The organism is Streptomyces sp. NPDC002206 (assembly GCF_053593595.1).
Genome location: NZ_JBSFCW010000008.1, coordinates 158,507 through 216,177, shown reverse-complemented (window position 1 = coordinate 216,177; position 57,671 = coordinate 158,507). Strand labels below are relative to the sequence as shown.

44 protein-coding genes and 2 pseudogenes (2 of these 46 running past the window's edge) are annotated in these 57,671 nt (G+C 69.8%); 14 read left to right on the top strand and 32 right to left on the bottom strand.

The features are described 5' to 3' along the window. The 9 genes from ACWCP8_RS18020 to ACWCP8_RS17980 all read right to left on the bottom strand — a co-directional run. Positions 1–2,503 carry the 5' portion of a SpoIIE family protein phosphatase gene (locus tag ACWCP8_RS18020; RefSeq protein WP_352262306.1) on the bottom strand. 527 nt of this gene lie to the left of the window's left edge, so 2,503 of the gene's 3,030 nt are visible here — the first part of the coding sequence; its start codon is at positions 2,501–2,503; the stop codon falls past the left edge of the window. 59 nt (positions 2,504–2,562) lie between these two features. Then, positions 2,563–2,931 (bottom strand): phospholipase A2, encoded by a 369-nt coding sequence (locus ACWCP8_RS18015; RefSeq protein ID WP_451116841.1) that lies wholly within the window; start codon positions 2,929–2,931, stop codon positions 2,563–2,565. A gap of 82 nt (positions 2,932–3,013) precedes the next feature. Then, complete coding sequence (locus ACWCP8_RS18010; RefSeq protein ID WP_451116839.1) at positions 3,014–3,646, bottom strand: response regulator; 633 nt, start codon at positions 3,644–3,646, stop codon at positions 3,014–3,016. Next, positions 3,646–4,956 (bottom strand): sensor histidine kinase, encoded by a 1,311-nt coding sequence (locus ACWCP8_RS18005; protein WP_451116837.1) that lies wholly within the window; start codon positions 4,954–4,956, stop codon positions 3,646–3,648. The genes ACWCP8_RS18010 and ACWCP8_RS18005 overlap by 1 nt, the downstream gene beginning before the upstream one ends. A 170-nt stretch (positions 4,957–5,126) precedes the next feature. Beyond that, on the bottom strand, positions 5,127–5,585 hold the full coding sequence (locus ACWCP8_RS18000; RefSeq protein WP_352262314.1) for an anthrone oxygenase family protein: 459 nt from the start codon (positions 5,583–5,585) through the stop codon (positions 5,127–5,129). 122 nt (positions 5,586–5,707) lie between these two features. After that, positions 5,708–7,321 carry a YfbK domain-containing protein gene (locus ACWCP8_RS17995; protein ID WP_451116835.1) on the bottom strand — a complete coding sequence of 538 codons (1,614 nt, stop codon included), beginning with the start codon at positions 7,319–7,321 and terminating at the stop codon, positions 5,708–5,710. A 139-nt stretch (positions 7,322–7,460) separates the two neighbouring features. Further along, positions 7,461–8,333, bottom strand: coding sequence for an ABC transporter permease (locus tag ACWCP8_RS17990; protein ID WP_352262318.1), 873 nt, complete (start codon positions 8,331–8,333; stop codon positions 7,461–7,463). Further along, positions 8,330–11,086 carry an alpha/beta fold hydrolase gene (locus tag ACWCP8_RS17985; RefSeq protein ID WP_352262320.1) on the bottom strand — a complete coding sequence of 919 codons (2,757 nt, stop codon included), beginning with the start codon at positions 11,084–11,086 and terminating at the stop codon, positions 8,330–8,332. Before ACWCP8_RS17985 ends, ACWCP8_RS17990 begins: the two co-directional genes overlap by 4 nt. A gap of 123 nt (positions 11,087–11,209) precedes the next feature. Further along, positions 11,210–12,028, bottom strand: a complete 819-nt coding sequence (locus ACWCP8_RS17980; RefSeq protein WP_451116832.1) for a maleylpyruvate isomerase family mycothiol-dependent enzyme — start codon at positions 12,026–12,028, stop codon at positions 11,210–11,212. 299 nt (positions 12,029–12,327) lie between these two features. Here ACWCP8_RS17980 and ACWCP8_RS17975 point away from each other — a divergent pair, with 299 nt between their 5' ends. Next, positions 12,328–13,995 (top strand): IS200/IS605 family accessory protein TnpB-related protein, encoded by a 1,668-nt coding sequence (locus tag ACWCP8_RS17975; protein WP_451116830.1) that lies wholly within the window; start codon positions 12,328–12,330, stop codon positions 13,993–13,995. Here ACWCP8_RS17975 and ACWCP8_RS17970 read toward each other — a convergent pair. From ACWCP8_RS17970 to ACWCP8_RS17960, 3 genes and pseudogenes are all read right to left on the bottom strand, one after another. Continuing rightward, positions 13,975–14,355: pseudogene (locus tag ACWCP8_RS17970) on the bottom strand (DUF4291 family protein); the annotation flags it as partial. The gene ACWCP8_RS17975 and the pseudogene ACWCP8_RS17970 overlap by 21 nt on opposite strands. A 370-nt stretch (positions 14,356–14,725) precedes the next feature. Beyond that, positions 14,726–15,700, bottom strand: a complete 975-nt coding sequence (locus ACWCP8_RS17965; protein ID WP_451116828.1) for a hypothetical protein — start codon at positions 15,698–15,700, stop codon at positions 14,726–14,728. Positions 15,701–15,815: 115 nt separating this feature from the next. After that, positions 15,816–16,268 carry a hypothetical protein gene (locus ACWCP8_RS17960; protein ID WP_352262327.1) on the bottom strand — a complete coding sequence of 151 codons (453 nt, stop codon included), beginning with the start codon at positions 16,266–16,268 and terminating at the stop codon, positions 15,816–15,818. A 1,401-nt stretch (positions 16,269–17,669) separates the two neighbouring features. On the opposite strand from ACWCP8_RS17960, the gene ACWCP8_RS17955 reads away from it, so the two are divergent. Beyond that, the gene (locus ACWCP8_RS17955) at positions 17,670–18,029 is read left to right on the top strand and encodes a hypothetical protein (protein WP_352262329.1); all 360 of its coding nucleotides are present in this window, start codon (positions 17,670–17,672) and stop codon (positions 18,027–18,029) included. Between the two features lie 498 nt (positions 18,030–18,527). Here ACWCP8_RS17955 and ACWCP8_RS17950 read toward each other — a convergent pair whose 3' ends face one another. Beyond that, entirely contained in the window at positions 18,528–18,980 is a 453-nt protein-coding gene (locus ACWCP8_RS17950; protein ID WP_352262330.1) for an SRPBCC family protein, read from the bottom strand. A gap of 712 nt (positions 18,981–19,692) precedes the next feature. Between ACWCP8_RS17950 and ACWCP8_RS17945 the strand changes: the two genes are divergently transcribed. Then, complete coding sequence (locus ACWCP8_RS17945) at positions 19,693–20,115, top strand: hypothetical protein (RefSeq protein WP_352262332.1); 423 nt, start codon at positions 19,693–19,695, stop codon at positions 20,113–20,115. 104 nt (positions 20,116–20,219) lie between these two features. Here the strand turns inward: ACWCP8_RS17945 and mmsA are convergent, their stop codons facing one another. From mmsA to iolC, 5 genes are read right to left on the bottom strand one after another with little or no spacing between them, the layout of a single operon-like run. Continuing rightward, the gene (gene mmsA, locus ACWCP8_RS17940; RefSeq protein ID WP_352262334.1) at positions 20,220–21,719 is read right to left on the bottom strand and encodes a CoA-acylating methylmalonate-semialdehyde dehydrogenase; all 1,500 of its coding nucleotides are present in this window, start codon (positions 21,717–21,719) and stop codon (positions 20,220–20,222) included. 19 nt (positions 21,720–21,738) lie between these two features. After that, positions 21,739–23,649 (bottom strand): 3D-(3,5/4)-trihydroxycyclohexane-1,2-dione acylhydrolase (decyclizing), encoded by a 1,911-nt coding sequence (iolD, locus tag ACWCP8_RS17935; protein WP_355994311.1) that lies wholly within the window; start codon positions 23,647–23,649, stop codon positions 21,739–21,741. Next, positions 23,646–24,590 carry a 5-deoxy-glucuronate isomerase gene (gene iolB / locus ACWCP8_RS17930; protein WP_451116824.1) on the bottom strand — a complete coding sequence of 315 codons (945 nt, stop codon included), beginning with the start codon at positions 24,588–24,590 and terminating at the stop codon, positions 23,646–23,648. Before iolB ends, iolD begins: the two co-directional genes overlap by 4 nt. Positions 24,591–24,621: 31 nt before the next feature. Beyond that, positions 24,622–25,509 carry a Cgl0159 family (beta/alpha)8-fold protein gene (locus ACWCP8_RS17925; RefSeq protein ID WP_352262339.1) on the bottom strand — a complete coding sequence of 296 codons (888 nt, stop codon included), beginning with the start codon at positions 25,507–25,509 and terminating at the stop codon, positions 24,622–24,624. Then, positions 25,506–26,549 carry a 5-dehydro-2-deoxygluconokinase gene (gene iolC, locus ACWCP8_RS17920; RefSeq protein ID WP_352262341.1) on the bottom strand — a complete coding sequence of 348 codons (1,044 nt, stop codon included), beginning with the start codon at positions 26,547–26,549 and terminating at the stop codon, positions 25,506–25,508. Before iolC ends, ACWCP8_RS17925 begins: the two co-directional genes overlap by 4 nt. Before the next feature lie 134 nt (positions 26,550–26,683). Between iolC and ACWCP8_RS17915 the strand changes: the two genes are divergently transcribed. The 3 genes from ACWCP8_RS17915 (at position 26,684) to ACWCP8_RS17905 (ending at position 28,519) form a co-directional block, all read left to right on the top strand. Further along, positions 26,684–27,634 carry a sugar phosphate isomerase/epimerase family protein gene (locus tag ACWCP8_RS17915; RefSeq protein ID WP_451116821.1) on the top strand — a complete coding sequence of 317 codons (951 nt, stop codon included), beginning with the start codon at positions 26,684–26,686 and terminating at the stop codon, positions 27,632–27,634. A gap of 85 nt (positions 27,635–27,719) precedes the next feature. Further along, positions 27,720–28,103: a peptidoglycan-binding domain-containing protein gene (locus ACWCP8_RS17910; RefSeq protein WP_352262345.1), complete on the top strand. Its 384-nt coding sequence runs from the start codon at positions 27,720–27,722 to the stop codon at positions 28,101–28,103. 218 nt (positions 28,104–28,321) lie between these two features. Beyond that, positions 28,322–28,519: a helix-turn-helix transcriptional regulator gene (locus tag ACWCP8_RS17905; RefSeq protein ID WP_030935124.1), complete on the top strand. Its 198-nt coding sequence runs from the start codon at positions 28,322–28,324 to the stop codon at positions 28,517–28,519. Between the two features lie 115 nt (positions 28,520–28,634). Here ACWCP8_RS17905 and ACWCP8_RS17900 read toward each other — a convergent pair. Continuing rightward, positions 28,635–28,976 (bottom strand): annotated as a pseudogene (locus ACWCP8_RS17900) (zinc-binding dehydrogenase); the annotation flags it as partial. A gap of 192 nt (positions 28,977–29,168) precedes the next feature. Here ACWCP8_RS17900 and ACWCP8_RS17895 point away from each other — a divergent pair. Together ACWCP8_RS17895 and ACWCP8_RS17890 are read left to right on the top strand one after the other, a co-directional pair. After that, entirely contained in the window at positions 29,169–29,477 is a 309-nt protein-coding gene (locus ACWCP8_RS17895) for a heavy-metal-associated domain-containing protein (protein ID WP_451116819.1), read from the top strand. Positions 29,478–29,624: 147 nt separating this feature from the next. Then, positions 29,625–32,039 (top strand): heavy metal translocating P-type ATPase, encoded by a 2,415-nt coding sequence (locus ACWCP8_RS17890; RefSeq protein ID WP_451116817.1) that lies wholly within the window; start codon positions 29,625–29,627, stop codon positions 32,037–32,039. A gap of 524 nt (positions 32,040–32,563) precedes the next feature. On the opposite strand, the gene ACWCP8_RS17885 is transcribed toward ACWCP8_RS17890, so the two are convergent. Together ACWCP8_RS17885 and recD2 are read right to left on the bottom strand one after the other, a co-directional pair. Continuing rightward, positions 32,564–33,853, bottom strand: coding sequence for a citrate synthase (locus ACWCP8_RS17885; protein WP_030935925.1), 1,290 nt, complete (start codon positions 33,851–33,853; stop codon positions 32,564–32,566). Positions 33,854–34,050: 197 nt separating this feature from the next. Then, positions 34,051–36,282 (bottom strand): SF1B family DNA helicase RecD2, encoded by a 2,232-nt coding sequence (gene recD2 / locus ACWCP8_RS17880; protein ID WP_352262350.1) that lies wholly within the window; start codon positions 36,280–36,282, stop codon positions 34,051–34,053. Positions 36,283–36,724: 442 nt separating this feature from the next. Between recD2 and ACWCP8_RS17875 the strand changes: the two genes are divergently transcribed. Continuing rightward, entirely contained in the window at positions 36,725–37,192 is a 468-nt protein-coding gene (locus tag ACWCP8_RS17875) for a transglycosylase SLT domain-containing protein (RefSeq protein WP_352262352.1), read from the top strand. 267 nt (positions 37,193–37,459) lie between these two features. On the opposite strand, the gene ACWCP8_RS17870 is transcribed toward ACWCP8_RS17875, so the two are convergent. The 3 genes from ACWCP8_RS17870 to ACWCP8_RS17860 are packed head-to-tail and all read right to left on the bottom strand — an operon-like array spanning position 37,460 to position 40,580. Further along, on the bottom strand, positions 37,460–38,290 hold the full coding sequence (locus tag ACWCP8_RS17870; protein ID WP_365536454.1) for a sugar phosphate isomerase/epimerase family protein: 831 nt from the start codon (positions 38,288–38,290) through the stop codon (positions 37,460–37,462). Further along, positions 38,287–39,432, bottom strand: coding sequence for a dihydrodipicolinate synthase family protein (locus ACWCP8_RS17865; protein WP_451116814.1), 1,146 nt, complete (start codon positions 39,430–39,432; stop codon positions 38,287–38,289). The genes ACWCP8_RS17870 and ACWCP8_RS17865 overlap by 4 nt, the downstream gene beginning before the upstream one ends. Next, positions 39,429–40,580 (bottom strand): Gfo/Idh/MocA family protein, encoded by a 1,152-nt coding sequence (locus tag ACWCP8_RS17860; RefSeq protein ID WP_451116812.1) that lies wholly within the window; start codon positions 40,578–40,580, stop codon positions 39,429–39,431. The genes ACWCP8_RS17865 and ACWCP8_RS17860 overlap by 4 nt, the downstream gene beginning before the upstream one ends. 105 nt (positions 40,581–40,685) lie before the next feature. On the opposite strand from ACWCP8_RS17860, the gene ACWCP8_RS17855 reads away from it, so the two are divergent. Continuing rightward, entirely contained in the window at positions 40,686–41,750 is a 1,065-nt protein-coding gene (locus ACWCP8_RS17855; protein WP_352262359.1) for a LacI family DNA-binding transcriptional regulator, read from the top strand. 119 nt (positions 41,751–41,869) lie between these two features. After that, a complete protein-coding gene (locus ACWCP8_RS17850) occupies positions 41,870–42,658 on the top strand; it encodes a sugar phosphate isomerase/epimerase family protein (RefSeq protein WP_352262361.1) in 789 nt (262 codons plus the stop codon). Between the two features lie 10 nt (positions 42,659–42,668). On the opposite strand, the gene ACWCP8_RS17845 is transcribed toward ACWCP8_RS17850, so the two are convergent. Then, complete coding sequence (locus ACWCP8_RS17845) at positions 42,669–43,577, bottom strand: EamA family transporter (RefSeq protein ID WP_451116809.1); 909 nt, start codon at positions 43,575–43,577, stop codon at positions 42,669–42,671. 100 nt (positions 43,578–43,677) lie between these two features. Between ACWCP8_RS17845 and ACWCP8_RS17840 the strand changes: the two genes are divergently transcribed. Both ACWCP8_RS17840 and ACWCP8_RS17835 read left to right on the top strand, forming a co-directional pair. Then, on the top strand, positions 43,678–44,592 hold the full coding sequence (locus ACWCP8_RS17840) for a LysR family transcriptional regulator (protein ID WP_352262365.1): 915 nt from the start codon (positions 43,678–43,680) through the stop codon (positions 44,590–44,592). A 201-nt stretch (positions 44,593–44,793) separates the two neighbouring features. Then, positions 44,794–46,623 carry a glycoside hydrolase family 3 protein gene (locus ACWCP8_RS17835; protein ID WP_352262367.1) on the top strand — a complete coding sequence of 610 codons (1,830 nt, stop codon included), beginning with the start codon at positions 44,794–44,796 and terminating at the stop codon, positions 46,621–46,623. A gap of 74 nt (positions 46,624–46,697) precedes the next feature. Here ACWCP8_RS17835 and ACWCP8_RS17830 read toward each other — a convergent pair whose 3' ends face one another. Both ACWCP8_RS17830 and ACWCP8_RS17825 read right to left on the bottom strand, forming a co-directional pair. Further along, entirely contained in the window at positions 46,698–48,188 is a 1,491-nt protein-coding gene (locus tag ACWCP8_RS17830) for a S28 family serine protease (protein WP_352262368.1), read from the bottom strand. Positions 48,189–48,283: 95 nt separating this feature from the next. After that, on the bottom strand, positions 48,284–48,724 hold the full coding sequence (locus ACWCP8_RS17825) for a hypothetical protein (protein ID WP_352262370.1): 441 nt from the start codon (positions 48,722–48,724) through the stop codon (positions 48,284–48,286). 181 nt (positions 48,725–48,905) lie between these two features. Here ACWCP8_RS17825 and ACWCP8_RS17820 point away from each other — a divergent pair, with 181 nt between their 5' ends. Then, entirely contained in the window at positions 48,906–49,388 is a 483-nt protein-coding gene (locus ACWCP8_RS17820) for a hypothetical protein (protein ID WP_451116806.1), read from the top strand. Between the two features lie 15 nt (positions 49,389–49,403). Here the strand turns inward: ACWCP8_RS17820 and ACWCP8_RS17815 are convergent, their stop codons facing one another. The 5 genes from ACWCP8_RS17815 to ACWCP8_RS17795 form a co-directional block, all read right to left on the bottom strand. Continuing rightward, positions 49,404–53,144, bottom strand: coding sequence for an ABC transporter ATP-binding protein (locus ACWCP8_RS17815; RefSeq protein ID WP_451116804.1), 3,741 nt, complete (start codon positions 53,142–53,144; stop codon positions 49,404–49,406). 113 nt (positions 53,145–53,257) lie between these two features. Next, positions 53,258–54,223: a serine hydrolase gene (locus tag ACWCP8_RS17810; RefSeq protein ID WP_352262375.1), complete on the bottom strand. Its 966-nt coding sequence runs from the start codon at positions 54,221–54,223 to the stop codon at positions 53,258–53,260. A gap of 227 nt (positions 54,224–54,450) precedes the next feature. Beyond that, positions 54,451–56,136, bottom strand: coding sequence for a thiamine pyrophosphate-binding protein (locus tag ACWCP8_RS17805; protein WP_451116802.1), 1,686 nt, complete (start codon positions 56,134–56,136; stop codon positions 54,451–54,453). After that, positions 56,133–57,110: an agmatinase gene (speB, locus tag ACWCP8_RS17800; protein WP_352262379.1), complete on the bottom strand. Its 978-nt coding sequence runs from the start codon at positions 57,108–57,110 to the stop codon at positions 56,133–56,135. The genes ACWCP8_RS17805 and speB overlap by 4 nt, the downstream gene beginning before the upstream one ends. 178 nt (positions 57,111–57,288) lie before the next feature. Further along, positions 57,289–57,671: the 3' portion of a sodium:solute symporter gene (locus ACWCP8_RS17795; protein ID WP_326603845.1), read on the bottom strand. The gene runs 1,084 nt beyond the window's last position; only the last 383 of its 1,467 coding nucleotides appear in the window; the start codon falls outside the window, past its right edge; its stop codon occupies positions 57,289–57,291.

The window sequence follows — 57,671 nt, the reverse complement described above, 5'->3', positions numbered from 1 at the left end:
TCAGGTGGGACATGCCCCGGTCGATGTCCCGGGTTGCGGATTCGATCAGCCCGTCCGTGTAGAGCACGAGCAGACTGCCCTCCTCCAGGACCGCTTCGGTGGTCTCGAACGGCGGCAGAGCGGCGCCCAGCGGCGGGTCCGGTGGGCGGGTGAGGAACTCGGTGGTGCCGTCCGGGTGCACGACCGCCGGCGGGGGGTGCCCGGCGGAGCCGAACGTGCACGTGCGGGTGACGGGGTCGTACACGGCGTACAGGCAGGTGGCGTAGAAGTCGTCACCGAGGTCGTTGACCACGTCGTTGAGGCGGTTGAGGAGCTCGTCGGGCGCGAAGTCGAGATCGGCGAGCGTGTGTACGGCGGTGCGCAGCCGGCCCATGGTGGCCGCCTGGGACAGACCGTGTCCCATCACATCGCCGATGACCAGCGCCACCCGGGCGCCGGACAAAGGGATCACGTCGTACCAGTCGCCGCCGACCTCGACGCCCTCGTTGGCGGGCAGATAGCGGGCGGCGGCGGCGACGGCCGGCAGCGTGGGCAGAACTTCCGGCAGCAGACCGCGCTGGAGCTCCTGGGCCCTGGTGTGCTCGGCGTCGAACAGCCGGGCGCGTTCGATGGCCTGTGCCATCAGCCCGCTGAGCGTGATGAGCAGGGCCCGCTCCTCCCCGCTGAGGTGGCGTGGTTCGGTGAAGGAGATGACGCAGCACCCGGTGAAACGTCCGGAGACGATCAGCGGCAGGAAGGCCCAGGCGGACTTGTTGATCGCCGCGGGGGAGTCGACCCTGTCGGGATAGCGCTCGACGTAGTCCTCCGCCGAGTCGATGAAGGTCGGCTTCCTGGTGCGGTGCACCTCCTCGACCGGGGTGATGTCGTTGACCGGCACCCCGTCGACCCGGTCGAGAAACGATTGCGGGTATCCGACCGCCCCGGCGACCCGTACCGTCTCGTCCTCGATGAGATGGAAGACGAGGCCTGAGGCGCCGAACGGTGCCATGACCCGCTCGGCGGTGGCGTTCACGACGTCCTCCATGGTCAGGGCCTCGGCGAGCGCGCTGGTCAGCTCGGTGATACGGGCGGTGCGGTCGGCCGTGACGCGTTCCGCGGTGGCGATCTCCGCCTCCTGCGACCGGATCTCGGTGACATCGCCGGCGTACACCGTCAGGCCGTCCGGCACCGGGACCAGCCGCATGTGGTACCAGCGCCGATTGGTCGGCCACCGCACGTCGAACCCGCCCGGTGTGCCGCTTTCGGCGGCCCGCCGGTAGGCCCCCTCCAGGCCGAGTTCCACGGCGTCGACGCCGATCTCGGCGAGGGCGTCCCACAGGATCCGGCCGAGGAGGTCGTGCGAGGCGCCGAGGAACCGCTCCGCCTCCACATTGACGAAGGTGATCCGCCACCCGCTGTCGACCGCGAAGAACGCTTCACTCATGTGCAGCAGCGCGCGGCTCACCGAGTCCCGGGCGATCCGGCTCTCAGTGGTGTCCCACACCGTGCCGACCATGCGGGCGGGCCGACCGTCCTCCCCCGGCAGGACCCGGCCCCGCGCGCTGACCCAGCCCTTGGTCCCGTCCGGGCGGCAGATCCGGTACTCCACAGCGGATACCCGGCGGTTGCGGATCGCCTGCTCGATCTCGACGAGCAGCCAGGGCAGGTCGTCGGCGTGGACCAGTTGGGTCCACGTCTCGAAAGTCTGCTTCGAGGACTCCCCCGCCATCCCGAGGATGGCGAGGGTCGACTCGTCCCACACTTGCTCCCCGGTGGCCAGATCCCACTCCCAGGAACCCATCTTGAGAGCTTCCAGCGCCTGCCGCAGCAGGGTAGCGGACGGCTCCTTCGGCAGCCGGGAGTCGGGCGGCTTCTCCCGCAGCCGACCGGCTTCGGTCCGGTCCGGCCCCGTCCACTGGTCCCGCAGCCGCAGGGCGGCCCAGGCGGCCAGCACCTCGACGGCCCCGCGCTGCCACGGCGTCGGCTGCCCGTCACCGACAGTGAGCACCGACAGCGCGCCGGCCGTCCCGCCCGGGGTGAGCAGCGGTACGGCCAGCAGTCCACTGCCGTCGGGCAGCGCGGAGGTGGGCGACCACGGGGCGGAACCGTGGGGGTGGTGACCGACAGTGTCTCCGGGGGCCGATTCGTGAGTGCTGCCCGGTGAGTCACCCTGCGTGCCGGGCTCCGCGGAGACCTCCGCGGCACGGGCCCGGTCGTCATCGGCTGCGGGCATCCATACCGATACGCCGCCGCTCACCGCCCGGGCGGGCGCGGTCTCGCTGTGCTCCTCGATCTCTTCCCAGTCCTGGGCCACGGTGCGGACCAGCCCGCTGCTTGCCATCAGCAGCAGCCCCCGGCCTCCGGGGCCCCGCACATGCACCATTCCGCCCAGGCCACCCGCCTCCGTCACCGCGTGCTCCAGCGCGAAATTGAGCAGATCGGCACCCCTGAGTTCCGCACCTGCTTCAATGATCATCCGAAGTCGCGCCGCGCCGGCCTCGTCCATGAGGAGCTGTTCAGCCATCGCTCACTTCCCTCCGCGAACCCGCGTAGGGCAGGACACCCGGATTGAGTGGTATTTCCTTATTCAGTGTACTGACGAGTCGCCCATGCGTAACGCTGAGACATCGCCCGGCCGAAGACGCCAAAGAGCGGCACGCCTGCTCCCAGGCCTTGCCGCCCCTCACCGGGACGACCTCCGGGAGTGTTACGCAGAGTCGGCCGCTGTCGTGCAGCCGAGCTCGACGACGGCCGGGTAGCAGGTACAGCCCGTCGCGTCGCAGCAGTCTTCTCGGCGCCCGAGTGCACCGCGCAGCCCCGTTCGAGGCCGGCGCGGAAGGCGCTCTCGACGCGGGCCTTGTCGGCGCCGAACGTGCCGGGCGCTGCGCAATCGCGATAGCCGAAGCCGTGGCGGACGCGGGAGTTGGCGAACGGGAAGCCGATGGGCTTCACAACTGCTGTACGCACAAGCCGGTTTGGCCGGGTGACCACGCTTTCCCGGTCGAAGGGCGAACCGGTCCGGCCATGGGCCGGGTTACGCGCGCAGGAACGCCAGCACCGCCAGGACCCTGCGGTGCGTCTCGTCGGCCGGTGGCAGGTCCAGCTTGGCGAGGATGTTGCCGATGTGTTTGCCCACTGCGGCCTCGGAGACCACCAGCTCTGCGGCGATCGCCCCGTTCGACCTGCCCTGGGCGACCAGGGCCAGCACTTCCCGCTCGCGGGCGGTGAGCTGCTCCAGCGGATCGCGGCGGCGGCGCAGGAGTTGGCGTACGACCTCCGGGTCGACGACCGTGCCGCCGTCGGCGACCTCCCGCAGGGCGTCGACGAACTCCTCGATCTGGCCGACCCGGTCCTTGAGCAGATAGCCGACGCCGGAACCGTCGCCCGAGTCGAGGAGGTCGGCGGCGTACGTACGCTGCACATACTGGCTGAGCACCAGCACCGGCAGAGCGGGCTGCTCGGTTCGGAGCTCCACCGCCGCGCGCAGTCCCTCGTCCTGGAAGCCGGGCGGCATCCGGACATCGGTCACGACAATGTCCGGCGCGTGCGCGGCGACCGCCGCGAGGAGTCCTTCCGCGTCACCGACGGCGGCGACGACCTCATGGCCGCAGCGGGTGAGCAGCCCGATGAGGCCCTCGCGCAGCAGCACGCTGTCCTCGGCCAGCACTACCCGGAGCGATCGGTCCGTTCGCAGGGAAGACAGGGAACGCAAGGAATCTCCACGCGCAAGAGGGTCGGGCCGCCGGGCGGACTGGACAGCGCAAGTCTGCCATCCAGTACGGACACCCGGTCGGCGAGGCCGGTCAGTCCCGTTCCTCCGCCACCCGTGCGAGCACCGCCGCGGCCGTCGTCGCGGATCTCCAGGAACAGCCGGCCCGCCGCGTGACCGCCCGTCACTTCGGCGCGGCTCGCTCCGCTGTGCCTGGAGACGTTCGCCAGCGCCTCGCAGACCACGAAGTACGCGGCCGCCTCGACGGCTTCCGGGTACCGGTCGGGCAGTGCCAGGTCCAGGTCGACGGGTGTCGACGACCGGTCGGCCGCGTCGGCGACGGCCGCCTCCAGGCCGTAGTCGGCCAGCACCTTGGGGTGGATGCCGTGGATCAGCTCGCGCAGTTCGGCGAGCGCCCGGCCCGCCTCCTGGTGAGCCTTGGCCAGCTGGTCGGCGAGGGGGCCGGGCGGGGCGTCGAGGCGGGCGAGTCCGAGGGTCATGGTGAGTGCGACGATGCGCTGCTGGGCCCCGTCGTGGAGGTCGCGTTCGATACGGCGGCGTTCCGCCTCGAAGGCGTCGACCAACCGGACGCGGGAGCGGGTGAGTTCGGTGACCCTGTCCCCCAACTCGCCTCTGCGGTCGCCGACCAGAAGTCGGGTCAGTTCGGCCTGCGCTCCGGCCAGCAGACCCAGGACGCAGCAGCCGAGCGCGAGGAGTACGAGACCGGCGGCCGCGGTGGCGAAGGCTTCGGGCCAGCCGGTGACCGTCCACTGCTTCACCACGCGGGCCTCTTCGCCGTTCCCGTACAGCTGCATCACCGCGGGGGTGGACATCAGCGACAGCGGGACGGCCGCACAGACGGCCAGCGCGAGGGCGTCGAGCGGCCAGAGGACCACGGCGAGCAGCAGCGCGTACCCGAGTTCCCGCCAGGTGGCCTGCTCCCGGTAGCGGTACGTCAGCCAGCTCCACAGGCCCGGTTCGGCAGGCCGGCGGTGCGGATCGGGCGCGGGGAACCGGTCGATCAGGCGGAGCCTGCCCCGCTCCATGGCTCCCACCGGGAGGCCGCAGAGGGCCGTCAGGGCGAGCAGCGGCAGCCCGACCGCCACGAGGGAGAGCGCGCCGCCGAGCACCACGCCCAGCGTGATCACGACGAGGAGGAGGATGCCTGCGAGGGCTCCGCTCAGCAGGTATCCGGCCGACCGCCAGGGCCAGGACGACAGCAGATAGCAGGGGCTCGCCAGGGCCTGCCACACATTCCGGGGGCGCATGACCTCACCGTAGAAGACGCCGATCCGCCCGGACCATCCGTGTTGCCGGAGTCCCGGAGGTAGGGCCGGCCCTACCTCCGGGACTCGCTGCCGGGGGAAGCCGAGGAGTTGGGGAGGTGCCGGACGTCGCGGCCCCGGCCGTGATCCACCGGACACCCCCTGGGCCTGCCCTACACGGCCGCGGCGACCAACAGCGCGAACGCACCCGTCGACAGCACGGTGCGGATCCGGTGGAGGGTGTTCCAGCGGAACTCGAAGGCCCGGCGGGCCGCCCCGTCGTCGCCGCCCTCGGATGCCGCGAGGGCCGAGTTGAGCGGGATGTTGCCGCTCACGGTGACGAGATGACTGAGCACCGCGCAGGCCAGAGCGCCCGCGACGAGACCGCCCTCGGCGGAGGTCCGGCCGTCGACCGGTACGACGAGGGCGGCGACCGGGAAGGCGATCACCCCGAGGAAGAGGACGAGGAACGCCGGCCCCGGCACCTTCTCGTTGAAGCGGCGCATCGCGGCGGCGAACTGGTCGTCCGGCAGCGGCTTGAGACCGGGCATGATCCCGATCATGAAGCACACCAGGAAGCCGGCGTAGAGGCCGGTGGTGAGGGCGGCGAGCGCGAGCAGCAGGGAGGCCATGGCCCACATCATGGCGTGGTGCGGTGGGTTCTGCGGTGCCATTTCCGCAAGGCCGCCGCTCGGCCCGCCTCTTGTCCGCCACCTGGCCGCCCCGGCTCGCTGCCCTCCGGGCTCTCCCGCGGTCAGTCCATCTCGCCCTCCTGCTGTCCCCCGCCGTCCGATCCGCTGCCGCCCTTGAGTCCGTCCGCCCGGGCGATCGCGGTCGCCAGCTTCCGGACCGAACTGTCCTCCGTGTCGGTCGCCAACTCGGACGCTCGATCGGCGAGTTCACCGAGGCCCGGCTGACCCGGCAGCTTGCCGCCGCGCAGATCCTCCGCGAAGTACGCAGCCACCGCGGCCACCTGGAGCCGCCTGCCGCTGTCGCCGCCCCACAGCCTGCCGTCGATCGCGCCGGTCTCGACCGATCCGGACTGCTCGTGCGGCGCCCGCGTCTTCGGGTCCAGCCAGCGCACCGTCGCGGTCGCCACATGTCCGGCGGCGCCGTCGCGGAGCCGTACGGCGTAGAGCGCCGTCACCGTGTGGCCGGGGCCGATCTCGCCGCCGTCCACGCTGTCGTCGCGGAAGTCGTCGTCGGCGACCTTCCGGTCCTCGTAGCCGATGAGCTTGAACTGCTGGACGGTCTTCGGGTCGAAGGCGACCTGGGCCTTGGCGTCGCGCGCCCGCAGTTCGATGTGGGCGGGCAGCTGGTCGACGAAGACCTTTCGCGCCTGGGTCTCGTCGGCGATGTACGTGGTGTGGCCGTCGCCCTTGTTGGTGAGGCGTTCCATCAGCTCATCGCCGTAGTCGCTGCCGACGCCGACGCCGAAGAGGGTGATGCCGTAGTCGCGACGGGCGGCGTCGATGCGTTCGAGGATGGCGTCGGCGTCGGTCTCGCCGGTGTTGGCGAGGGCGTCGGAGAGCAGGACGACCCGGTTGTTGGCGCCCTCGCGGTGGCCGTCGACCGCCTCCTCGTAGCCGCGCCGGATGCCCGCTTCCACGTTGGTGGAGTCGGTGGGTTCCATGGAGTCGACGGCGTCGTGGATCCTTCCGCGGTGGTCCCGCAGCCGGGTCATCGGCAGCAGGGTCTTCGCCTCGTCGCTGAAGGTGACCAGCGAGACGGAGTCGTCGTCGCGGAGTTCGTCGGTGAGGAGGGAGAGGGACTTCTTCACCAGGTCGAGACGGCCGGGTTCGGCCATCGAGCCGGAGATGTCGACCACGAAGGTGAGCGCGGCGGCCGGGCGTTCGCCGTGCTCCTCCGCGACGCGGGTGGCCAGACCGACGCGTACGAGCGACCAGTCGCCGGCCCGCGCACCGTCTCCCCCGCCGGGGTCCGTCAGGGCTCCGTCGACCGTCACCGAGAAGCCGTTGCCGGCCGGCCGCCGGTACCCCTGGCGGAAGCTGTTGACGAACTCCTCGGGCCGTACGGTCTCCGCTCCCGGCAGTTCGCCGTCGGTGAGCTTGCGCCGCGCGTACCCGTAACTGGCAGTGTCCACGTCCAGTGCGAACGTGGACAGATAGTCCGGCGCCACGGGCTTCTGCCGCCCGTCCTCCGCGTTCTGCGCACCGTCGTCCGACGCACCGGGGGCCGGCGCGGGCACGACCTGGCCGCCCTCGCTCGTCCCTCGCTTACCGCTCGCGCGGTCGACCGCCGAGTCGTTGGTGCTCCCCCCGCCCCCGCAGCCGGTGAGCAGCACCCCGCCCACCAGAAGCAGACCCAACGTCCTTGTGTATGTCCCTCTGTACGTCCGGCGTTCCATTCCCTGCCCCCAACGTCGTGTCAGCACTTGTGAATGTGACGTTCGGGACGGCGTCAAGGAGCAGACGAAGACGTTGCGGATGAATCTCGATGCGGCAACGGCAGGCGCGAAGGCGGCGAATCGCCTCGGAACATCAAGGTCAGGACACGATGTCCTTACGACTGAACCCCCGGAAGGCGAACGCGAACAGGATCAGGGCGTACGTCACCGAGATCGCCGCGCCCTTTGCCATGCCACCCCACTCCAGGTCGGGCTGGAGTGCGTCCGCCCAGGCGAACTGCCAGTGCGCGGGCAGGAATTCGCGCCAGGAACCGAGTGCGGTGACGGCGTCGAGCACATTGCCGACGATGGTCAGCCCGACCGCGCCGCCGACCGCGCCCAGCGGGGCGTCGGTCTTCGTCGACAGCCAGAACGCCAGCCCGGCGGTGACCAGTTGGGACACAAAGATGAACGCGACGACGAGCGCGAGCCGAGGCACGGTGTCGCCGGTCGCCAGCGCGCCGCCGGTAGGGAGCTGGAGCGGCCCCCAGCCGTACGCGGCGGCTCCCGCGGCCAGAGCGACGAGTGGCAGCAGCACCATCGCGGCCAGGCTGAAGCCGAGTGCCACGACGAGTTTGCTCCACAGCAGCCTGGCCCGGGGGACGGGCGCCGCCAGCAGATAGCGCAGCGACGACCAGCCGGCCTCCGAGGCGACGGTATCCCCGCAGAACAGCGCCACCGGCACGACGAGCAGGAACCCGGCGGAGACGAACAGGCAGGTCGCGGCAAAGTTCGCAGCGGACGCGGTCGCCGTGTCCATCAGCGTGATCCGGTCGCCGCCGCCCCGGGAGTCCGGGGTGCCGCCGATCGCGAACGCGGTGATCAGGATGAACGGGAGGGCCGCCAGTACCCCGCCCATCAGCAGGGTGCGACGCCTGCGCAGCTGCCGTACGGCCTCGACGCGCAGCGGCAGGGTGTGCCGCGCCCGGTATCCGCGGGCTTCGGCGTCGGTGACATCGACTGCGGCACTCATTCGGAGCCTCCGGAGATCAGGGTGAGGAACGCGTCCTCCAGGCGGCGGTGCGGTCCGACACCGGTCAACGGCACGTCGAGCCGGACGAGTTCGGCGATCAGCGCGGAGGACGAGGTGGCTCCGTCGAGCCGTACGAGCAGCCCGCGCCCGTCGTCGGTACGGACCGCGGAGTCGATGCCCGGCAACGCGGCGACCTTGTCCACCAGCGGTTCGGCGACCTCGGCCGCGGTGGTGATCAGCAGCGTGTCGCCGGAGCCGGTGATCTCGGCGACCGGGCCCGCCTGGACAAGCCGGCCACGGTCCATGACCACCAGGTGGGTGCAGGACTGTTCGACCTCGGAGAGGAGATGGCTGGAGACGATGACGGTCCGGCCCCCGGCCGCGTACCGGATCATCACGTCCCGCATCTCGCGGATCTGGGGCGGGTCGAGGCCGTTGGTCGGCTCGTCGAGGATGAGGAGGTCCGGCATGCCCAGCATCGCCTGGGCGATGGCGAGCCGCTGCCGCATGCCTTGCGAGTACGTCCGCACCGCGCGGGCCAGCGCGTCGCCGAGTCCGGCGATCTCCAGGGTCTCCTCGATGTGCGAGTCCTCGGCGGGGCGTCCGGTGGCCTGCCAGTACAGCTCCAGGTTGGCCCGCCCGGACAGATGCGGCAGGAATCCCGCCCCTTCGACGAACGCCCCGACCCGGGACAGCACGGGCGCGCCCGGCCGGATGGCGTGCCCGAAGACGCGGATCTCGCCGCCGTCGGGGCCGATGAGCCCCATCAGCATCCGCAGGGTGGTGGTCTTTCCCGCCCCGTTCGGTCCGAGGAGCCCGAGGACCTGGCCCTTCTCGACCCGGAAGGACAGGTCCTTGACGGCGTACCGGTCGGCGGACCTGGCGTACTTCTTGGACAGGCCGGTGATCTGGAGGGGGACATCGGCGAGCACCGGGTCCGGGGCCGGGGTCGCGGTGCGGCGGCGTGCGGTGAGCAGCAGCGCGAGAGCGATGACGGCGGCTGCGGCGGGAAGTCCCCAGGTCCACCACGGCAGTCCGGCCGACGCGGTCTTCACCGCGGGTGCGGTGGGAACGGTCAGCGGGCCGTCGAGGGAGACGGTGTACGTGGTCGGCTCGGCCGGTGAGGCGTAGCCGAGGTCGGTGGCGGAGAGGACCAGACGGAGCCGATGTCCGGCATCGAGCGCGTGGTCGATGGCGGGCAGGGTCAGCTCGACGGTCTTGTTCTGCTGCGCGGGCGCGATCCGGTAGGGGGCGACGAGCTGGGCGGGCAGCACCTGCTGCCGCCCGTCCGGCGCCACGTCGTACACCTTGCCGAACAGCACCGCATCACCCTGCCCGGCCGTCACCTTCACGCGGACGGTGGGTGATCCGGTGATACGCATCGATGTGCCGAGGGGTGCGGAGTCGAAGCGGGCGTACTGGCCGGGGAAGTCGAGCGAGAGTCCGACGCCGAGGGTGGAGAGCTGGGCGAGTCCGCCGCCGACGCCCGGGACGGCGGAGATGGCGGGCGGGTTGGCGCCGGCCGGGTTCCGGAAGGCCTGCGTCCGCCGACCGGCGGAGGCGCTGTCCTGTGCGTCGCCGTTCGCGTCGTCCTGTGTGCCGCCCCGGCCGCTGCTCCCGCCCAGGCCCGTGATCTCCTGTCGGCCTCCCGTGCCCGTGAGCGCGATCTGCCGGCCGCCGCTCGACAACCCCGGGTAGTGGTCGCTGCTCGCGCCGCGCTGGAGGGCGGCCCCATCGGTGGAGTCGATGCCTCCGGTACGGGTGACGCGGAAGCCGGGCCCGGTGTCGACGCCCTTGTCCTCCTTCAGGTACCGGTCGAACCATGACCCGATCCGGCTCTCGACCCGACCGCTCTCCAGGTCCCCGCCGTCGTGCCCGCCCGCGATCCAGTCGACGGATACGGGTGCACCGTTCCCGCTGATGGTGCGTGCCATGGCATCGGCCTGACCGAGCGGGAAGAGGGAGTCGGTCTGTCCCTGCACGATGAGCGCGGGCACCTTGATGCGGTCGCCGACGGCGGACGGGGAGCGGTCGGTCAGCAGGGCACGGGCGGCGGCGTCCGGCTTCCCGGAGACGGCGACCCGTTCGTACATGTCGCACAGCTGCTTCTCGAACCTGTCGCAGCCGCCGCCCGAGGTGATGAAGATCCCCGCCCAGAGCTTCTTGAAGACCCCGTCGGGGAACAGCGCGTCGGCGAGGTTCCAGTATGTGATCACCGGTGCGATGGCGTCGACGCGCTTGTCGTGCCCGGCGGCGAGGAGCGAGACCGCGCCACCGTACGAGGCACCGGTGACGCCGACGCGCGGGTCGCCCTTGCCGTCCAGCTGCACCTCGGGCCTGCGGGCCAGCCAGTCGATCAGCCCGGACACGTCCTTGACCTCGCGGCCGGGTGCGTTGAGCGAGATCTCCCCGCCGGACTTCCCGAACCCGCGGGCCGACCAGGTCAGGACGGCGTAACCGGCACCGGCCAACTTCTCGGCCTGCGCGCGCACGTCGTTCTTGGAGCCGCCGAAGCCGTGCCCGATCAGCACGGCGGGCCGGCGCTGCGAACCCCCGGACGTGAAGTACGAGGTGTCGATCGACACCCCGTCCACCCGCATCATCCGGTCCTCGCGGTGCACCGCGGGCGCGCTGTCGTCGGCCGCCGCGGTCCAGATGCCGGCGCCCGCCAGCACGACGAGCGCGGCCACGGCCGCCGCCCACCGGCCGCGTCCGCGGGACCATCGGCGCCATCGGGAGTCAGGGGTATGCATGTCTCGACCCTAAGCGCCCGTTCCGCGCTCCCGGGCTGCCGGAAGGGGGAACTGCCGAGCCTCCTTGAGACGTACGCTCCTCCCCCGCCGTACTCCGTACGCGGTATGCCGGACGCGTGTTTCTCAGGGCGCCGTGAACAAGGCCGGGAAACGAGGGGCCATCCAGGGCTTGCGGCCCCAGGCGAGCACGCGGCCGCGGGCCATGGCGCCCCACGGATCGCAGCGGCCGAGTGCGATCAGCAGGAAGGTGACCGGTTCGATGAGGATGGTGCAGTCCGCGCGGCTCAACGGCCCCGGGCTGACGGTCAGCGCTCCGTCGGTGAAGGTCGCACCGAAGCGCTGTCCACCCCGCAGGCGGATCGCGAAGCGTGCGTTCAGCCCGGCAGCGGAGGCGGCGACCACCCGCGGCATGCTTGTGATCATGAAGGGCATGGACAGCTCGACCCGGGCGCCGTCGAGCATGTGCGGACGGCCCACCACGCGGGCGAGATCGTAGCCGTGGCCGAGCATGTGCGTGAGCAGGTACGAGCCGAGGGTGGCCACATCCATCGAGCCCAGAGGGGTGCTCACGGTCTCGTCCAACGGGCGCTGCTCCGCCGCCGTGAGGAAGGCGTCGGCCTGCGCCACGATCATCTCGGCGAGCGGGTCGGCTCCACGCTCGCCGAACCCGGCGAGGGAGCGCTCGTTGGCCGCCGCCAGGCTCTGCGGCGTACCGTCCCCGTACGGGCGTTCCTGACCGGCCGCGATATCGGCCATCAGCTCATTGGCCTGCGCCAGGTGGGCTGCCGCCTCGCCGAGGGTCCAGGTGGATCCGGGGACCGGGATGCCCGTGTCCGTCCGGCCGCGCAGCAACGCCGCTATCTCCTCGGCGGTGTCGTGTATCGCCTCGGCGAGTCCCTCGGGAAGCGCGTCTCGCCGCTCCCGGGCAGGCGTTGGTTCCACGGCTGTCTCCTCTGTCCCGCTGCCATGAGCCGGCCTCCATGGTCGAAGGTCCGGCGGATCCGTGCAGGATGCCAGGCCGCGTCCGTGAGAGCAGCCACCGGGGCAGCGATCCGGGGAGTCCGGGGGTTGCGAGCTGCTGTCGGTTTACTGCATTGAAGTGAGTGATGGTGAGCGGGAGTGAGTCCTGTGGGTGGGTTTGTGGGGGGGACGGGGGTTCTGGGGCCGAATGGGTGACCTCGATGGTTGTGGCTCGTTGGGCTGGGTGGCAGGGGTGCGGCCTTGAGTGAGGGGGTGATGTGGTGGGTGGTGTGCGGGAGCTGGCCGTGTCCTTCGTGGCGCCCGGGCCTTGCGGGGTGGCGGTCCGGGACCGTCTCAAGCACCTGACTGTCGAGGACGAGAGGGTGCTGCGTGCGGTCGGTGCGCATCAGGGGGCGCTGGCGTCCGGTGATCTCAAGGCCCGCTGTGCGGATGGTCTGGAGCACGGTGCGGAGACCTGGGCTGCGCGTAAGCGGCAACTGACGAAGGTGTCGTCGTCCAGGATCGCCGGGACCATCACCAAGGCCACGCACGATCAGTGGGCGCTCTCGCGCCGTTGCCAGGCGGCGTATATCCAGAGCCTGGCAGCCGGGATCGAGATGCTGCGGCACCGGCTGTCTCTCCCGCTCGGGGAGAAGGGCACCAAGCGCGCGGCGGGTGGCTACCGGTCGAAGAACGAGTGGTTCCGCAAGTCCCGCCGCCTCGCGATGCTGGAGGCGCGGCACGCTGCTGCTGTTGCCGACCGGCAGGCCGGACGGGTGCGGGTGGTACGGGGTGGCAAGCGTCTCCTGAACACCCGCCACCACCTCACCGAGGCCCGTCTCACCGAAGACGAGTGGCGGGAACGGTGGGAGGCGGAACGCTGGTTTCTCGCTGCCGATGGCGAGTCGGGGAAGCGGTTCGGGAACGAGACGATCCGCGTCACCCCGGACGGCGAAGTGTCCATCAAGCTGCCCGTTCCGCTTGCGCACCTGGCCAACGCCCGGCACGGCCGGTACATCCTCACCGCCACCGTGGCGTTCGCGCACCGGGGTGCGGGGTGGGCCGACCGCATCGCCGCGAACCGGGCGGTGGCCTACCGCATCCACCTCGACGTGGAGCGCGGCCGCTGGTACCTGACCGCATCCTGGCAGCGCCCCGTCGTGCAGACCATCCCGTTGGAGACCGCCCGCGCCCGGGGCATGATCGGCGTCGACACCAACGCCGACCACTTCGCCGCCTACCGGCTCGACCGGCATGGCAACCCGGTCGGTGCCCCGCACCGCTTCGGCTACGACCTGTCCGGTTCGGCCGGTCACCGTGACGCACAGATCCGGCACGCGCTGACTCGGTTGATCAACTGGGCGGGGCGGGTCGGTGTCGCCGCGATCGGCATCGAAGACCTCGACTTCACCACCGAGAAGACCCGGGAGAAGCACGGCCGCCGCAAGCGGTTCCGGCAGCTCATCTCCGGTATCCCGACCGGGAAGCTCAAGGCCCGGCTGGTCTCCATGGCCGCCGAGCACGGCCTGAGCGTTGTCGCGGTCGACCCGGCCTACACCAGCCTGTGGGGTGCTCAGCACTGGCAGAAACCGCTGACCACCCCACGCCGAAAGATGTCCCGTCACGATGCCGCCGGTATCGCGATCGGGAGACGCGCCCTCGGACACCCGGTCCGGGATGGGGTATCCCCTGCTCGAACGGAGTTGAGAGCTTGGGGAAGGACGGCACCGCCCCCACACGACCGGAGTGATCGTGCGGGGCATCGGACCGCCCAGACCGGACCAGGTGACCGGGGGCGTGAGGGAACCCGCCTACCCACCACGGACCGGCCCCCTGGAGGGCCGTCGCCGAGCGGGAAGCGAAAGCGGGGGACCAGTGCATCCAACACCGTTCGGGATGCACCCAGCACGCAGCAGTGGGCCCAGGACTCACTTATGTGCACTGGCTAGGAACGGTGGTTCAGCCCGTCGGTCCGGGCGGTAGGGCGACTCGGTCGGGAGCAGCGCGGCCGCCTCGCCGGGCCGACCGGCCCGCACGTGGGCGTGGATCTCCCGGGCGAGCGGGGTGACGTCGCGGATCGACACCGTCCACTCGTCCGCGTACCGCCGTGCCGCTTCGCCGCCGAGCCCGAGTTGGAGAGATCGGTGCGGGAGCGGGTTGAGGCGGAGGTCGCGTTCGGAATCCCATTGGACGCGGGCCGGGGACCGGCGCAGGTTGCGCCGCCAGGTCGCCCGGTCCGGGTGAACTCCTGCGACGTAGTGCGAGAATTCGACGTTGTTCAGCGCCCGATCGAAGCCCTCACGGCTGATCGCTGAACGGCATTCGAAGCGAACCAACACGACATCACTCAAAGGCACTTCATTCAGGCACTACGGATGGCCCGGGCGGGCGGCGATGCCGACGGGCATGCGACCGGGTGGGTGCGAAATGATCTGGCGTCTCATCAAGCACGACGGCGTATGCGACACCGGTCGACGCATGAGGCCCCTCGGCCGGATCTTTCCTTCGCAAGATCGTTCCCGCCAGGGGCCTTACGACTGCCCGGACTTGGGGATGTCACAGGCCGCAGCACCAGCTTCGCGACCACAGAGGACGACGAGCACTTACCGGGAAAAACTCATTGCAATAGCCGTCCATCAGGGGAGTCCACGACTACGGCTGCCGACCGGAGGAAATCCTTCAATTTGCCAGCACTCGCATCGCGGTCCTCATTTTGGATTCCAGGTCGGTTTTTACGCGAGCCATGGCCGCGGCGTTCGATGCGATGACTTTCTCCTGGTAGGAGGAATCCACTGCGTACCAAATACCCACCACGTTATTTTTGTGCCGACATGCCGCGTCCGCTGTCGCCACCTTCAGTTCATGCGCAGTGGGCTTGGAGGTCTTCCGCCACTCCGGGTCGCCTCCCGCCGCCAAGGGATCCTTGTAGGTGAAGCCCCTGATTTTCATGCACTGCGACCACTTGGCGAATGCGGCTTTGGTTCGATCGTCTTGTTGGGCTTCGTTCAGAGTCTTCAGTTTTACATCAATAGCGATTTGCGGGTCGTACAGCGCACCATCCACGCTGCCGGTCAATTCCTTGACAGCCTCGCCCATGCAGCCGTGATACGGCACAGTCTTTCCATTGATGATTTGACCGCCCGGGCCAAAAGCCTTCCCGGGATCGGACGAACCGCGCCCGGCGACCACCATGTCCGGACTTATTTTCCGCGTGGATGCTTCAGAACTGGACTGGCTCGCCAGAACTCCCCCCTCGGGATGATAGCCCCATTTCATCATCAATCGGGCGTTCTGGTGTCCATATCGGCCGTCGATCCGGGTGACGGGAGCGTCACTGTCACGCGGCCCAGGGGATTCCACCGGGGGCTTATAGGCGAACCCGAAACGTGCCATGCAGAGGGAGATGGACTTCGTATACGCCTTGTTGATCGTTGACAGCTGTCTCGGATTCACCAGGTACGGATCGAGGGGCAGCGGTTTGTCGTTTGCAGAATCGATTTTCGGGATGGCGGAGACAGGGGGTGGAGTCTGCGCACTTTCCCGCGCCATCGCACTGTTGATCTCGGGGTGCTCTCCGCCGGCACTTGTGCAACCAATCAGCAGCAGCGGCAGGGCGATCAGGGAGGCGGCTATACGACACGAGCGGCGAGACACCTGGACGATCTCTTTCGGTGCGGCAATGCGATAAAGGATTACTGAGTGGAGTGTGCCGCGGTGGGCCCTGGCCAGTGCGATCCGACCAGGGCCCACCGCGGGGGTTCACAAGATGTCAGCCGACTTGGGACGCACCGAGCTTGCCCGATGCATTGTCATTCTTCATCGGCTCAGACAGGTTGACCAAACTACCCGGCGAGACCGTGACGCATGCGACACTGCAGTCGTAGTTGCTGTTGTAGTAGAGGTAGAAATTTCGCGGCGTTCCACGGTTGTCCACCGCGCCAGCGTTGTTCTTCACCGAGACGCCGGCGCCGGAGCTGCCATTATCGCCGGCCTTGAAGTAGCGGCCCGAGTAGTCCGGAATGTTCCCACTCTGCGCGAAGTAGGCTCCATACCCGTACGAACTGGAGTTGTAGTAAAGGCACACCTCGTCAAAAAGGCAGTCATAGGCGGGAGCCGCCGACGCCGTACCGGCCGTCCCCACTACTGCAGCAAGGGCAACGAAACCTGCGGCAAGGACTTTCCTGACACGCATCCCTGTTTCCTCCTCGTGACTTTGATCCATCAGGGACTCCGCCCCGGCGGATCGTACTATGAGAAGTCGATCATGAGAAGGCGTCAACTCCATTGCAGTTAGCTCCACTTGTCGGGCGAGGTGCCCGGTAGGTTCAAATGACCTCATAGGGACAGCATCAGGGCTTCGGCGAAGTCTGCTGATGCCCGTTTCGTGATCATGTGAGGCCGAGGAGGGTGAGCGGGCGCTCGGGCCGAGGGCGTTGTGTCGCAGGCCCACGGCGATGTTCTCGGCCCTGGCGAGGCGGAGAGCGCCGATGGCGAGGATGTGCCAGGTGGCCACCGCGCGGGGCGCGTTGCCGGTCCGCAGCCGGGATGCGTTCTTACTGAAGCAGCCCGTACGTAACCTCGACGGCCGGTACAGGCTGCTTCAGTGGCGCCTTCGAGGCGGATGACTGGAACGCAGCTTCCCCGGGACGCCCTTCTGGCTCTCGCAGTCCAAAGCTGCGACGAACAGTCGGGGCAGGGACCATGGGTTGCCCTGTTCGTCCCAGACGTACGCGGATACTGGCCGGGGAGGAAGGAACCGCCGGCGGTGGGCCTCACTGCGGCAACCAGGGCGACCACTGTCCCGAAGGGGACCACGAGAGAGGGCAGAGCCCAAACGAATGCGCCGGCCGTCAGCCAGCGTCGCGCACGTCGCCAACACCAGGATCAGCAGCAGCGGGTGCCGAAGCCCTCGCTGAGCGCGGCGATCCGGCACGCTGCGAAGCCTGGCCATCAGTGCCGACTCCACCGCAACCGGGTCGGCTACGAGCTCTGCCTCCCACAGCGCCGGGTCAGCGATGTTGCAGACACGGGGGGCGACCCTCGTGGCGATCCTTCAGCGTTGAGAACTGAAAGGTCATCAGAGGCCGTGTGCCCTCTGGGTACATCGACTCGGTACCCGCACAACAACCCGGGCTTACAGCATCAAACCGGAACTGCGCCGGGCCGCGGGGCACTGGCCGACTTCCGCAACCTCGCCATCAGCGCCATCCGCCTGGCCGGACGCGCCAACATCACACGCGCCCGCGGCGACCTGCACCACCACGAAGACGCCTCCACCACCTACGGCATCCGACCAGACATCACCAAACCGGACAGAGGAGAACAACGCCGTTTCCGTGACCGGTAGTTGATCGATCGAATTCGGCGCACCATGGTGACAGACCTCACATGACGGACCGTCAACTTTGTTTCATTTTCACCGAATTGATCAATCGCCCGGCCACCTTGAGGTCGGTACGCTCTCCGCGCAGAACACTGATGATCTTCATTGCGACCGTCTCGAGAGGGAATCATGCGTAGAGCACTATCCACGCTTTTTGCGGCATTCGTCATGCTTGTCAGCGGCATCGCCTTTGCCCCCACCGCCAGCGCTGCGGCTACCGCCTATGGGTGCAGTGGGAGCTTGATCGACACTTACGACGTCCGGACCAGCGGCGGGACCAAGTACGGCGTCATCAACCTCTACTACAGCACGGCCAACGGCGGCACCAACTGTGCTGTCGTCGTTGACACCTACTGGGGTACAGGTACGACCAAGAACATGATCGCCAACATTTGGAAGTGCAAGGCTGGAACCACGCCCGGCGGCAGCACTTGCCCCATCGACACGCAGGATAACGACAACGGCTATTACTCTTCGTATGCGGGACCCGTCACCGTCACAGGTACGGCTCCTCGCTGCATCTCCGTCTGGGGGACGATCTGGAACCCGTCCGACACAAATGACGCGAACGGTCACGCTGTTGCGGTCCACTGCGGCTAGGCGTGGTGTCCCGGCACATTGGTGACACGCGTGCCGGCTTGAACAGGTGAGGGCCTTCTGGGTTCGGTGTGAATTGCGACATCGCTGCCGACACTCAGGAGGTTCTCAGCTGTTCAAGGGTCGCTTTCGGACGATTTGAGCCAATTCACCTGTCTCAGGGGGATACTCGCGCCTCTCGTGAGTCTGATCGGTGCGGCGAGCGGAATCACCGATACGGGCGACTTGTGGGTGTTGGCAACGCATCCCATCCGGGGCGTTGCCGCTTGCGCTGCCATGCCGAACGGTTGTTGTCCACGAAGACCTGGTGCTCGGCGACTGTGAGACCGAGCCGCTCGACCACCTCGCGGCAGATTCCTTGTCAAGCCGTGCTCACAACCCTTTTTACAAAGAGATTCCTGGTCGGTTCGGTGGCCCCCTTCAGCAGCAATACCCGTCCTGGTCACGGAGAAGATCGAACTGCACAGGCAGCCCTCCGGGGGCAGAAGTTCTGAGCGGGGGTCAGTTCCTCGCCTCATCGGCCAGGAAGGCGCTCAGGCTGTCGAGGAGCATGGTGCTGCCCTGCTCGGCCATGTCGCGTTCCTCGACGGTGTCGCAGGTCTGATGAAGAACGATCTGCGTGTGGTGGTCGTTCTGCTCGTCGAGTTCCATGGTCATGGCTGCGGGCGCGGGCTTGCCGGGTACGTCCATGCCGACCACCAGGAGGCGGTTCTCGGCGACCTCAAGATAGGAGCCGGTCAGCGGGAACTGTCCGCCGTCGGGCGTGGCCATCGTGGCCTTCCACGCTCCGCCCGGCCGTACGTCCATCTCCACGGAGCCGGCAACGGCGTAAGCCCACCGGGCGTACTGCTCGGGAGTGGTCCACGCCCGCCACACCTTCACCGCGGAGGCGTCGAGCGTTCGGGTCAGCTTGTAGGAGAAGCCGTTGGCCGGGGTGGTCTGCTCGGTGCTCATGCTTCGTCTCCTCGTTTTCGTGCCTGGTCGGGACTGTCCACCTGTAGACGCCCGTGGACGCGGAGACTCATCGGTCCTGCTGGGATTTCTCTCAATTGGGCGAATGCGGGTAGGGAGCGGTTCGAATGAGCCCGTCCATACTGGTGGCACGCGAACTCGTCGAAGTAGGCGGGGGGCGGCCACAGGCCCGGTCTCGGACTCGGCCATGGGATTCCCGGGCAAGCACCATCTCACCCGGCAGACGCGTTCCCGCGCCATGTTCGCCACTCCTGAGACGAGCACTTGACCACATCGGGACGTCACGAGCTGCGGTTCGTTATCGGCAAGCTACGGGGCGCGCTGAGTGACGTAGTCCGTACGCGGGTGGGCGCCGTTCCGATGGCGCGGATGATCGCCGAGGCGGCCCCTGCCGAGAGGGCCTCGGACGCCGCACGGTGACGCCGTGAGCCGAAGGGGGGAGCCGGCGCGGCTCCCCTTTCGGCTTTCCGGGCGGCCCCGATCCGGCCCAGGTGGTGCGTCACTGAGCGGCCGATGGGACGACCGGCCATTACCCGGGAGGTAATTGAGCGCCTCCGCCCTCCGTCCATACCGTCCGTGTACGGGCCTGCGTTCCACCGGAACGACGCCGTCCGGGGGCCGCTCCTGCCTCCGCCGCGCGGACCGGCGGCGGCTCGTTGCCCGCGTGACCGCATGACAACGAAAGGAAGACCTCATGATGTCGTCCCAGAACGTGGGTACGGTCCCGTCTACGGGTGCCGCCCGTTCCGATGGCCTTCTCCGCCTGGCCCTCGTGGCGGACGTGGTCCTCACCGGTGCGAACGGCATCGGCTACCTCGCGCTGGCCACCGTCCTGGACTCGTTCCTCGGCGTGCCTCCGTCGGTGCAGTACGTGGTGGGCGTGTTCCTCACCGTGTACGCCCTGTGGGTGCTGGCCGTCTCCCGTCAGGAGCGCATCAGCCGCGGCGCGGTCGCCGTCGTCATCGGCCTGAACGTGGCCTGGGCCGGGGCAAGTGTCGTGACCGTGCTCGTGGACGCGCTGACGGCGACGGGCGCCGGCAACGGGTGGATCGTGTTCCAGGGCCTGACGGTGGCGGCCATGGGTGCGCTCCAGTACGTGGGCCTGCGGCGCATGTGAGAGCGGGCCGAGCGGCCGGATACGGCTTCCGCGCATGCCGTCGGCCCGTACGCATACAGCTTGGTACGGGCCGACGGTGCGAGGGGCAGCGGAACCGGTGGCGATCAGTGGTTGCGCGGGAAGCCCAGGTCCACGCCCGCGGGGGCGTCGGCCGGGTCCGGCCAGCGGGTGGTGACGACCTTGCCGCGGGTGTAGAAGTGCACGCCGTCGTTGCCGTAGATGTGGTGGTCGCCGAAGAGCGAGTCCTTCCAGCCACCGAAGGAGTGGTAGCCCACCGGCACCGGGATCGGCACGTTGACGCCGACCATGCCGGCCTCGATCTCCAGCTGGAAGCGGCGGGCGGCGCCGCCGTCGCGGGTGAAGATCGCGGTGCCGTTGCCGAACGGCGAGGCGTTCATGAGGGCGACGCCCTCCTCGTACGTCTCGGCGCGCAGGACGCACAGCACCGGGCCGAAGATCTCGTCCTTGTACGCGTCCGAGTCGGTGGACACGTGGTCGAGGAGGGAGAGGCCGATCCAATGGCCGTCCTCGAATCCTTCGACGGTGTAGCCGGAGCCGTCCAGGACGACGTCGGCGCCCTGGGCCGCCGCGCCCGTGACGTACGAGGCGACCTTGTCGCGGTGGGCCGCGGTGATCAGCGGGCCCATCTCGGACGCCGGGTCGTTGCCGGGACCGATCTTGATCTTCTCGGCGCGCTCCTTGATCCTCGCGACGAGCTCGTCACCGATCGCGCCCACCGCGACAACCGCGGAGATGGCCATGCAGCGCTCACCGGCGGAGCCGTACGCGGCGGAGACCGCGGCGTCGGCGGCGGCGTCGAGGTCCGCGTCCGGCAGGACCAGCATGTGGTTCTTCGCACCGCCGAGCGCCTGGACGCGCTTGCCGTTGGCGGAAGCGGTGGTGTGGATGTAGCGGGCGATCGGGGTGGAGCCGACGAACGAGACCGCGGCGACGTCCGGGTGGTTCAGCAGTCCGTCGACAGCGACCTTGTCGCCGTGCAGCACGTTCAGCACGCCGTCCGGCAGTCCGGCCTCGGCAGCCAGCTCGGCCAGCAGGTTGGCGGCCGACGGGTCCTTCTCGCTCGGCTTCAGCACGAACGTGTTGCCGCAGGCGATGGCCAGCGGGAACATCCACATCGGCACCATCGCCGGGAAGTTGAACGGCGTGATGCCCGCGACGACACCGAGCGACTGGCGGATCGAGGAGACGTCGACCCGGCTGGAGACCTGGGTGGACAGCTCGCCCTTGAGCTGGGTGGTGATGCCGCAGGCCAGCTCGACGATCTCCAGACCGCGGGCGACCTCACCGAGCGCGTCGGAGTGCACCTTGCCGTGCTCGGCGGTGATCAGCGCGGCGATGTCGTCGCGGTGCGCGTCGAGCAGTGCGCGGTAGCGGAACAGGACGGCGGTGCGGGCGGCCAGCGAGGACGTGCCCCACGTCGCGTACGCGTCCTTCGCGGCGGCGACCGCGGCGTCGACCTCTTCGAGGGAGGCGAGTGCGACCTGGGTGGTGACGGCGCCGGTGGCCGGGTCGGTGACCGGGCCGTAGTTGCCCGACGTGCCCTCGACGGTCTTGCCACCGATCCAGTGGTTGACAGTCTTCATTACGTACTCCTTCAGGCCTTCAGAGGTGGCGGCGTCGGGCTGCGACTTGCCGGTCGTAGTCTTCCCGGGCTTTGACCGCCGACGGGCGGGTGGCCGTTTCGGCTACAGGAACATCCCACCACGCCTGCGCCGGAGGGGGGCCCGACACTGTGTCTGCCGTTTCGGTCTCGACGTAGACACAAGTGGGGCGGTCCGAGGTCCGCGCAGCGGTGAGGGCTTCGCGCAGGTCACGCACGGTCTTGGCACGCAGCACCCGCATGCCGAGAGAGCCGGCGTTGGCCGCGAGATCGACGGGCAGCGGGGGGCCGGTGAAGCTGCCGTCGGCGGCGCGCTGCCGGTAGGCGGTACCGAAGCGTTCGGCGCCGACCGACTCGGAGAGTCCGCCGATCGAGGCGTAGCCGTGGTTCTGCAGGACGACGACCTTGACCGGCAGGTTCTCCTGCACGGCGGTGACGATCTCGGTGGGGTTCATGAGGTAGGTGCCGTCGCCGACGAGCGCCCAGACGGGCCGGCCGGGTGCGGCCAGCTGTACGCCGATCGCGGCCGGGATCTCGTATCCCATGCAGGAGTAGCCGTACTCGACGTGGTACTGGCTGCGGGAGCGGGTCCGCCACAGCTGGTGCAGGTCGCCGGGGAGCGAGCCCGCCGCGTTGATCAGGATGTCGTCGTCGTCGACCAGGGCGTCGAGCAGACCGAGGACCTGGGCCTGGGTGGGCCGCGCAGCCGGGTCGTCCGCGGCGAACGCCGTGTCGACGCGCTGCTCCCAGCGCTCCTTGGCGTCGGTGTACTCGGTCTCGTAGACCGGGTCGACGCGGTAGTTGCGCTGGTTCAGGGCCTCGGTCAGCGCTTCGAGGGCGGTGCGGGCATCGGCGACGAGCGGCAGCGCGGCGAGCTTGTGGGCGTCGAATCCGGTGATGTTGAGGTTGAGGAAGCGGACCGCCGGGTTCGAGAAGAGGGTGGCGGAGGCGGTGGTGAAGTCGGAGTAGCGGGTGCCGATGCCGATGATCAGGTCGGCGCTACGGGCCAGTTCGTCGGCGGTCGCGGTGCCGGTGTGGCCGATGCCGCCGACGTCGGCGGGGTGGTCGTGGCGCAGCGAACCCTTGCCGGACTGGGTGGAGGCGACGGGGATCCGGGTGGCGGCGGCCAGTGCGGCGAGGGTCTCCTCGGCGGCGCTGTGATGGACCCCGCCGCCTGCGACGATCAGCGGCCGGCGGGCGGTGCGCACGGCCCGTACCGCCCGTTCCAGTTCGTGGGCGTCGGGTGCGGGGCGGCGTACGTACCAGACGCGCTCGGCGAAGAACTCCTCCGGCCAGTCGTACGCCTCCGCCTGCACGTCCTGCGGCAGCGCGAGTGTGACGGCGCCGGTCTCCGCCGGGTCCGCGAGGGTCCGCATGGCCTGCAGGGCGGCCGGAACGAGCGCTTCGGGGCGGGTGATCCGGTCGAAGTAGCGGGAGACGGGGCGCAGGCAGTCGTTGACGGAGAGGTCGCCCGCGGACGGGACTTCGAGCTGCTGGAGCACGGGGTCGGCGGGGCGGGTCGCGAAGATGTCGCCGGGGAGGAGGAGGACGGGGAGGTGGTTGATGGTGGCGAGGGCGGCGCCGGTGACGAGGTTGGTGGCGCCGGGGCCGATGGAGGTGGTGACGGCGTGCGCGGAGAGGCGGCCGGACTGGCGGGCGTAGCCGACGGCGGCGTGCACCATGGCCTGCTCGTTGCGGCCCTGGAGGTAGGGCATGGCGGGCCGGGCGGATACGGAACCGGGCGCGGCGGCCCCCGTCTCCAGGAGCGCCTGGCCGATTCCGGCGACGTTGCCGTGGCCGAAGATGCCCCAGGTGGCGCTGATCAGACGCTGCCGCCGGCCGTCGCGCTCGGTGTACTGGCGGGCGAGGAAGGACACCAGGGCCTGGGCGGTGGTGAGCCTGCGGGTGCTCATCGAGGTGCCTCCTGACCGGAGAGTCCGGACGTTCCGGGGAGTCCGTGGAGCGGCAGCCGGGGGTCGACCGGCTGGGCGGGCCAGGTGTCGCGGATCCAGCCGTGGTCGGGGTGGTCGCTGATCAGCCACTCCCGCTGCTCTCCCGGCCCCGCCATCACATTGAGGTAGTACAGGGTGTGGCCGGGAGCGGCGATGGACGGGCCGTGCCAGCCGTCGGGGATCAGCACGGCGTCGCCGCTGCGGACTTCGGCGAGGACGTCCGTACCGCCGGGCCGGGACGGGGACACGCGGTGGTAGCCGAGGCCGGGCCTGCCCCGGTTCTCCTCGATCTCGAAGTAGTAGATCTCTTCGAGGACGGACTCGGCGCCGGGGCGGTACTCGTCGTGCTTGTGCGGCGGGTACGAGGACCAGTTGCCGCCGGGGGTGAGGACCTCGACGGCGATCAGCCGGTCGCAGTCGAATGTGTCGGCAGCGGCGAAGTTGTTGACCTGGCGCGAGCAGTTCCCGGCGCCGCGCAGCTCGACGGGTACCTCCGGCGCGGGGCCGTAGCGAGCGGGGAGTCGTCGCTCGCACTTCGCTCCTGCCAGGGCGAAGCGGCCTCCGGCGCCGGAGGAGATCTGGGCATGGGCGTCACGCGGTACGTACACGAAGTCGGAGACCCCGCTGAACACGCTTTCCCGGCCCAGCAGTTCAAAGATCTCACCTGAGGTGTGCACCGTACAGCCACCGGTCAACGGCAGGATGATCCATTCACTCTCCCCGGTGACCAGCGTGTGAACACCACCCGGTCGCAGCTCCACCACGCGCAGGCTCGACCGGTCCCAGCCGGCCCGCTTCGGGTCGATGTCCAGGGCATACGGTCCGTCGGCCGCGCTGCCGGCGGGCAGATGCCGCTCGTACGACGGCCGGTCGCGTACGCGTTCGTCGTTGTCCGTAGTCATGCCCTCTCCCATACCCGTCCCTGCCCTCTCGCTACAGCAACGCCACGGCTGTGTCGACAGCTCCGGCCACATCTCCGTCGACCGGATAGAGCAACGACCGCCCGACCACCAGTCCTTGGACGGTGGGGAGTCGGAGCGCCCTGCGCCATTTCTCGTACGCACCCTCCTGGTCGCCGCCCACCTCGCCGCCCAGCAGCACGGCAGGCAGCGTCGATGTCTCCATCACGCGCGCCATGTCGTCGGGGTTCTCGGTGACGGGGACCTTGAGCCAGGTGTACGCGGAGGTGCCGGCCAGCCCCGAGGCGATGGCGATCGACGTGGTCACCGCCGCCGCACCGAGATCGTTGCGGACCTTGCCGTCGACACGGCGGCAGAGGAACGGCTCGACGAAGACCGGCAGCCGGTGCGCGGCCATGGCGTCGATCGCGCGGGCGGTGGCATGCATCGTGTCGAGGGAACCGGGGTCGTCGTAGTCGATACGGAGCAGCAGCTTGCCCGCGTCGAAGCCGAGCCGGGCGAGGTCGTCGGGCCGGTGGCCGGTGAAGCGGTCGTCGAGTTCGAAGGAGGCGCCCGCGAGTCCGCCGCGGTTCATCGAGCCGACGACGACCTTGCTCTCCAACGCGCCGAGAAGCAGCAGGTCGTCGAGGATGTCGGCGGTGGCGAGGACGCCGTCGACGCCGGGGCGGGAGAGGGCGAGGCAGAGCCGCTCCAGGAGCTCGAACCGGTTGGCCATGGCCAGTTCGCGCTCCCCGACGGCGAAGGAGCCGCGGGCCGGGTGGTCCGCCGCGATGATCATCAGGCGGCCGCTGTCGCCGACGAGGGGCCGCCTTCGGCGCCGGGCGGCGGCCTCGGTGACGGCCTCGGGGTGGCGCACTCGCAGCCGGACGAGGTCGGAGACGGAGGAGGCCGCGGGCGTCATGAACCCGCCCCGGGTTCACCGGCGGTGACGGCGCCCCGGACGAGCGCCTCTTCCACCTCGTACGGGAACGGCATGGCCGGCGAACAGGCGAGCCGGGACGCGACGATGGCACCGGCGGCGTTGGCGTACCGCATGACGCGCTCGGTCTCCCAGCCGGCGAGCAGTCCGTGACAGAGCGCACCGCCGAACGCGTCTCCGGCGCCGAGACCGTTGACGACCTCGACGGGCAGGGGCGGGACGTCGGCGACGGTGCCGTCGCGGTGGACGGCGAGGACGCCCTTGGGACCCTGCTTGACGACGGCGAGTTCGACCCCGGCGGCGAGCAGGGCGCGGGCCGCCGTGTACGGCTCGCGTTCCCCGGTGGCGATCTCGCACTCGTCGAGATTGCCGACAGCGACGGTGGCGTGCGCAAGGGCCTCGCGGTAGCGGGCGGAGGCGGTGGGGTGGACGGGGTGGTCCGCGCCGGGGTCGTCGGTCCAGAACATCGGGCGCCAGTCCAGGTCGAAGACCGTGAGGGGTCCGGGGCCGGGCCCCTGCTCGGCGCGTGACCGCTCCCGGGCCTCGCTCCGGGCGCGCAGCGCCACCAGCGTGGCCGTGCGGCTCGGTTCCGCGCACAGGCCGGTGCCCGTCATCCAGAAGACCCGGGCCGCGCGGATCGCGTCGAGGTCGAGTTCCGCTTCGTGGATCTCCAGGTCGGGCGCCTTGGGCTGCCGGTAGAAGTAGAGCGGGAAGTCGTCCGGCGGGAAGATCTCACAGAAGGTCACCGGGGTCGGATAGGCGTCGACGGACGTCACCCACCGGTCGTCCACTCCGAACTCCCGCAGCTGCTGGTGGAGATAGTCCCCGAACGCGTCCCGGCCGGTGCGCGTCACCACCGCCGTCCGTCTGCCGAGCCGGGCCGCCGCGACGGCCACATTGGTCGGTGAGCCGCCGAGAAACTTTCCGAATGTGTCGACCTGAGCCAGCGGCAGACCGGTCTGGAGCGGGTAGAGATCCACCCCGATCCGCCCCATGGTGATCACGTCGTACATCTCAGGCATACGCGTCCCTTCGACCGGCGACCGGAGCGGCTGCCCCCAGGTCTAGCCCTCTCTCCGGAACCCTGTCAACATTTTGTCCGGACATAAGGACGAAGCCTTGACACCCGTCTCCCGAGGCCGGGAGTGTGGGCGATATGACCTCTTCAGCATCGGCTCCGGCCCGCATCCGTATCGGCTCGGCACCCGACTCCTGGGGGGTCTGGTTCCCCGACGATCCGCAGCAGGTGCCGTGGCACCGCTTCCTCGACGAGGTCTCCGAGGCCGGTTACGAGTGGATCGAGCTGGGCCCCTACGGCTACCTTCCGACCGACCCGGCCCGCCTCGCGGACGAGACCCGACGCCGCGGTCTCACCGTCTCGGCAGGCACCGTTTTTACCGGATTGCACCATGGACCGGCCGTCTGGGACCGGACCTGGGCGCATGTCGCCGACATCGCGGCGCTCACCCGGGCGATGGGCGCCGAACACCTGGTGGTCATCCCGTCGTTCTGGCGCGACGACAAGACCGGTGAGGTTCTGGAGGACCGCACGCTCACCTCGGAGCAGTGGCGCGACCTCACCACCCAGACGGAGCGGCTGGGCCGCGAGGTGCGGGACCGGTACGGGCTGCGTATCGTCGTCCACCCTCATGCGGACACCCATGTCGACAGCGAGGAGAACGTCAGCCGGTTCCTCGACGCCACGGACCCCGACCTGGTCTCGCTCTGTCTCGACACCGGTCACTACGCCTACTGCGGCGGGGACAGCGTCAAACTGATCGAGACCTTCGGCGAGCGGATCGGCTATCTGCACCTCAAGCAGGTCGACCCGGAGATCCTGGCCCAAGTCGTGACGGACGAGGTGCCGTTCGGGCCCGCCGTGGCGCGCGGGGTGATGTGCGAACCACCGAACGGCGTACCCGCCCTGGGGCCCGTGCTCGACGCCGCCCGCCGGCTGGACGTCGACCTGTTCGCGATCGTCGAGCAGGACATGTATCCGTGCCCGCCCGAAAAGCCCCTGCCGATCGCCCGCCGCACCCGAGACTTCCTCCGCTCGTGCGGCACCCCGGTGCGGGCACCCGACACGCCGAACCGCCCGGGGAAGTGACGTGGGGGCGGATTGCGGTGTTGTTCTCGGCGAGAAGCGGGTGCGGCCCCACCGCACCCCTCGACCGAACAAGGAGCAACTCACCGTGGTCCGAAAAGCGTTCCGCACCCCCAGGACTGCCGGGGCCTCGGCCCTGGCCGCACTCGCCCTGGCTGCCGCCCTCGTCGCAGCCCCGGCCGCCTCGGCCACCGACCACGAACCGGCACCGCCGCTCGCACCGCCCGGCGCCGGCGCGGTCTGCGCGTTCTACTTCGGCAACGAGCCGACCTTCTACGGCGATCAGGGCGACCGGGTCTCGGAGGTGCAGTGCCTGCTGGCCAACCGCCGCTATCTGCCGTGGAGTGAGGTCAACGGCACCTTCGGACCGACGACGCTCGCAGCTGTCCAACGCTTCCAGGCGGACCACCCGCCGCTCATTCCGAGCGGCCTGGTCGGATCGCTGACTTGGTCGGCACTCTGGAACGCATAGCCGAATTCGACCCCAATGCACGCCTTCTGCCACAGATATCACCCTCTCGTCACAGATGTCTCCGTTACGCGGGTCTTCCGTCACAGGCGCTCGACAGCCCCTCTCCGCCGCTCACTCGGCGTCGTTCACCGAACACAGGCCGAGTGATCGTCGGCGTGCGCACCGCGGCTCCCCCGACGGCCCCCCGGCTGCCGCTGCGGTGCAGAGAGGTGTCACTTATGACGGACAGAAGGCTCTGGTCCTACAAGGACATTGCAGCGCACATCCGGGTGCAGCCGGACACCGTCCGCTCGTACCGCAAACATGGGCTGCTTCCCGCGCCGGACCATGTGGAGGGCGGTAAGCCCTACTGGTACGCGGACACCGTCCGCGCCTGGGTCGCGTCGCGCCCGGGCAACCGGGGCCGCAGGGACTGACACCTCGTCCCTTGTCGCTCCGTTACCGTTCCGGCCCCGTCCGGCGATCGGCCTCCGGAATCCGCCGACGCCGTACGGGGCCTCCGTCTTCGCCGGGCCCTGGCAGCCGCGACCACTTCGCCGGTTCGATGATCGTCACCCCTGCCCCGGGGGCCGTTCCCATCGCGGCGAGCGCCGCCGGGGCCGCGTCCAGCACGATGGTGGAGGTCACCAGCAGGTCCGGGCGCAGGTTGCCGGCCCGCACCATGTCCATCATCGGCGGGTAGTCGTGCGCGGCCATTCCATGGCTGCCGAAGATCTCCAACTCCCGGCCTGTCACCTGCGACATGGGGACGACGGGGCCACCGGCCGCCGTGGGCAGCAGACCCACCTGCACATGGCGGCCCTGCCACCGCAGACTCCGGACCGAGGCGGCGCAGGTGACCGGGGAGCCCAGCGCGTCGATCTTGTGGCGCGCCCGTCGCACCGAAGCCGGTCGGCGACGCCGCCCGCCGGATTCCGCCGGATGGCCGACGACACTCGCCCGAAAACGCACCCCACCTGGCATTCATACCCCCTAGGGGTATAAAGTATGAGTGTTGGGGCGCACCAGCATTCCCGGGAGCCCCTGGCGTCACACCGAGACGTACGCGTCGAAGAGGAGAACACCATGACCGCCGAGATCCAGCTCACCCAGGCCACCGGCTCCTGCTGCTCGCCGAGCGGCTCCTGCCACGACGGCGCGGACGCCGCGGCCACGACGGGCGGGGTCACCACCGTCTACCAGGTGACCGGCATGACCTGCGGCCACTGCGAAGGCGCCGTCTCCGAGGAGATCTCCGGCATCGAGGGCGTCACCTCGGTGAAGGCCGTGGCCGCCACCGGCCAGGTGACCGTGGTCTCCGAGTCACCGCTGACCGAGGACACCGTGCGCGCCGCAGTCGACGAGGCGGGTTACGAGCTCGTCGACCAGGCCTGAATACCGTCCCGGCCCACCTGAACACTCCTGCGCAGACCCGCGCAACTCCGCATCATTCGCACCACCCGCACCACCCTTTACCACCGGGCCGGACCGACCAGCACATACTGGCTGGAACGGCCCGGTCGGCATTTCAGGAGTTCGGACATGTACAGCGCAACAGAGGCCGAGGCCCCGACAGCCGCGAGTTCGGAGGCCGAGCTCGCGATCGGCGGGATGACCTGCGCCTCGTGCGCGGCCCGCATCGAGAAGAAGCTCAACCGGATGGACGGCGTCACCGCCACCGTCAACTACGCGACCGAGAAGGCCCGCGTCGAGTTCGGTGCCGGGACCCGGCTCGATGACGTGATCGCCACTGTCGAGAGGACCGGCTACACGGCGCAGCCGCTGCAGCGGCCCGCACCGACGCCGCCCACCTCGCCCGTCTCGCCCGTACCGCCACCCGCGACCGAGCGGACGGCTCCGGTCGACGACACGAACCCCACCGAAAAGGCTGTCAGCGAAGCCGCAGGCACCGAGGACACGGTGGACGCCACACCCCCCGCACGCCCCACAGACACCGCGGACGCCGTGGACACCGGCGCCGCCGACGCCCTCGCCGCCCTGCGTCAGCGCCTCGTCGTCTCGGCCGTCCTCGCCGCCCCCGTCGTCCTCCTGGCCATGGTCCCCGCCTTCCAGTTCGACAACTGGCAGTGGCTCTCCCTCACTCTCGCCGCCCCCGTGGTCGTCTGGGGCGGCCTGCCCTTCCACCGCGCCAGCTGGACCAATCTCCGGCACGGCGCGGCCACCATGGACACCCTGGTCTCGATCGGCACCCTCGCCGCCTTCGGCTGGTCGCTCTGGGCGCTGTTCTTCGGCGACGCCGGCATGACCGGCATGCGGCACGGTTTCGACTTCACCGTCTCGCGCGCCGAGGGCTCCTCCACGATCTATCTGGAGGTCGCCGCCGGGGTCATCACCTTCATCCTGCTGGGCCGCTATCTGGAGGCGAAGTCCAAGCGGAAGGCCGGTTCCGCCCTCCGCGCTCTGATGCATCTCGGCGCCAAGGACGTCTCCGTCCTCCAGGGCGGCACGGAGGTGCGTATCCCTGTCGACCGGCTGACCGTCGGCGACCGTTTCGTCGTCCGTCCCGGCGAGAAGATCGCAACCGACGGCGCCGTCACCGAGGGCGCCTCGGCCGTGGACGCGTCCATGCTCACCGGCGAGTCCGTCCCGGTCGATGTGAACGTCGGGGACGCCGTCACCGGCGCCACCGTCAATGTCTCGGGCCGTCTCGTCGTGCGTGCCACCCGGGTCGGCGCCGACACCCAGCTGGCACGGATGGCCAGGCTCGTCGAGGACGCCCAGAGCGGGAAGGCCGAGGTGCAGCGCCTCGCCGACCGGATCTCGGCGGTCTTCGTCCCGGTCGTCCTGCTGATCGCGCTGGTCACCCTGGTCGTCTGGCTGCTTCTCACGGACGACGTGACGGCCTCGTTCACCGCCGCCGTCGCCGTACTGATCATCGCCTGCCCGTGCGCCCTCGGCCTCGCCACGCCCACCGCCCTCATGGTCGGCACGGGGCGCGGCGCCCAGCTCGGCATCCTGATCAAGGGGCCCGAGGTCCTGGAGACCACACGCCGTATCGACACGATCGTCCTCGACAAGACCGGCACGGTCACGACCGGCCGGATGACACTGCTGGACGTCCACGTCGCGGCGGACACGGCGGACAAGGCGCAGTTGCTGCGGCTGGCCGGCGCCCTGGAGCACGCCTCCGAGCACCCCATCGCCCAGGCGGTCGCCGCCGGCGCCCGCGAGCGGACCGGGGCCGCCCTTCCCGCCGTCCAGGACTTCGCCAACGTCCCGGGACTCGGGGTGCGCGGCACCGTCGACGGACATCAGGTCCTCGTCGGGCGCCCGAAGCTGCTCACCGACGCCGGAATCGGCGTCCCCGAGGCGCTGTCCGCCGCCCTCGCGGACGCTGCGGCCCGGGGTCGTACGGCCATCGCCGTCGCCTGGGACGGTGAGGCGCGCGGCGTCCTCGGGGTCGCCGACGCGATCAAGGAATCCAGCGCGGCGGCAGTGGCCGACCTGCGCGCTCTCGGCCTGCGGCCGGTGCTGCTGACCGGTGACAACCGGGCCGTGGCGGACACCGTGGCCCGTACCGTCTCCATCGACGAGGTCTACGCCGAGGTGCTGCCCGAGGACAAGGTCGATGTCATCAAGCGGCTGCAGGCCGAGGGACGCTCGGTCGCGATGGTCGGCGACGGCGTGAACGACGCTGCCGCCCTCGCCACGGCGGATCTCGGGCTGGCGATGGGTACCGGTACGGACGCCGCGATCGAGGCGAGCGACCTCACCCTCGTTCGTGGAGATCTGAAGGTGGCTGCTGATGCCATCCGGCTCTCCCGGCGGACGCTGGCCACCATCAAGGGCAACCTCTTCTGGGCCTTCGGCTACAACGTACTCGCCCTGCCCCTTGCGGCATTTGGCCTGCTCAACCCTATGATTGCGGGAGCGGCGATGGCGTTCTCATCGGTCTTCGTCGTGACGAACAGCCTGCGGCTGCGCTCCTTCACATGATTTCCACAAAGAGATTTAGATCACATCGGTTTTGGGGTAACCATTCGGCAGGTTCGAGAGTCTTAGAGTGCGATGCCAAGGATGTCTTGGGGGACGTCCAGCGAAGCGTCTTGGGGGACGCTTCAGGCAAGCGTTGGCCGGGGCACGTGCACCGGGGAGCTTTGAGCGGCCCTCCCGTGCGTACGTACCCCGGCGGACCGCCATGAGGAACAGCGGTACAGCGCAGTGGTACGAGGAACACCCAGGAGCTTCGGCTCCCGCAGACGCCCGGCCGGATCCCGTGGGGGGAATCCGCTCCGGGATATGGGAAGCGCCTCGCTGTCGACCCGTGGGGGGATCGATGGCGGGGCGCTTCTCGCACTCTGCACGGTGCTCGCCGGACCACACAGAGCCCGGGACAGGGCTCGCGATTCCGGTCCGGGGCAAGCAAATCGCCCCGGACACCGCGCTCTGTGCGAAGCGCGGTACGCGGGGCGAAGGCAGCCGGCGCCGAGGCCGGGGTGGTACTGGGGGTGCTACAGAGCTCAGCGACCCTCGACCGGGACGAAGTCGCGCAGGACCTCACCGGTGTAGATCTGGCGCGGGCGGCCGATGCGAGAACCCGGCTCCTTGATCATCTCGTGCCACTGGGCGATCCAGCCGGGGAGCCGGCCGAGCGCGAAGAGCACGGTGAACATCTCGGTCGGGAAGCCCATGGCCCGGTAGATCAGACCGGTGTAGAAGTCCACGTTGGGGTAGAGGTTGCGCGAGACGAAGTACTCGTCGGAGAGCGCGTGCTCCTCCAGCTTGAGCGCGATGTCGAGCAGCTCGTCGGACTTGCCGAGCGCGGACAGCACGTCGTGGGCCGCGGCCTTAATAATCTTGGCGCGCGGGTCGAAGGACTTGTAGACGCGGTGGCCGAAGCCCATCAGCCGGACACCGTCCTCCTTGTTCTTCACCTTGCGGATGAAGGAGTCGACATCGCCGCCGTTGGCCTGGATGCCCTCGAGCATCTCCAGCACCGACTGGTTGGCGCCACCGTGCAGCGGGCCCCACAGCGCCGAGATACCGGCGGAGATCGAGGCGAACATGTTCGCCTGCGAGGAGCCGACCAGGCGCACGGTGGAGGTCGAACAGTTCTGCTCGTGGTCCGCGTGCAGAATGAGCAGCTTGTCGAGCGCGGAGACGACGACCGGGTCCAGCTCGTACTCCTGGGCCGGGACCGAGAAGGTCATGCGCAGGAAGTTCTCGACGTACCCGAGGTCGTTACGCGGGTAGACGAAGGGGTGCCCGATCGACTTCTTGTACGCGTACGCGGCGATCGTCGGCAGCTTGGCCAGCAGACGGATCGTCGAGAGGTGACGCTGCTCCTCGTCGAACGGGTTGTGGCTGTCCTGGTAGAACGTGGACAGCGCGCTGACGACCGAGGACAGCATGGCCATCGGGTGGGCGTCGCGCGGGAAGCCGTCGAAGAACCGCTTGACGTCCTCGTGCAGCAGCGTGTGCTGGGTGATCTCGTTCTTGAAGGTCGACAGCTCGTCGACCTTGGGAAGCTCACCGTTGATGAGCGTGTACGCGACCTCGAGGAACGACGAGTGCTCGGCGAGCTGCTCGATGGGATAGCCGCGGTACCGCAGGATGCCCTGCTCACCGTCGAGGTAGGTGATGGCGGATTTATATGCGGCGGTGTTGCCGTATCCGCTGTCCAGCGTCACCAGGCCGGTATTTGCACGGAGCTTCCCGATGTCGAAGCCCTTGTCGCCGACGGTGCTGTCGATCACCGGGTAGGTGTACTCGTCATCGCCGTACCGCAGTACTACAGAGTTGTCGCTCACGTCATCCCTCACCGACGTAGTGCCTCTTCTTCGAGGTTCCCTGACTGTCTCCACCCTCCCCCATTTGGCTCAGGAGAGTGCACTCGGGGTCGTCCATTGGACCTACTCACGGCACTCAGTGCCGCGAACTTACTCATCCTGCCCCCTTGACTCCGGTTCCGGAAGGCCTCCGTGATGTTTCCCACCGATTTGATCGATCATTTTTCCGGGGATCCTCCGCCGGACCCTCCGCGCAGCCGGTAATCCAACGCCGTACAGCGTCTGCCTGCGGAAACTGTCCGGACCGCCTGGCCGATCGCCTGCCGTGAGCCGACCAGCACGACGAGCTTCTTGGCCCTCGTCACGGCCGTGTACAGCAGGTTTCGCTGGAGCATCATCCAGGCGCTCTTGGTGACGGGGACGACGACGGCCGGGTATTCGCTGCCCTGGGAACGGTGGATCGTCATGGCGTACGCGTGGGCCAGCTCGTCCAGCTCGTCGAAGTCGTACGGGATCTCCTCGTCCTCGTCCGTGAGGACCGTCAGTTTCTGCTCGTCCAGGTCGAGCGAACTGACGACCCCGACCGTGCCGTTGAAGACGCCGTTCTCCCCCTTGTCGTAGTTGTTTCTGATCTGGGTCACCTTGTCGCCTACGCGGAAGACCCGGCCGCCGAACCGCTTCTCGGGCAGGTCGGGGCGGCCCGGGGTGATGACCTGTTGCAGCAGGCCGTTGAGGTGGCCGGCACCGGCCGGGCCGCGGTGCATGGGGGCGAGGACCTGCACGTCACGCCTGGGATCGAGGCCGAATCTGGCCGGGATACGGCGGGCCGCGACGTCCACCGCGAGCACACCGGCCTCCTCCGTCTCGTCCTCGACGAAGAGGAAGAAGTCATCGAGACCCTGAGTGAGGGGCGGCACTCCGGAGTTGATCCGGTGCGCGTTGGTGACGACGCCGGACTTCTGGGCCTGGCGGAAGATCGTCGTCAGCCGGACCGCCGGGACGGGGCCGCCCTCGGCGAGCAGATCGCGCAGCACCTCACCCGCGCCGACCGACGGCAGCTGGTCGACGTCCCCGACGAGCAGCAGATGGGCACCGGGTGCCACGGCCTTCAGAAGCTTGTTGGCCAGCAGCAGATCGAGCATCGACGCCTCGTCGACGACGACCAGATCGGCGTCCAGCGGACGGTCCCGGTCGTACGCCGCGTCCCCGCCCGGCTTGAGCTCCAGCAGCCGGTGCACGGTGGACGCCTCGGCCCCGGTCAGCTCGGACAGCCGTTTCGCCGCCCGCCCGGTCGGCGCGGCCAGAACCACCTTTGCGCGTTTGGCACGGGCCAGCTCGACGATGGAGCGAACGGTGAACGACTTCCCGCAGCCGGGTCCGCCGGTCAGCACGGCCACCTTCCGGCTGAGCGCGAGCCTGACGGCGGCCTCCTGCTCGGGGGCGAGCGTCGCCCCGGTACGGCCCGCCAGCCACGTCAGCGCCTTGCCCCAGTCCACGTCCTGGAAGGCGGGCATCCGGTCCTCGGGCGTCCGCAGCAGCCGCTGCACCTGGGCGGCGAGGGCGACCTCGGCACGGTGAAACGGGACGAGGTAGATGGCGGTGATCGGCTCGCCGCCCTCGGGCGACGGCACCTTCTCCCGTACAACCCCCTCCGGATCCTCGGCCAGTTCGGCGAGGCACTCGATGACCAGCCCCGTGTCGACCTGGAGCAGCTTGACCGCGTCGGCGATCAGCCGCTCCTCCGGGAGGAAACAGTGGCCCTGGTCGGTGGATTGCGACAGCGCGTACTGCAGACCGGCCTTGACCCGCTCCGGGCTGTCGTGCGGGATACCGACCGCCTGCGCGATCTTGTCGGCGGTGAGGAAGCCGATGCCCCAGACGTCTGCGGCCAGCCGGTAGGGCTGGTTCTTGACGACGGAGATCGACGCGTCCTCGTACTTCTTGTAGATACGGACGGCGATGGACGTCGAGACACCGACCCCCTGGAGGAAGACCATGACCTCCTTGATCGCCTTCTGTTCCTCCCAGGCGGCGGCGATCATCTTCGTCCGCTTCGGCCCGAGCCCGGGGACCTCGACGAGCCGCTTCGGCTGCTGCTCGATGATGTCGAGCGTGTCGACGCCGAAGTGGGTGGTGATCCGGTCGGCCATCACCGGACCGATGCCCTTGATCAGTCCTGAGCCGAGATAGCGGCGGATGCCCTGGATCGTGGCGGGCAGCACGGTCGTGTAGTTCTCCACCGTGAACTGCTTGCCGTACTGGGAGTGCGAACCCCAGCGCCCCTCCATCCGCAGTGACTCCCCGACCTGCGCGCCGAGCAGCGAGCCGACCACCGTGAGGAGATCACCGCCGCCCCGACCCGTGTCGACGCGGGCGACCGTGTACCCGTTCTCCTCGTTGGCATAGGTGATCCGCTCCAGGACCCCTTCGAGGACGGCCATGTTGGACATGAGCCGACGGTATCGGGCGCCACCGACACTCCACACACGCAGTCACCGACTTCGGGCCCCTCCCCGCGCCGCCAGTCGCGCGCCCCTGCGTCCCGCCGCGCGCTCCCCCGGTCACTCCGAATAGGCCGACCGACTTTCATTACGCCCCGTTTCCATTCATTACACGGGGCGAATAGCGGGGTTTCTTTGTGTGGTTCAGGGGCGATATATCAATGTCCGTTTTAGGTCGATTTGACACTTCTGTCGTGTGACGTGAGCGATATGACGCGCGTCACCATGATGCGACTTAGTAGGACAAAGAGCCCGATCCATGGCCTGTTTGCGGCAATTTTGTCCACTGTTGCCCGATCCCTGTACGTATTCCGATAGTAAGGAGGGTCATTGACCGGAAGTTTGAAATCGCTTAACAATTCTTGGCATCCCCACGGGAGAGGTAATTCCGATGCAGATCTCCGCGATGTCCAAGAAGTTCGCTCACATGACCCAGATCAAGAAGATCACGCTGGGCATGGTCACCGCCGGTACCGCGATCGCGGCCTGCACCGTCGCCGGCGCTCCGGCCGCCTCGGCCGCCACCCCCACCCAGTCCACCGGCAGCGTCAGCACCTGGATCAACCAGTCGCTGGAGATCATGCGCGCCAAGGGCATCCCGGGCTCGTACAACGGCATCTACCGCAACCTGATGCGCGAGTCGAGCGGCAACCCGAACGCCATCAACAACTGGGACTCCAACGCCGCCAAGGGCATCCCGTCCAAGGGCCTGCTCCAGGTCATCGACCCGACCTTCAAGGCGTACCACGTCTCCGGCACCTCGTGGAACATCTACGACCCGGTCGCCAACATCACCGCCGCCTGCAACTACGCGGCCCACCGCTACGGCTCGATAGACAACGTCAACTCGGCCTACTGATCAGTCGGCGCCGAAGCCGGTCTCGACGGCTACCGAACCGGCTCGGTCCAGGTCGGCCGGTTGCAGGAGACGAACGAAACAGGCCCGGTAAGGCGAAATGGGGCCCGGTCGAAGACCGGGCCCCTCTCGCTTTCCCCCACCCTCATCAGGGCTTCCCGATCCCCCCGGATCCCTCCCGGAAGCGCCCGACGCAAGATACGACCCGACAGGCCACCAAAGGGTTGCACGCCTTTGCGATCTCTTTGCCCGGTTGCCTCGCACCCGCTCTCAGCAGGCGTGCTCGACGTACCGGGCCGCGACCTCCGCGAGAACTTCGGCGCCGTCCCGCGCCCACAGACCCTCGTTGAAGATCTCCACCTCGATCGGACCGGTGAAGCCGGTGGCCTCGACCATCTCGCGGAATGCGCGGAAGTCGACGCTTCCGTCGCCGAGTTGGCCCCGTCCGACCAGTACGCCCGCCGGGAGCGGGGTGATCCAGTCCGCCAGCTGGAACGAGTGGATACGGCCGCCCGCACCGGCCCGGGCGATCTGTGCGGCCGCCTGGTCGTCCCACCAGATGTGGTACGTGTCGACGACCACGCCGACCTGCTCCGCCGGGAAGCGCTCGGCGATGTCCAGGGCCTGGGACAGGGTGGAGACGACGCAACGGTCCGAGGCGAACATCGGGTGCAGCGGTTCGATCGCCAGACGGACGCCTTGCTCCTGCGCGTACGGACCCAGCTCGGCGAGCGCTTCCGCGATGCGTTCGCGGGCGCCGTGGAGGTCGCGGCTGCCCGCCGGGAGGCCGCCGGAGACCAGGACCAGGGTGTCGGTGGACAGGGCCGCCGCCTCGTCGATCGCGGCGCGGTTGTCGTCCAGGGCGCGGGCCCGTTCGGCCGGGTCGAGTGCGGTGAAGAAGCCGCCCCGGCAGAGGCTGGTGACGGAGATCCCGGCGTCGGCAAGGAGTTGGGCGGTGCGCTCGACTCCGTACTCCTGGACAGGGGCCCGCCACAGGCCGACCTTGTCGATGCCCGCCTTGACGCAGCCCTCGGTGAGCTCGGGCAGCGACCACTGCTTGATGGTCTCCTGGTTGATGCTCAGACGCGACAGGTCCGTCACCGGACACCTCCGTTGACCGTGAGCAGGGCGCGCATCCGGGATGCGGCCAGCTCCGGGTCGGGGAACAGGCCCAGCCGGTCGGCGAGTTCGTATGCCTTCGCCAGGTGCGGCAGCGAGCGGGCGGACTGGAGGCCTCCGACCATCGTGAAGTGGTCCTGGTGGCCGGCCAGCCAGGCGAGGAAGACCACGCCCGTCTTGTAGAACCTGGTGGGCGTCCGGAACAGGTGCCGGGACAACTCGACCGTCGGGTCGAGGAGTTCACGGAAGCCCTGGACGTCCCCGGTGTCCAGGACGCGCACCGCGTGGGCGGCCAGCGGACCGAGCGGGTCGAAGATGCCGAGCAGCGCGTGGCTGAAGCCGCGGTCGTCGCCCGCGATCAGCTCGGGGTAGTTGAAGTCGTCGCCGGTGTAGCAGCGCACCCCGCTGGGAAGGCGGCGGCGTACGTCGATCTCGCGCTCGGCGTCGAGGAGCGAGATCTTGATGCCGTCGACCTTGTCCGGGTGTTCCGCGATGACCTTCAGCAACGTGTCGGTGGCGGCGTCGAGATCCGTCGAACCCCAGTAGCCCTCCAGAGCCGGGTCGAACATCGGGCCGAGCCAGTGCAGGACGACCGGCTCCGAGGCCTGGCGCAGCAGGTGTGCGTACGTTTCCAGGTAGTCCTCGGGGCCGTTCGCCGCGGCGGCGAGGGCGCGGGACGCCATCAGGATGGCCTGGGCGCCGCCCTCCTCCACCAGGGCGAGCTGTTCCTCGTACGCGGCCTTCACCTCGGCGAGCGTGGCCGGGCCGGCGGGGAGCTGGTCGGTGCCGACGCCGCAGGCGATCCGGCCGCCGACCGCCTTCGCCTCGGCGGCGGAGCGGCGGATCAGTTCGGCGGCGCCCACCCAGTCCAGGCCCATGCCGCGCTGGGCGGTGTCCATGGCTTCGGCAACGCCGAGGCCGTGCGACCAGAGGTGGCGACGGAAGGCGAGGGTGGCGTCCCAGTCGACGGCGGCGGGGCCGTCGGGGCTGACGTCGGCGTACGGGTCGGCGACGACATGCGCGGCGGAGAAGACCGTACGGGAGGCGAGCGGTGACCCGCCCGGGGCGAGGTCGAGCGGGGTGGTGCGGGGTTCGTACGGGCCGTGCGGGAGGTGGATCGTCACAGCGTCAGCTCCGGTACGTCGAGGCGCCGGCCCTCGGCGGAGGACTTGAGCCCGAGCTCGGCGAGCTGCACGCCGCGGGCGCCGGCCATCAGGTCCCAGGTGTACGGCTCGTCGAGCACGATGTGGCGCAGGAAGAGCTCCCACTGGGCCTTGAAGCCGCTGTCGAAGACGGCGTTGTCGGGGACTTCCTGCCACTGGTCGCGGAACGGCTCGGTGACCGGAAGGTCGGGGTTCCAGACCGGCTTGGGGGTGGCCGAGCGGTGCTGGACGCGGCAGTTGCGGAGCCCGGCGACGGCGGAGCCGTGGGTTCCGTCGACCTGGAACTCGACGAGCTCGTCCCGGTTGACGCGCACGGCCCAGGAGGAGTTGATCTGGGCGACGGCGCCGCTCGCCAGCTGGAAGATGCCGTAGGCGGCGTCGTCGGCGGTGGCGGCGTACGGCTTCCCCCGCTCGTCCCAGCGCTGCGGGATGTGCGTCCGGACGTGCGCCTGGACGGTCTTGACCTGGCCGAACAGCTCGTGGAGCACGTACTCCCAGTGCGGGAACATGTCGACGACGATGCCGCCGCCGTCCTCGGCCCGGTAGTTCCAGGACGGGCGCTGGGCCTCCTGCCAGTCGCCCTCGAAGACCCAGTAGCCGAACTCGCCGCGCACGGAGAGGATCTCGCCGAAGAAGCCGCCGTTGATGAGGCGCTTCAGCTTCAGCAGACCCGGCAGGAAGATCTTGTCCTGGACGACACCGTGCTTTGTCCCGGCGTCGCGGGCGAGGCGGGCCAGCTCCAGGGCGCCCTCGACGTCCGTGGCGGTGGGCTTCTCGGTGTAGATGTGCTTGCCCGCGGCGATCGCCTTCTTGATCGCGTCGACGCGGGCCGAGGTGACCTGGGCGTCGAAGTAGATCTCGATCGACTCGTCAGCGAGGACCGCGTCGAGGTCGGTCGACCACTCGGTCAGACCGTGCCGGTCGGCGAGCTCCTCCAGCGCGTGGGCGCGGCGGCCGACGAGGACGGGTTCGGGCCACAGCACGTCGCCGTCGCCGAGGTCGAGGCCGCCCTGCTCGCGGATCGCGAGGATCGAACGCACCAGGTGCTGCCGGTATCCCATGCGCCCCGTGACGCCGTTCATGGCGATGCGCACTGTCCTGCGTGTCACGAAGTTCCTCCATACAGCCGTAGCAAGCGCTTTCTATGCGGTATGACGCTAGCCTGCCGACAGCGGCCCGGACAAGGGCCCGGTCCAAAACCCTCGGAGGAAGCGATGACAGTCACCCTGGCGGATGTGGCGGCTCGCGCCCGGGTGTCGCCCGCCACCGTTTCCCGCGTGCTCAACGGCAACTACCCGGTCGCGGCGTCCACCCGGGAGCGGGTGCTGCGCGCGGTGGACGACCTCGACTACGTACTGAACGGACCGGCCAGCTCGCTCGCCGCCGCCACGTCCGACCTGGTCGGCATCCTGGTCAACGACATCGCCGACCCGTTCTTCGGAATCATGGCCGGGGCGGCGCAGACCGAGATCGGCGGGCCGGGCGACGGCTCCGGGCGGGCCGGGGGCGAGAAGCTCGCCGTCGTCTGCAACACCGGCGGCTCCCCCGAACGCGAACTCACCTACCTCACCCTGCTCCAGCGCCAGCGCGCCGCAGCCGTCATCCTCACCGGCGGCGCCGTGGAGGACCCGGCGCACCAGGCCGCGATGAACGCGAAGCTGGCGAAACTCGCGGACGCGGGGACCCGGGTGGTGCTGTGCGGGCGGCCCCCGCTGCCGGAGGGCGAGGCGATCGTGGCGGCGCTCGCCTTCGACAACCGGGGCGGTGGCCGGCGCCTCACCGAGCATCTGCTCTCGCTCGGCCACCGGCGGATCGGCTATGTCGCGGGCCCTCTCGAGCGGACGACGACCCGTCACCGGCTGGAAGGTCACCGCGAGGCGATGCAGGATGCCGGGCTGGGCGGCGACGAGGAGCGCCTCACCGTGCACGGCCCGTACGACCGCCGGTCCGGTTACGACGCGACGCTCGAACTCCTGCGCCGTGAACCGGAGATGACGGCGATCGTCGCCGCCAACGACACGGTGGCCCTGGGCGCGAGCGCGGCGATCCGGGACCGCGGCTTCCGCATCCCCGAGGACATCTCCGTGGCAGGCTTCGACGACCTGCCGTTCTCGGTGGACGCGGTCCCGGCCCTGACGACCGTACGGCTGCCGCTGTTCGAGGCGGGGGCACGGGCGGGCCGGCTGGCGATGGGCAAGGAGACACCGCCGCCGGGGGGCATCGCGACGATCGCGGCGGAGCTGATGGTCCGGGGGTCGACGGCGCCGCCGCGGAAGTGACCCGGGCGGTTCCGCCGCCGGGTCGGGGGTACGCGTACTCGTGCCGTGGGCCGATGATGTGCGGGCCGCTGTCCGGTCCGTACGGCGCAGGGGCCTGTACCGACGGAAGGAAAACGCACGTGAAGCTCGCTTTCTCGACCCTCGGAGTGCCGGGGATGCCGGTCGCCGACGTCATCCGGCTCGCCGTCGAGCACGGCTATCAGGGGGTGGAGCTGCGCGCCCACCCCGAGGAGCCGGTGCACCCGGGGCTCACCTCGGCCGAACGCGCCGATGTGGCCGATGAGTTCAAGCGGAGCGGCGTCGAGATCCTGACCGTCGCCGGATACGTCCGGGTCGCCGCCGAGGGGGACGACCAGCCGGTGCTGGACGAGCTCGCCGGCCTGATGGAGCTGGCACGGGACCTCGGCGCGTCGAATGTCCGGGTCTTCCCCGGGGGTGACGGACTGGACCCGGACACGGCCGATGCGAACGCCGCCCGTCGGCTGGGCGCCGCCGCTCCGTACGCCGCCGATCTGGGCGTACGGATCCTCCTGGAGACCCATGACTCGCACCGGGCCGGGGCCGCCGTGGCCCGTGTCGTGGGGACGGTCGGGCACCGGCAGGTCGGTGCGCTGTGGGACATCATGCACACCTGGCTGGCCGGCGAGGAGCCGGTCGCGAGCCATGCGGTTCTCGCCCCGCACCTGGGATACGTACAGGTGAAGGACATCGCGTCGGCGGACGATGTCACTCCGCTGCCCCTCGGCGCCGGGGTGCTGCCGCTCCGGGCATGCCTGGACACCCTGGACCCGGACAGCTGGGTCTGCTGGGAGTACGAGAAGCGCTGGCACCCGGGCGCGGCCGACCTGCCCGGGCTGCTGAGCGCGGGACGCGACCATCTGCTGCGGCTCGGCGCGCCGAAGGAGTAGGTGCCCGGGGTCAGGCACCCGCCGGCTGTGGTTCCGCGGTCTCCGTCGTCGCAGAACGCGGCCGGCGCGTCCCCGCCAGAGATGTCAGCGCCACCCCGCCCACCAGCAGCGCCGCCGCGCACCACCGCAGTGGGCTCACCGACTCGTCGAGCAGCAGCGCCGCCGATGACATCCCGAAGACCGGCACGAGCAGGGTGAACGGTGCCACGGACGACGCCGGGTAGTGACGCAGCAGGAAGCCCCACGCCCCGAAGCCGAAGACCGTCGTGATCCAGGCGACGTACACGATGATGCCGACGCCGCTCCAGTCCAGCGCGGCGAGGGCGTCGGCGTCGCGGTCCCAGCCTTCGAAGAGGAGGGAGAGGCCGAACAGCGGCAGTACAGGCACGGTCGAGACCCACACCATGAAGTTGAGGGAGTCCGGCGGGGCGGCCTTGCGGGTCAGGACGTTGGACACGCCCCAGCAGGCCGCCGCCGCGATCACCAGGCCGAAGGCGAGCACGGGGCCGCTCGCGCCCTCGTCGACCGCCGCCACCCCGATGCCCGCGAGGGCCACCGCAATCCCCAGCACCCTGACCCTGCCCGGTCGCTCGCCGAGCGCCAGCGCCGCGAACAGGGCCGTGAAGACCGCCTGGACCTGTAGCACCAGGGAGGAGAGCCCGGCGGGCATCCCCCGGTCCATGCCGATGAAGAGCAGCCCGAACTTCGCCACTCCGAGGACGAGTCCGACACCCACGATCCACTTCCCGGCGACCTTGGGGCGTCCGACGAAGAACACCGCGGGCAGGGCTGCGACCAGGAAGCGCAGGGCGGAGAAGAGCAACGGCGGGAAGTGGCCGAGACCGACCTCGATGACGACGAAATTGACACCCCAGACGGCAGCCACCATGGCGGCCAGGGCTATGTGAAGGGGACGCATGGACCGAGGATCACCTGCCCGGACCATGTAGCACCAGCGCGGATTTCTTCATGGTGGAATTGAGCATCGCTAATGAATCGGCAAGGTCCGGGAGGTTCCGGTGCTCGATCTGTCCCGACTGCGCGCCCTGCACGCCATCTCCGTCCACGGCTCCGTCGCGGGCGCCGCGGCAGCTCTCGGCTACACCCCGTCGGCGGTCTCCCAGCAGATCACCAAGCTGGAGCGGGAGACCCGCACCACGCTGCTGGAACGGCGCGGTCGCGGTGTCGCGCTCACCGAGGAGGCACTCCATCTCGCCGCCACCGCCCAGCAGTTGCTGGCGATCGTGGAGCGTGCCGAGACGACGCTGGAGGAGCGTCGGGGACTACCCACCGGGCGGCTGTCGATCGGCGCCTTCGCCTCCGCGGCGCGCGGTCTGCTGCCCGCTGTGCTGACCGAGCTGGAGCGGGACCACCCGGCTCTGGACGTCCGGCTGACCGAGGTCGATCCGCATCTGTCCGTCGATCTGGTGGCCAAGGGCGTGATCGACCTGGCGGTCGCGCACGACTGGGACATCGCCCCGCTGCCTGCCCCGGAGGGCGTGGCGCAGGCGGTGATCGGCGACGACCGGTGCGATCTGCTGGTGCCCGAGGGCCACCGGCTCGCCGGGCGGGACGCGGTGCGGCGCGAGGAGCTGGCGAAGGAGCGGTGGATCTGCCAGCCGCCGGGGACGGTCTGCCACGACTGGCTCGTACGGACGCTGCGGGCGGCGGGTTACGAGCCGGACATCCGGCACCAGGCGGAGGAGAACCACACCCAGTTGGCGCTGCTCGCCGCCGGTCTCGGCGTCGCGATGATCCCGCGGCTGGGGCGCGGGCCGCTGCCGGCCGGGGTGGTGGCGGTGCGGCTCGATCCCGTGCCGGTGCGGCGGCTGTACGCGGTGTGGCGGACGGAGGCAGCTCGGCGGCCGGCGATCACGGCGGCGGTGACGGCCCTTCAGGGGCGGGGAGCGAGGGTGGGGCTGGTGCAGGGGTGAGGCCTGTGCGGGGGAAAGGGGCGCAAGGGACGGGGGCGCGAGGAAAAGGGGTGCGCGGGATGCGCCCGCGCCTGTCCTCGTTCGCCGGATGGGCCCAGTTCGGGCTGTCCTCTTGACCGGTAGTTACTTTCTGGATATCCGTGACCATTGGAAGTTTCTTTCACCACCCCCTCGTCACCGAGAACGGCCGAAGGAGCTCACGTGCACCACCGCACCTCCAGACGCACCCTCCTCACCGCCACCGCCGCGACTGTCGCAGCGGCCGCGACCGGCGCGGTCTCCGCCCCCGGAGCCGCCGCCGCCTCCGCTTCCTCCTCCGCCTCCACCACCGAGCGCCTCAAGCAGCTCATCTCCCGGATGAGCCTGGAGGAGAAGGTCGGTCAGCTCTTCGTGATGCGGGTGTACGGGCACTCCGCCACCGAACCCGACCAGGCCGACATCGACGCCAACCTGGCCGAGATCGGGGTCCGTACCGCCGCCGAGTTGATCGCCAAGTACCACGTCGGCGGCATCATCTACTTCGCCTGGGCGCACAACACCCGTGACCCGCACCAGATCGCCGACCTCTCCAACGGCATCCAGCGCGCCGGTCTCGCCGGTCCCACTCCCCTGCCGCTTCTCATCTCCACCGACCAGGAGCACGGCATCGTCTGCCGCGTCGGCGAGCCCGCCACGCTGATGCCGGGCGCGATGGCGCTGGGTGCGGGCGGTTCGTCCTCCGACGCCCGCCGGGCCGGGAAGATCGCAGGCACCGAGCTGGCGGCGATCGGCATCAACCAGAACTACGCCCCGGACGCCGATGTCAACGTCAACCCGGCCAACCCGGTCATCGGCGTACGCTCCTTCGGCGCCGATCCGCAGGCCGTGGCCGCGATGGTCGCCGCCCAGGTGAAGGGGTATCAGGTCGCCGGGATCGCCTCGACGGCCAAACACTTCCCCGGCCACGGCGACACGAACACCGACAGCCACACCGGCCTGCCGTACATCCACCACACCCGCGAGCAGTGGGCCGAGCTGGACTCCCCGCCGTTCCGGGCCGCGATCGCCGCCGGCATCGACGCGATCATGACCGCGCACATCGTCGTCCCCGCTCTCGACCCGGCCGAGGACCCGGCCACGCTGTCCCGGCCGATCCTCACCGGCATCCTGCGCGAGGAGCTCGGTTACGACGGTGTCGTGGTCACGGACTCGCTCGGCATGGAGGGCGTGCGGACGAAGTACGGCGACGAGCGCGTGCCCGTCCTGGCCCTGCAGGCGGGCGTGGACCAGCTGCTGAACCCGCCGAATCTCGATGTCTCCTGGAACGCGCTCCTCGCGGCCGTGAAGAGCGGCGAGATCAGTGAGGCCAGGATCGAGGAATCGATCCTGCGCATCCTGCGACTGAAGACGAAGCTGGGGCTGTTCGACGACCCGTTCGTCACCCACCGGGGCGTGGACCGTGCCGTCGGCACCCCGGCGCACCTCTCCGCCGCCGACCGGATCGCCGAGCACACCACCACCCTGCTCACCAACGACGGTGCGGTGCTGCCGCTGTCCCGCCGCTCCCACAAGAACCTTCTGGTGGTCGGCGCCGATCCGGCCTCCCCGTCCGGCACCACCGGGCCGCCGACCACCACCCTCGCCACCGCCTTCGGCGAACTGGGTTACGCGGCAACCGCCCTGTCCACCGGCACCGCACCCACCCAGGCGAAGATCGCCGAGGCGGTGGCGGCCGCGCAGGGCAAGGACGCGGTGATCGTGGGGACGTACAACGTCTCGGCGACCAGCTCGCAGCGCACCCTGGTCGGCGCCCTCGTGGCGACCGGCGTCCCGGTGATCACGCTCGCGATCCGGAACCCGTACGACATCGCCCAGCTGCCCGCCCACGCGGCAAGCCTGGCCGCCTACTCCTGGACGGATGTCGAACTGCGGGCGGCCGCCCGGGTGATCGCGGGCCGCGCCGAACCGCAGGGCAGGCTGCCGGTCCCGGTGCAGCGGGCGGGCGACCCGACGCAGGTGCTGTACCCGGTCGGCTACGGGCTGACGTACTGACCGGAGGGACTGCGCGCGTGCCGGGTCCGAACCGTAGGGTTCGGGCCCGGCACACATCACTCCGTGCCTGCCTGTTACGGCCGCAGCGCGGGGCCCTGCCTGCGCTCGCTCGTCACGTCCTTCTTGTCGAGGCGCGCGTCGTACGGAGCGAGCGGCTTCGCCTTCGCCGGGTCCGACTGCACGGCGGCCGGGGCGACGCCCGCCCAGCGCAGAATGGCCGCGGTGGCGTTCGCCTTCTCATCGTCGGCGAGACCGGCCACCTTGGAGCCGTGGTTGCCGCCCGCCACCGTGTAGACGTAGCTGTCACGGGCGCCCGCACCGAGGCGGAAGCGCTCCGCGCCCCACGGGTCGTTCTCCCCGTACACGTACAGCATGTGGTGGGCTTCGTGCTTCACCCAGCTGTCCACGTCACGCATCACCGACGGCTGGAACGTCATCGGGATGGAGCGCGGCACGAAGTTGCGCGGCGGCTGGTACCCGTACCGGCTGAGGTTGCCGAGCCACGGCTGCTCGATGTCCGGCGAGCCGAGCTGGGTGCCCGCCTGGTAGTAGTACGGCGTGTACGTGTTCAGGCCCTGGTCCACGTAGGCGGAGAAGCCGGAGATGGTGTTGACCGAGTCCCAGATCGCCTGGTCGGGGGCGGTCTTGGCGTCGGCCGGGATGGAATCGCAGTCGGCGAGCAGGCTGTACTGCCAGAACGCCCAGACGTAGTCCATGACGACGGCTTCGTACGCCTTGTCGAGCGAGCCGACGGTGTCGAAGGTGTAGCCGTTCGTGTCGGCGTACTCCTTGTACTTCTTCTCCAGCGGCTCGCGACGGATCAGCGCCTCGCGCTGCACGCCCTCCAGCCGGTCGCGGCACTCCTTCGTGCCGACGTTCTCGAAGAACCGGTCGTACGCCGAGTCCTCCTTGTTGACCACGTCGTTCGGCGCGACGTACGCGACGACGCCGTCCATGTCCTTGGGGTAGAAGCGCTCGAAGTACGTGGCGGTCATGCCGCCCTTCGAGCCACCGGTGGCCAGCCAGTTCTTGGAGTAGATCTGCTTCAGCGCGGTGAAGACACGGTGCTGGTCGCTGGCGGCCTGCCAGATGTCGAGCTTCGACCAGTCGGCGGGTGCCGGACGGGACGGGGTGAAGAAGCGATACTCCAGCGAGACCTGATTGCCGTCGACGATCCGGGTCGGCTCGGAGCGGCTGGGGTTCGTGGAGACGTTGTAGCCGCTGGTGTAGAAGACCGTCGGGCGGGACGTGTCCTTGTGCAGCAGGGTGATCCGCTGCTGGAACGTGCCCTTGGACGGGTGCCGGTGGTCGATCGGCTGGGTGTAGTTGAGGACGAAGTAGCGGTAGCCGTCGTACGGCTTCTCCTCGATCAGACTCATCCCCGGGATGGCCAGGATGCGGTCCTTGATGTCCGTGCTTGTACCGCTGTCACTGCCCGCAGCGGCCCGGACGGACTCCAGAGCGGCCGGTTCAGCGGCGGTAGCCGCACCGACCGAGGCACCCGTCGCAGTCACGGTGCCTATGAGCACCGCCAGCGACAGGAAACCTCTGAGTGCCTTGCGCATACACCCTCCCCTTGATTCACAACATTCGTCGTGAACCTAGCGGGGGCAACACCCGTCCCGCCAGACCCTGTTGTCCCGGCGTCAGGCAGGCGGAGTCAGCAGAGGATCCAGCCCGTGGAGCGCGATGTCCCGGAGACCGAGCCCGTGGCCCGTATGCATCGGTGCAGCGCGGGCACCGTCACCGGGCCTGCCTGCGTGGTGTATCTGCCGCTGTCGCCGACGGGCCGGGCACCGCGTGCCTGCAACTGGACGGACATCTGGCGGCGCTTGCCCGGCTTCTTGGCGACGGTGACCGCGCAGGCGTAGGCGCGACTCCTGTAGACGCGCAGCTCGCCGGTCGCGAACTTCACCGTCTTCGCGGGCCGTCCGCCGCACGCCGACACGGCGTCGGCGCTGCTCGCTCCGGTACCGCCGAGCACCAGCCCGGCCGCGCTCACCAGCGCCAGGACAAGCAGCTGCACCAGCGCCTGCCGCCCCCCGCCGCTGCCGCTCCCCCTTGTTGCCCTTCCGGTTCCTCTGATCCCCAGCAGACCCATCACCCCAGCCACCCCATCCGCCCCATCGAACGCTCTCGCTCAAACGTGCCGCATGCGCGTACATGCGTACGACGCGAGAGGCCATCCGGAGGTTGCACCCGGCGAGCTACGCATTCGGCGCAACCGAATCGCCACAACATGTATCCAACAGGGCAGAGCTGAACGAAAGGAAGGAACCGGCGTGATCCAACTCCGCAACACACCCGGCCGCCACACCGCAGGCCGCACCCTTCTCATCACCGCTCTGCTCGCCGCCGCCGTGGTCCCGGCCGCCGCAGCAGCACCGCAGGCCCCCGCGGCCCCGGCGACAGTACGCAGCACCGCCTCGGCCCCGGCCTACCAGCAGGTCGCCCACTTCTACGGCGCCTACATCGACGCCGCCGGCACCGAGGGCGGCGGCACGCTCACGACCGCGCTCCGGGCGTTCTACCTCACGCCCGCGCTCCGCTCGCAGCTGCGCACCTGGGAGGCGCGCAACCATGCGGACGGTGTCCTGCGCGCCCAGAACAGCCCGCTCGCCTTCAAGGTCACCCCGGGCGACAGCGGCGCCGGTCACACCTGGTCGAAGGTGCGGCTCACCTGGAGCGGCGGCAAGCACCCCACGTACACCTATCTGACAGTTCAGTCGGACCTGCGGACCGGCAAGATCTCCGGCATCCGCTGAGACCCGCCCGACGGTTCAGACCCCCGCGGGCTCGTCCTCCCCGATGAAGGTGCGCCACAGCACGGCGTAGTGCCCTTCCCCGGCGAGGAGTTCGTCATGCGTGCCGTCCTCGACGACCCGGCCGTGGTCCATCACCACGACCCGGTCGGCGCGGGCGGCCGTGGTCAGCCGGTGGGCGACGACAAGGGTGGTGCGGCGGCCGGTGAGCCGGTCGGTCGCCTGGTTGACCTGGGCCTCGCTGGCGAGGTCCAGGGAGGCGGTCGCCTCGTCGAGCAGCAGGATGTCCGGGTCGACCAGTTCGGCGCGGGCGAGTGCGATCAGCTGGCGCTGGCCGGCCGAGAGGTTACGGCCCCGCTCGGCGACCTCGTGCAGATAGCCGCCGTCCAGCGTGGCGATCATGTCGTGAGCGCCGACCGCCCGGGCCGCGGCCTCCACCTGTGCGTCGGCGGCGTCCGGCCGCCCGTAGGCGATGGCGTCGCGGACCGTACCCGCGAAGAGGTAGGCCTCCTGCGGTACGACGCCGAGCCGGTGCCGGTACGCGGTGAGGTCGAGGCGGCGCAGATCGGTGCCGTCCGCCGTGACCCGGCCGCCCGTCGGGTCGTAGAACCGGGCGACGAGCTTGACGAGGGTGGACTTCCCGGCGCCGGTCTCGCCTACGAACGCGACGGTCTGGCCGGCCGGGATCCGCAGGTCGATGCCGGTGAGGGCCTCTTCCTCCTCGTCGTCGGCGCCGTACGCGAAGGTCACGTTCTCGAACGCGATCTCGCCGCGCAACGACAGCACGTCCAGCGGCTCCACGGAGTCGGCGGTGGAGGTCGGCTCCCGGAGGAGTTCCTGGATGCGGCCGAGCGAGACGGTGGCCTGCTGGTAGCCGTCGAAGACCTGGGAGAGCTGCTGCACGGGCGCGAAGAACAGGTCGATGTAGAGCAGATACGCGACGAGCGCACCGGTGGTCAGTGTGCCGTTGTCGACCCGGCCCGCACCCACGATCAGTACGGCGGCCGCGGCCACCGACGACAGCAGCTGCACGAACGGGAAGTAGACCGAGATCAGCCACTGGCCGCGCACCCGGGCCTCGCGGTAGTGGTCGCTGCGGTCGGCGAACCGTTCGGCGCCGTCCCGCTCGCGGCGGAACGCCTGCACGATCCGGAGCCCGGAGACGGACTCCTGGAGGTCGGCGTTGACGACACCGATCCGCTCACGGGCCAGTTCGTACGCCTTGACGCTCTTGCGGCGGAAGAAGAACGTACCGATGACCAGCACCGGAAGCGTCGCGAAGACGACGAGTGCAAGCTCCACGTCGAGGACGAGCAGCGCGACCATGATGCCGAAGAACGTGACGACGGAGACGAAGGCCGTGACCAGACCGGTCTGCAGGAACGTGGACAGCGCGTCGATGTCCGTCGTCATCCGGGTCATGATGCGGCCGGTCAGCTCGCGCTCGTAGTAGTCGAGGCCGAGCCGCTGGAGCTGCGCGAAGATCTTCAGCCGCAGTGAGTAGAGCACCCGTTCGCCGGTGCGGCCCGTCATCCGGGTCTCGCCGATCTGCGCGGCCCACTGTGCCAGCACGACGAGCAGGGCGATCGCGGAGGCCGCCCAGACCGCGCCGAGCGCCATCTGCGTGACGCCCTGGTCGATGCCGTGCCGGATCAGCACCGGCAGGAGCAGGCTCATGCCCGCGTCGACGGCGACGAGCGTCAGGCTCACCAGCAGGGGAAGGCCGAAGCCGTGCAGCAGCCGGCGCAGCCCGTACGACTCCTCGGGGCGCACGGCGCGCGCCTCGTCGATGTCCGGGATGTCGGTGGCCGGGGGCAGCGCCTCGACCTGGGCGAGCAGCTCGGGGGTGGCGGGCATGCCGGCGGCGCCGGTGTCGCGCGGCTCCTCCTTGCGGACCCACAGCCCGGGGCTGATGCCGCGCTCGGCGTCGAAGTCGGCTTCCAGCTCCTCCTGGAGCGTCCGGTCGTCCTCGACGGCTGTGTCGGCCAGGACCGGCTGGTGGCCCGGGGAGGTGCCGCCCAGCTCGTCCGGGTCGGTGAGCAGACGCCGGTAGAGCGGGGAGCGGCGCTCCAGCTCCTCGTGCGTACCGATGTCGGCGAGCCGGCCCTTCTCCAGGACGGCGATCCGGTCGGCGAGGCCGAGGGTGGAGCGGCGGTGGGCGATCAGCAGGGTCGTGCGACCCGCCATCACCTGCGCCAGGGCCTCGTGGATCTCGTGCTCGACGCGGGCGTCGACGGCCGAGGTGGCGTCGTCGAGGAGAAGCAGCCGGGGGTCGGTGAGGATCGCGCGGGCGAGCGCGACGCGCTGGCGCTGGCCTCCGGAGAGGGTCAGGCCGTGCTCGCCGACCTTGGTGTCGTAGCCGAGGGGCAGATCGGCGATGAAACGGTCCGCCTGGGCGGCGCGGGCGGCCTGCTCGATCTGGTCCTGGGTGGCGTCCGGATGTCCGTACGCGATGTTGGCGCGGACCGTGTCGGAGAAGAGGAAGCTGTCTTCCGGTACGAGGCCGATGGCGGCCCGCAGCGAGTCCTGGGTGAGCTCGCGGACGTCGTGTCCGCCGACCAGGACGGCGCCGTGCGACACGTCGTAGAAGCGGGGCAGCAGCAGGGAGACGGTGGACTTCCCGCTGCCGGAGGCACCGACGACGGCGACGGTCTCACCGGGCTCGATGGTCAGCGAGAACCCGTCGAGGACCGGCCGCTCGGGGTCGTACCCGAACCGCACGTCGTCGAACTCGACGCTCGCGGGGGCGTCCACCGGGAGCTCCACCGTGCCGTCCTGCATGGTGGGCTCGGTGTCGATCAGTTCGAGTACGCGCTCCACACCGGCGCGGGCCTGCTGCCCGACGGTGAGCACCATGGCGAGCATCCGGACCGGCCCGACGAGCTGGGCGAGATAGGTGGAGAACGCCACGAACGTACCGAGGGTGATCTCGCCGCGGGTGGCGAGCCAGCCGCCGAGCGCCAGCATCGCGACCTGGCCGAGCGCGGGGACGGCCTGGAGAGCGGGGGTGTACCGGGCGTTCATCCGGATGGTGCGCAGCCGTCCGGCGAACAGCTTCCGCCCGACCTCGCGCAGCTTGCCGGTCTCCTGCTCCTCCTGCCCGAACCCCTTGACGACCCGGACCCCGGAGACGGCCCCGTCGACGACTCCGGCGACTGCGGCGGCCTGGCCCTGGGCGTACCAGGTGGCGGGGAAGAGCCGGGAGCGGGAGCGGCGGGCGATGAACCAGAGGGCGGGGGCGACGGCGATCGCGACCAGGGTCAGCAACGGGGAGAGCCACGCCATGATCACCAGGGAGATGAGGAAGAGCAGCACGTTCCCGATGGTCATCGGGAGCATGAACAGAAGCCCCTGGATCAGCTGAAGGTCACTGGTGGCGCGCCCGACGACCTGCCCGGTGGACAGCTCGTCCTGCCGCTTCCCGTCGAGCCGGGTGAGCGTCCCGTACATCTCGGTACGCAGATCGTGCTGTACGTCGAGGGCGAGCCGGCCGCCGTAGTAGCGGCGGATGTACGTCGATATGTACACCAGCACGGCCGCGGCGATCAGGAGGCCGGTCCAGACTCCGAGGGAGCGGGTGTGGTTGCCGACGACATCGTCGATGATCACCTTGGTGATCAGCGGGACTAGCGCCAGCACAGCCATCCCGGCGAGCGACGAGCCGAGTGCCAGCAGCACATTGCGCCGGTAGCGCCATGCGTAGCCGCCCAGCCGCCGGGCCCAGCCCTGCCGCTCCGCGTCCGTGCCTGCGTCCGTCACCGGTGCCTCCCGTTCGACCTGATCTACCGGAAGGCACCAACGCGGTCAGCTGCGGATTTCATCCCGCCGTCACAAAGATGGTCCGTTCGGCCTAGGCCCGGACCCGCGAGGGACTACGGCTGCGGTGTGGCCGTCACCGTCGGCACCGCAGAAGCCTCGGGCACCGCCGGAACCGCTTCCTGCGGCCTCGCCGGCGGGGCGACCGTCGTCTGCGCGGTGGCGGCCGGGTTCAGGTCCTTGTGGATGGCCCGGGCGACCGCCTGGATGGTGTTGATGCCGTCGTTCATCGTCTTGTTGTCATGGGTGAGCACGGTGATCCCGTAGTCGTGCCCCTTCCCGGTGAACGCGCCGATGCTGTGCACCCGCCAGCCGTGCGTGGCGCGCGGCAGCCAGCCGTTCTTGACCTGGACGGTCACCCCGGACGGGGCACCGGCGGGCGTCCCCCAGCGCTGCGAGGAGATGACCTTGCGCATCAGGCCGAGCTCGTACGCGCGCGAGTTGTCACTGAGCACGGAGTTCTTCGCGGTCAGCAGGGACAGCAGTCGCAGCTCGTCCTGCGCGGTTATCTGGGTCAGCCCCCAGTAGCCACCGGAGCCGGGCACGGTGTGCGTCATCCCCGCGGCCTTCAGGAACGCCTGCACCTTGGTCACGCCGAGCTGCTTCCACAGGCTGGTGGTCGCGTTGTTGTCGGACTTGGTGATCATGGCGGTGGCGAGGTTGACCTCGCGCTGCGTGAGATAGCGGTTGTGCTTCTTGTTGTCCCAGAGCAGCGTCGCGAGGACGGTCGCCTTCACGACGCTCGCGGAGTCGTACCTGCTCGTGGACCGCATCGTGCACGACGTCTTGGTGGTCCGGTCGTAGAGCGCGATCGCCGTGGTCGACGAGCGCCCCTTGAGCGCGGCGGTGATGTCCTTCGACAGCTTGGCGGCGAGCCCCGCCTTGCCGGAGGTACAGCTCACCGTCGGAGTCGCGGCCGCGGCGGGCGTGGCGGCGAGGGCCACGGGTGCGAGCACGCCTGCGGCGAGCGTGACGGCGAGCGCGGTGTGTGCGCGGCGGTGGATACGAGGCCGGTCCGTCATGAGACGTCTCCCCCTGAGTGATCTGCGTGGTGCGCCCCTGCACACCTGGCACACAGAAGACTCCTGAGCGGCCGAAAAGTTGTACGCGCCCGGCCCGGACGGCGGGGTTGTGACGCGGGGACACCGGCTTCGGGGCGAGCCGCCGACTCGTCCGCGAGGTCGGTGAAGACCTCGCGGACGAGGGGCGGTTCCGGGTCCGTGTCCCGGGACCTCAGTGGGGCCGCAGCCTACAGATGCGTCGGCTCGAACATCCTGAGCAGTGCCGGGAGCACGACCACCGAAGGACCGGGCTCCGCGAAGGACTTCGCCAGGTCGTCGGCGAGCGTCTCCGGGGTCGTACGGACCGCCGGTACGCCGAACGACTCGGCGAGGGCGACGAAGTCCGGGCGGGACAGTTCCGTCCCCGTGGCCTCGCCGAACGCGCCCGTCATGTACTCGCGCAGGATGCCGTAGCCGCCGTCGTCGATGATCAACCAGGTGACCGGCAGGTCGTACTGACGGGCCGTGGCCAGTTCCGCGATCGAGTACATCGCGCCGCCGTCGCCGGAGACCGCCAGGACCGGCTTCGTACGGTCGGCCGCCGCCGCGCCGAGCGCGGCCGGGAAGCCGTAGCCGAGACCGCCTGCGCCCTGCGCCGAGTGCATGGTGTTGGGGTGACGGGCGTCGAAGGCGGACCAGGCCCAGTAGGCGAGGATCGTCATGTCCCAGAAGCTCGGGGACGTGTCGGGCAGCGCTTCGCGCACCGAGGCGATCAGCTGCTGTTCCAGGGTGAGGTCCTGGCCGGCGATCCGTTCGCGTACCGCTTCGAGCACCGTACGGACGCGGTCCGCGGCCGACGGGTCCTCGCGGCGGTCGACCGCTTCGAGGAGGTCGGCAAGGGCCTCGCGGGCGTCGGCGTGGATGCCGAGCGCGGGGTGGTTGGACTCCAGCTTCCCGGCGTCCGCCTCGATCTGGATGACCCGGCCACGCGGGCTGAACGTGTGGTAGTTCGAGGAGAGTTCGCCCAGTCCGGAGCCGATGACCAGCAGGACGTCCGCCGCTTCGAGGAAGTCCGTCGTGTGACGGTCCTCCAGCCAGGACTGGAGCGAGAGCGGGTGCTCCCAGGGAAAGGCGCCCTTGCCGCCGAACGTGGTGACGACCGGGGCGTCGATCTTCTCCGCGAGAGCGAGCAGCTTGCCGGACGCGTCGGAGCGTACGACTCCGCCGCCCGCGATGATCGCCGGCCGTTCGGCGTTCGCCAGCAGGTGGGCCGCCACGGCGGTCAGTTCGGGGCGGGCGTGGAGCGGCCTCGGCGTGGCGTCCATCGCGCTGACCGCCGGCAGGGTGGTCTCGGCGAGGAGCACGTCCTGCGGGATCTCGATCCAGACCGGGCCGTGCGGAGCCGTCAGCGCGGACTCCCAGGCGGCGGCGATCGCGGACGGGATCTGCGACGCCGTACGGACCGTGTGGACGGACTTCACGACGTCGCGGAACGACGCCTTCTGGTCCCGGAGCTCATGCAGGTAGCCGTGGCGCCCGCCGCCCAGGCCCGCGGTCGGGATCTGGCTGGAGATGGCCAGCACGGGCGCCGAGGCGGCCGCCGCCTCCTGGAGCGCGGCGAGGGAGGTGAGGGCCCCCGGGCCGGTGGAGAGCAGCAGAGGGGCGACTTCCCCGGTGATGCGGCCGTACGCGTCGGCGGCGAAGCCCGCGTTGTTCTCGACGCGCAGGCCGACGTACGAGAGGGACGAGCGGCGCAGCGCGTCGAACATGCCGAGCGCGTGCTGGCCGGGCAGGCCGAAGACGGTGGTCGCGCCGAGGCCCTGGAGGGTCTCGACGACGAGGTCGCCGCCGTTGCGTCCGGCCGACGGGTTCAGCGCGGCCGCGATCTGCTCGGGGGTGAGCTGCGGTCGCTCGTCGTGGTGGTCGTGGGTCACTTGCCCTCGGCCCCCTTCGCCGCCGCGATCTGACGGGCCATGATCGTCGTGAGTTCGTACGCCGTGTGGGAGGCGGCGACGGAGGTGATCTCCGCGTGGTCGTACGCGGGGGCGACCTCGACCAGGTCGGCGGAGACCAGGTTGCAGGAGGACAGGCCGCGGACGATCTCGAGGAGCTCGCGGGAGGTGAGACCGCCGGCCTCGGGGGTGCCGGTGCCGGGCGCGTGCGCCGGGTCCAGGACGTCGATGTCGATGGAGATGTACAGCGGGCGGTCGCCGATGCGCTGACGCAGCTGGTCGGCGATCTCGTCGACACCCCGGCGCATGACGTCGGCGGAGGTGACGATGCCGAAGCCCATCTTGGCGTCGTCGTCGAGGTCCTGCTTGCCGTACAGCGGGCCGCGCGTGCCGACGTGGGAGAGCGCGGACGTGTCGAGGATGCCCTCCTCGACGGCCCGGCGGAACGGCGTGCCGTGGGTGTACTCGGCGCCGAAGTAGGTGTCCCACGTGTCGAGGTGGGCGTCGAAGTGGAGCAGGGCGACGGGGCCGTGCTTCTTCGCGACGGAGCGCAGAAGGGGCAGCGCGATGGTGTGGTCGCCGCCGAGCGTCATCATGCGGGCGCCGGTACCGAGCAGATCGTCGGCCGCGGCCTCGATCGTCTCGACGGCCTCGTTGATGTTGAACGGGTTGGCGGCGATGTCACCGGCGTCGGCGACCTGCGCGAGGGCGAACGGCGAGGCGTCCTGCGCCGGGTTGTACGGGCGCAGCAGGCGCGACGCCTCACGGATGGCGTTGCCGCCGAAGCGGGCACCGGGGCGGTACGAGACACCCGTGTCGAAGGGCACGCCGACGACGGCGACATCGGCGGTGCCGACCTCGTCGAGGCGGGGCAGCCGCGCGAACGTCGCTGGCCCGGCGTACCGCGGGACGCGGGAGGAGTCGATGGGGCCGCGCGGCGTTTCGTTGCTGCTCATGGGGAGTGCCTTTCTTCTGATGACGCGGGGTGGTGCGGGTACAACGGGTTGTGTCCCCAATCGCCGGACGGGCTCGGATTGCCTGCCCGGCGATTGAGGACGACAGGGCCAGGATCGAGCCCGTCGAGGGGGCACCTCCCATGCCCTTGAGGCGATGGGAGATGTTGAGGACAACTGGTCAGACGGTCACGGATTCCGGGGCCGTCTCGTCCGAGTCGGCACCCTTCCCCGCCAGCCGCTCGCGCCAGGCGACCAGCACCGCCGCATCGGTCGGCTTCGTCGCCAGGGAGACGATCACGTACACCGCGAGCGAGGCCAGCAGCCCGTAGTAGACCGGCTCGTTGGCGAGGATTCCATAGGTCGCCATCAGGCCGATCACGGCGACGCCGCCCACCGAGACCGCGGCCAGCGCACCGGCCGCCGTGCCCCGGCGCCACAGCAGACCGCCGAGGATCGGCACCAGCAGACCGCCGACGAGCAGGTTGTACGCGACAGTCAGCGCTTCCACCACATTATTGAGCGCGATGGCGATGACGATGACGGCCACACCCATGATGAGGA

Excerpts from the sequence above, each read along its gene's own strand:
- ACWCP8_RS18005 (WP_451116837.1), bottom strand. The coding sequence starts at position 4,956 with ATGCGCCCCCGGAATGTGTGGCAGGCCCTGGCGAGCCCCTGCTATCTG.
- ACWCP8_RS18000 (WP_352262314.1), bottom strand. The coding sequence starts at position 5,585 with ATGGCCTCCCTGCTGCTCGCGCTCGCCGCCCTCACCACCGGCCTCTAC.
- ACWCP8_RS17995 (WP_451116835.1), bottom strand. The coding sequence starts at position 7,321 with ATGGAACGCCGGACGTACAGAGGGACATACACAAGGACGTTGGGTCTG.
- ACWCP8_RS17990 (WP_352262318.1), bottom strand. The coding sequence starts at position 8,333 with ATGAGTGCCGCAGTCGATGTCACCGACGCCGAAGCCCGCGGATACCGG.
- ACWCP8_RS17985 (WP_352262320.1), bottom strand. The coding sequence starts at position 11,086 with ATGCATACCCCTGACTCCCGATGGCGCCGATGGTCCCGCGGACGCGGC.
- ACWCP8_RS17960 (WP_352262327.1), bottom strand. The coding sequence starts at position 16,268 with ATGGATCAAAGTCACGAGGAGGAAACAGGGATGCGTGTCAGGAAAGTC.
- ACWCP8_RS17950 (WP_352262330.1), bottom strand. The coding sequence starts at position 18,980 with ATGAGCACCGAGCAGACCACCCCGGCCAACGGCTTCTCCTACAAGCTG.
- ACWCP8_RS17945 (WP_352262332.1), top strand. The coding sequence starts at position 19,693 with ATGATGTCGTCCCAGAACGTGGGTACGGTCCCGTCTACGGGTGCCGCC.
- mmsA (WP_352262334.1), bottom strand. The coding sequence starts at position 21,719 with ATGAAGACTGTCAACCACTGGATCGGTGGCAAGACCGTCGAGGGCACG.
- iolD (WP_355994311.1), bottom strand. The coding sequence starts at position 23,649 with ATGAGCACCCGCAGGCTCACCACCGCCCAGGCCCTGGTGTCCTTCCTC.
- iolB (WP_451116824.1), bottom strand. The coding sequence starts at position 24,590 with ATGACTACGGACAACGACGAACGCGTACGCGACCGGCCGTCGTACGAG.
- ACWCP8_RS17925 (WP_352262339.1), bottom strand. The coding sequence starts at position 25,509 with ATGACGCCCGCGGCCTCCTCCGTCTCCGACCTCGTCCGGCTGCGAGTG.
- iolC (WP_352262341.1), bottom strand. The coding sequence starts at position 26,549 with ATGCCTGAGATGTACGACGTGATCACCATGGGGCGGATCGGGGTGGAT.
- ACWCP8_RS17915 (WP_451116821.1), top strand. The coding sequence starts at position 26,684 with ATGACCTCTTCAGCATCGGCTCCGGCCCGCATCCGTATCGGCTCGGCA.
- ACWCP8_RS17905 (WP_030935124.1), top strand. The coding sequence starts at position 28,322 with ATGACGGACAGAAGGCTCTGGTCCTACAAGGACATTGCAGCGCACATC.
- ACWCP8_RS17895 (WP_451116819.1), top strand. The coding sequence starts at position 29,169 with ATGACCGCCGAGATCCAGCTCACCCAGGCCACCGGCTCCTGCTGCTCG.
- ACWCP8_RS17890 (WP_451116817.1), top strand. The coding sequence starts at position 29,625 with ATGTACAGCGCAACAGAGGCCGAGGCCCCGACAGCCGCGAGTTCGGAG.
- recD2 (WP_352262350.1), bottom strand. The coding sequence starts at position 36,282 with ATGTCCAACATGGCCGTCCTCGAAGGGGTCCTGGAGCGGATCACCTAT.
- ACWCP8_RS17875 (WP_352262352.1), top strand. The coding sequence starts at position 36,725 with ATGCAGATCTCCGCGATGTCCAAGAAGTTCGCTCACATGACCCAGATC.
- ACWCP8_RS17855 (WP_352262359.1), top strand. The coding sequence starts at position 40,686 with ATGACAGTCACCCTGGCGGATGTGGCGGCTCGCGCCCGGGTGTCGCCC.
- ACWCP8_RS17845 (WP_451116809.1), bottom strand. The coding sequence starts at position 43,577 with ATGCGTCCCCTTCACATAGCCCTGGCCGCCATGGTGGCTGCCGTCTGG.
- ACWCP8_RS17830 (WP_352262368.1), bottom strand. The coding sequence starts at position 48,188 with ATGCGCAAGGCACTCAGAGGTTTCCTGTCGCTGGCGGTGCTCATAGGC.
- ACWCP8_RS17825 (WP_352262370.1), bottom strand. The coding sequence starts at position 48,724 with ATGGGTCTGCTGGGGATCAGAGGAACCGGAAGGGCAACAAGGGGGAGC.
- ACWCP8_RS17810 (WP_352262375.1), bottom strand. The coding sequence starts at position 54,223 with ATGACGGACCGGCCTCGTATCCACCGCCGCGCACACACCGCGCTCGCC.
- speB (WP_352262379.1), bottom strand. The coding sequence starts at position 57,110 with ATGAGCAGCAACGAAACGCCGCGCGGCCCCATCGACTCCTCCCGCGTC.